A 57,230-nucleotide genomic window follows, 5' to 3' on the forward strand; every position below is an offset into this window, starting at 1 on the left:
TCACGACCCTCCTTGATCCGGGAAAGAACCCGCTCCTCATCCTCCGTCACATACTTCGATGGATGCGGCACAAACTCCAAAGCCTGCTCCCGCCCCGGAAACCCGAGCTCACCCGCCCGCTCCACCGCAGCATCAAAATCAGACACCCCCAGTTGCTCATAGATTTTCCTGAGGTGTTTATATAACGTAGGTCCAGCTCTCGGATAGCCTGACACAGTGAGGGCTCGTTCGATTCGTGGAAGATCGTAACCGGCGACAGTATACGTCCAGATTTCCTTCCGAATGTCAGTCAGGGCCAGGGTCGTGGGATTCGACGCCACTCGCTGCAATTGACCGGCCAACTCCGGAATGCCCTCCACGGCGTCCTTCAATGCCCCGGCGTCAACCTTCCGATCCTTCGTCTGAACGACACCGAACACCCGGTACAACTCATCAACAGTCCTCCGTATCTTGTTTCTCTCTCCCTGAGTAATTGTGTGGGTGTCCGCTTCCAGATTTTTGTTGAGTGCCGCTGCGATTGCATCGGGATTGTAGCCATTCATCGCGTAGGGCAGAACATCCTTCTCCGCTTCCGTCAAATACCGCCACGGATGTAGCACCTGCGTCAGAGCCTGCTCACGATTCGGCAGCCCGAGCTCACCAGCCCTCGCCAAAGCACCGGCAATCCCACCACTCACCTCGAGGTCCGAAAACATCTTTCCGAGACGGCCAGATACCGTTTTATCTGCCACCTCGTCACCCAGTTCGTGGAGAGCCCGGACTGTTCGTGAAGCGCTGTAGCCGGCAGCGGCATACAACCAGACTTGCATCCGCCTGTCGATAGGTTCTGGTTCAGCAGCATCGACCGCGGGCTCGGAGTATCGGCCCGCATGAGAGAGCTGGTCGCGGCCCCCCGGCGCAGCAGTCGAAGACCCGGCCACCTGCCCGCGCACATCGGCAACCCGCCGGCGCTTGGCCGATCGAGCGGACGCACCGGGCGGATTCTGGTGCGCGGACGAGAATCCTCGCTGCTGTGTGAAACCGCTGTCGTCAGGTGCGCCGATGCGGATGTCTCTGGGGAATTTCGGGATCCCGTTGTCGGGCAGGCGAAGTGGGCGGGTTGGTTTGCCGGTTGGGGTGTAGAGGACGGCGTGGAAACTCTTCGCTCGGGTGTCCCCGGGGAATCTGCGGGTCGGGTCAGTGGCGTCTCGGATGACGATGACGCCGCGGTCGTTGACCATCCGATAGGCGTGCGCGCCGATGCGGTTCGCGGTGGGGGCAGCGTGCTCACTGACGACCAGGGCCTGTGCTCCGGGGCCGAGGATTTGCAGTTCCTTGGCGATTTGGTGTTCGTCGGCGTAGCCGCGGAGTTTGGCGCCGGCGGCCTTCTCGGCTTCGCGCCGTGAGCGGCCGGGCAGTCGGCCGGAGCGGCCGAACAGCGCCCTCGACCGGTAGTGCGGACGGATCGCGGTGCTGTTGGTGTCGTGCTGGATGTCGGTGAGTGTGTCGGGGAGGCATTCGTCGGTGGGCTCGAGGCTGCGCGTGGTGGCAGGTGAGTGGGTGGTGGTGCCGTCGCCGTGGGCAGGGACTGCGGCTCGGCGTGCTGTGGGAAGGGTTGTGCTGCCGACTGTTTCGGGCAGGATCCGCTGCAGGGCAGCACGGATACCGCGGCGTGGAGCGGCTGACGATGTGTGCGGTGCCTCGGGCGATGTCGTCGTGTTGGCGGTGGCACGGTCGCCGCTGATGCGAGATATGAAGCCCCGTAGGCGGTCCCGCGTGCGCTGTCGCCGTGCGGGTTGCTCGAGCGGAGTGTCGCTGGTACGGATGGGCGTGCTGCTGTCGGTGCCCGAGAGGTCCCGCTGCTCGGTCGTGGATGTTGTTGTACCGTCGCGAGGTTGAGGGAGCGTTGCGAGATCGTCGCCCGTGTGCGGCGCGCCGCTGATCTGGTCGTCGGATGCCACGGGTACGGGGTCGCGCTGGTTCAGCTCATCGGTTCCGGAAGTCCGCTCGTCCCTGGGCGCTGCGGAATCATCCGGCGTTGTTTCGGTGTGCTGCAGTGGTTCCTGATCGTGGCTATCGGCCACCGAATCGTCGTCGCTCCACAGTGCGGACCGTATGTCCGCCAGCCGGAACGGGATCGCCGGGATGGCTTGCTCGGTGTCGAGCAGCGGTGTGTCGTGGGTCCGGTCCGGATCGCTGTACACCGATCCGTCGTCAGAGCGTGGTGGTGACGAGAATCGGTCCGACAACGAGGCAGGGCCCCGAGTCTCCCCGCGATCGAGCGGGCCGACGAAGTCGGTGAGCTGCTCGACCTCGCGCTGACGCCAGCCGAGGTCCGCGTCCTCGATCGATGTCCGCGGCGACGCGGACGGTTCACGATGCTCGGTTCCGGTGGATTCCGGTTCAGGCAGCGGCGCGTGCCGAACGGTGCCGGTCGACTCGACAGTGCCTGTGGGAGAGGAAGATCGGACGATATCGGTGGGTGGGGCACGAGGCTGGTCCAGATCGGGCTCGTGGACCGCGTCGTCGCGCGATGCCTCGCCGAGCCGCTCCTCCGCCGCCGCCAGGACATCGAGCATGCCGCGTTGCCATTCCTCGACCCGAGCGAGGTTGTCGGACTCCGTCGCGCGGTCGACATCGCCCGGCTCCTCCTCCAGGAGTGCGTCGCCGGAGCGGGGTACGGGCCGGAAATCGTCCGCGTCATCGGTCCGTGACGTCGTGAATGGGTCCCAGTGCTCGGCTTCGGGGTCGGCCGGTGCGAATGGGAACTCCGAATCCGACTGTTCTGCTTCGGAGTCCGGCCGGAGTGCACTGGAAACCTGCGAGCCAGCCGGAGCACCCGCCAACAGTGGCAAAGCGCGGATCGGTGCTGCCGCAGCAGGTTTGGTGGTCGACCCGTCCGCATCGGCCCAAGGCTCCACCGGGGTCTGCCCGTTCCGCCGCTGCTGGGCTTTCCAGTTTCCGGCCAGCATCGCCGGTGCAGGCCGGGCGGGCAGCCTTGTCGAGGGGAGGGGCGCGAATAGATCGTGCCGTTCCGGGTCCTGTTCGGGCAGCGGTGCGGACCAGGCGATGTCGGTGAACTCGACGGCGCCCACAGGAGAGTGGCGGACGGTGCCCGCAGGCGGGGCTCGGGGTGCGTCCCCTGGATCGCGCTGGTGTGCCGTCTCGTTGTGGGATATCTCGCCCAGCAGCTCGGCCTCTAGCGTGTTTCGTCGCCATTCCTCCACCCGCGCGAGGTTGTCGGACTCGTCGACCTGGTCGACAGCGCCCGGTTCCGCCGAGTTGTCCAGCGCACCATCATGTTGGGTTCCGGAGTGGGTGTCGACCTCGGTGATCTGTGTCAGCTGATGCTCGGATTCCGGGGCGGGGACGACAGTTTCGGGTCCGGCCGGATCGGTACTGAGGTCCGGCGAATCGGTAGTGCCCGTCGGATCGGCTCCAGGTACGGGCTCCGAATGTTGTTGTACCGCCTCGGCATCCGGCTGAGTGTCGAGTGCGCCGTCCCCTTGCAGCGGGACCGTGGTGTTGTCCGAGGGCGGCAAGGCTTGAACCGGCACTGCCGCAGCAGGTTTCGCGCTCGAACCGTCCGCGCTGACCGACTGCCTCGTACGCGGCGGTGCCACAACGGAGCCCATCCGACCCATTCCGTAGGTGGGCCGGCGCCGTGTTCCGGCCAGCACCGCTGGTGCGGGCAGTGTCGGCGGCCGGGGCGGGCCGATCTGCGCGCGCGGAGCGTGCGCGTCCAGCAGGGCGGTGGTGTACCCGCGGACAATGCCGGGAACCCAGAGTCTGCCTCTCCTGCCGACGATTTCGGCGACTCCGACGCCGACGAACAAGTGGCTGTCCCGCCCGTCACCGGTGGCCGTCTCGGCGGTCGTACCCTGGCGGAGCAGATCGTCGTCCTGCCGGACCGTATCGCTGACCTGCTCCACAATGTCGAGGTAGCCGCCCATCGGCACATTGGACGGGTTGCCCTGGTTGGTGGAGTCCGCCGTGAAGGCGTTGGTGAGGCCGACGGTCGGACGGAAGCCGAATCCGTGTCCGGCCGTGCTCTTTTCGCCCGTCTTCCGGGTTCTCTTATGGTGGACGGCGATATCTCGGCTGGTCGAGTCGATCTGCGGCGCATAAATAGTGAACTTCACGAAGGTGCCGGTGACCGACTCGCCGTCGGCGTGCTCCTGGGGGCGCGGTACCTGATCGCTCAGGCCCGAGGTGCCGAGAAAAGCCTCGGTCGCCGCGGGCCCGAGTTGGGTGAGCTGATTCGTGGCGGCCAACTGCTTCAGCAGATTGAATACGCCCACCGAGGAATAGGTTTGCCGGCCCACGCTTCGAGTGGGATCCGTGCGGCGCAGGGACGGGTCGACTTGCCGGAGCGCGTCGGCGATTTGCCGTGCACCCGAGAAGTAATTGAGCGAAATCTCGTTGGTCGGCATCCAGGGCGCGGTGGAGACCAGGGCACGCAGCTCGGCGGGGATCTCCATATCGATGGCGATGGTGCCCGGTGGGGCGGCCTGGCGGGGCACGGTGGGATCGGAACTGTAGATACTGGGCGGGATGCGCGGCGTGAGTGCACCGTTTCCGGTTTCGGAGGTGTGGAACCAGAGCAGCGTATCGAGCCCCACCGAGCCGCGGACGGTATTGGCCGGCGGCGGGAGTTCGGCCTCGTTCAGCGCGAAAATCCCGTTCTCCCGCCCGAAGAATGCTTCGATATCGGCACCCGCGGACAGCAGGGTCTTCTTCAGGTCCGCGGTCAGCAGACGCCGGCTGACCTCGACAAGTAGCTGGTACCGGACGGGGAATTGTCTAAGGCGCCCGCTACTCTGCGTCCACGACGCGACACCGGTGTCCGCGGTTCGCTCGTTGCTCTGGATGGCTTGTTGCTCGCCGGTGAAGCTGAATGAGGTCTTCACCTCGTTGTTCAGGCTGGGATTGAAGGTTACCTGGTGGCTCGTGACCCGCTTCTTGCCGATTCCGGTGGCACCCGTGATGGGCAGGGCGCTGCTGTCGGCGCCGGTGGAGCCGAGCATGGTGTCCAGGGCGGAGGGGTGGGTGACCTCTCTGCCGAGCACGGTGCTGAGGTCGACATTCGGATCGGGGCGAGCGCTGAATGTGAACGTCACCAAGGATGAGATGGCCGAATAAGGCCAATCGCGGCTGATGAAGCCGAAGGTGATGCGGCTGTCGGGCCCATCGTAGGCGAAGGTGCGCAGGCCGAAGGTGGTGCCGAGCGTGTTCATCACGGACCGGAGGAATGGGAGGTAATTGCTCGAATTGATCTGGCCGGCGCCCGGGGCCAGTTGCGTCACGAGCTTCATCACGAGGTCTTCGAGGACATCGCGGCTGCCGGCGGTCTCATCTTCGGGCCTGATGGTGGCCTTGACGACGGCGCCGTAACCGAGATGGCCGCCGGTCTCCAGGAAGCTGAGGGGCAGGGTCCGGTCGGGTTCCGGGGCCGGAGGGATCCGGTAGTCGCTGTTCTCATGAACAATCGCGGCCAGTTCGGGGATGTCCTGCAAGTCGTGGTTGTCGAGGAAGAACTCCACCCCATCGGGTACATCGAAGGCGCGAGTAACGGTGCGAGGCCCGCCAGGAAGCATATTGACGAGGGGATTACGCGTACCTGACTCGACCTCGAGGACCACCGTTAATTTGCCACCGAACAGGTGCACAAGTTCGTTGGAGTTGCGAACCCTGCTCGAGTAAGTGCTATCAGAGGCTGTGATGTGGTCTTCGTCCGTCCAGCCGTACTGATAGCTGCCGGCAGGCACCCAACTGCCGTCGGCGGATTCGCCCGGCCGGCCGGCCGGGGTGACGCCGAAGCGGTGGCCACGTTGGCGGGCTTGCGAGCGCTGGAATTTGCTCTCGCGCCTGGCCCAGTGCTCCAGGTTTTTCTTGTGCCGCCCCAGATACCTGGGTTCGGTCACAATAACCCGCACTCTCCACCGGTAACTGGTTCCGGCCAGGACACCGTCAGAAAAGAGGCCCTCGCCGGTGAGGCTGTCCTGCAAGATCGGCAGCGCATTACCCATCATCTGCTCCGGCGCGAAGGCGGCATGGACGGCCTCGGCGACCTTCGACCAGGGATCCGTGGCGGGCTCGCCGAAGGCATGTCGCCAGACCCACTGTCCGACACCGGTGGCCTGATCCACGACCCACTCCGCCTTGCCGAGCAGAGCCTGTCCCACCGCCGGCCAGTTCACCTGTGGAGCAGGTTCCGCTTCGATCTCGAGGTGATCGGCCGGAAACGCGCCCGGCATCGAAGGTTCGGTCCGGGTGTCCCGGGCAATATCGTGCTGCTCCTGCTGCGTGGGGGTATCGCCCGGCTCCGGCTGCTGCTCGTGTTCCTGGGGTTGTGCAGGCCGAGGCTGCTGCTCCACGACGTCCTCCGGCACAGAGTTGAGAACCTCGATCTCCGCTCCCACCAACGGCTCCGGCGGTAGTTGCTCATCGATCGGATCGGCAAGGTAGGCGCCCGGCATCGTCTGGGCAGGCCCGTCGGTCTGCTGGAAACGGTCGCGGAGATCGCTGAGGGCGGCAGCGGAGGCCGTCCGCACGTAGTTCAGGTAGTAGTTGCGAAGATCGCTGACGGCGCTGGTGGCGGCCTTCCGGAGTTCCTTACTGACGATGAAATGCTGCACAACGGCGCCGTCGGGAACTCGCAGGACCCCGTCTTCAAGGGTGCGGCCGCGGGTTGGCAGCGCGAGCCGCCGGGTGTCGGCTGCGGTGAGTTCGCGGATCGTGGCCGGCGGGCGTGGCGCGGCGGCGGGCCGTTCGGTCAGCATGTCGTCGGTGGGGATGGCCACGCGAACGCTGCCGTCCGGTGCCGTGATCGTCTCGTCGGGGTGGCCTCGTTCGATGAACCGCACCTTGTGGATAGCGGACAGGGTGACGACTTCGAGACCAGGCGAGCTGAGGGTGAACTTCTGCTCGCCGAAACCCGAGCCGGCCCCCCGGATCCGCTTGTTCTTGCGCGAATGGTCATAAACGCCGGTGACGTTCACGATCGGAGTCAGTGCCGCGACGTTGAAGCCGCCATGGTAATTCTCCCACGGCGACGCCGCTGAGAATTCCTCGCCGCCCGACAACGCGGAACTGGTGACGTTATATGTCTGGGCCTCGTCGTAGGTCCAGTCGTGGGAAGCGCCATCGTACGGGTGATCCGAGGGATAGTGCCGTTCGGTGACGAACTCGATCCCGAAGCGCCGGACCCCGGTCGGGGTCTTCAGCGTGAACCATTCGATGACACCGCCTTCGATCGCCCCCGGCTGAGCTGATTTCAGGCCTGTCGGGCCGAACATGTCGTCGAACTTGCGGCGATTCTCGAGCTGCTGTTCGACAGTGGCATTGTGGGTGAGCCAACTCAGCAGGCCCGCGGTGTTGTGTTCGGACGGGATGAAGCCGCGGTCGGCGAGTTCCTCCCTGGCCTGCGCGATCAACCCCGCAGCGCCGTCGACGCCCAGCGGTGTCGTGTTCATGCCGTACTGCCGCAAATGCACGACATTCGATGGCGGGTACAAAGCCTTGGTGGGAGCGTGACCGAGGTCTTGCAGCGACGGCACCAACATTTGAACCGAATAGTCGTTCCCCCCGTGCAACGGAGTTCGGATAGCGGGCGCGACCGGAGGACCGAACGAACGAACCAGTGTGACGTGGAAGGTAAACATGGTCATCACGTTGTGGAAATCATTTCCCGCAAGACGCAGCGAATGCTGCTTCTGGGCGTCGTTCTGGTGGCTCAGGCCGTGACTGAACTCGCGAGATGCCCCGCCCCGGAAGGTGATTCGACCGCCCGGGGGGGCGTGGCCGGTGTCATCGGCGATCACGTCGGCGCCGAATTCGAGCGTCAACGCCAGGGAGGCACCGAGCATCTCGGTGATCGTCGAACTACCGTGCAGGCCCACCTGCCGCACCACATAGGATTCGAGTCGGCTCTGCTTCGCGGTCGGGCCGGCGATCTCCGTACCACCATTCGCCTCGACGACGATATGCAGATACCCCGGTTCACCGGAGTTTGTCCGCAGGATCGGTGAGGACAACCCGAAACCAGGGTCCTGGGCGTCGGTATGCGGGGCCGAATCACCCCACATCTTCGAGAAATTGTCACAGAATTGTTCCTCTTCGAAGAACTTCAACAGCACTTCACGGGAATCGGTGTCCAGATCGCTGAAATAGGACCCGAACGAGGCGAACGTATCAGCGCGGAGCTGATCGATGTGTGGAATGCCGAGGACACCGTACAGCGGAAATTCGCGCTGCAGCCGTTCGATCGGCGCAGGAATCGTGGCGGCATCACCCGGATCGATCGCAGGCAGCTCACCACTCCTGGTCATGTACAGCGGGAATTGGGCTTGCAGCGGCGCGGTGAGGACCGTCGCCCAGTCGTCTGTCCGCACCCGGAACACGTCGTGCCACCCGTGACCGAGGCGGATCTGCCACTCCCCGAGCAGGTCGTAGAGCTCGGACGACCCCAGACTGCGCAGCTTCGCAATGACCTGCAGCGTCGTATCGACGGTCATGTTGGTGGACAACTGGTTGTAAACGGCGGCCAGCTGCCCGGTCAGCCCCACCCGCCGGAGCACACCGAGACGGACCGGCCAACCATGAGCGTAGGAATACGCGCCGGAGCGCAGGGTGGATGTGCTGTGCTTATTACCGTGTTCGGTCGAACCGGAATCATATCTCTGATTACCCACCGGAGGACCATCACTGACCGGCGCCATCTGATCGTCCGACCGGCGCACGACGCGAGGCGAAAGACGTAGGAACGCCGGATAAGGATTGCCCAGGTGCGGCGCACTCACCGGCTCTCCCGACTCGCTCAGCAGTTGAGAGAATTTCTTGACAGCCGTCTCCAGCGCCGGCATGACGGCTGCCGCGAATGCCGGGTCCGGGCCGAAGTGCTCCTCGACCATTCTGATGACGTGCTCCCGCAGCATCTCCATCTGGTCACGGGGAACCGGCAGCATGTGCACCAAGTTCTGGAGGCCTTCGCGCCGGGAACCGAAATTCTGCAGCGCCGGACTCAGACCGCCCAGGAACGTGACCTCCCCGGCTTCGATCGTCTCGCGCAGCGCTCCGAAATAGGTGTCACCCTCCCCTGGCTCGAACATCGGGGTCACTTGGTTCGGCTCGTCGAACAGGGCGGGCAGCAGATAATCTTCCGGGCCGTCGAACAGCGAAGCATTCACGCCGCGGTTGTTGTCGTTGAGTCCGATGCGACGTGGTGTGTGTGGGGTGAGGGTGTGGTGTTCGGTGGGTGGTGGGACGGGCTGGTTGGTGTCATCGAGATAGATGACGTCGATTCTGGTGACGGTTTGTGTGATGCGCGGTGGGTAGGGGTGGGTGGTGTGGTTCGCGGGGTCGGTGACGGTCAGGTCGTGGGTGGTGAGGTTGTCGCGGAGTTTGTGGTTGTTGGTGATGAGGAAGGCGTGGGCACCGATGCCGTGTTCGTTGGTTTCGATGTAGTCGTCGGGGTAGTTGATGCCGACCAGTGCACGGGTGGCAGGGCCTTCTCGGCGGAGGGTGGCGGCGATGACGTCGTGGTCGAGGACGGTGTGGAAGCGGGCGCCGGGGGGTAGTGCTTGTTCGATGTCGAGGTGGGTGACACCGGCAGGGCCGCGGGGAAGGCGGTCGTGGTCGATGCGAGCGGAGTCGGGGGCGTGGGTGTCGAGATGGGTGAGTAGGGCTGGGCCGCAGTTGTTGTCGTGTTCGCTGGCGCCGATCTGGGTGGGGCGGGCGTGTGCGGCGCTGCCGTCAGAGTCAGCACTCAAACCATACGAACCCTCCCCAGTAGTGCCAGCAAACGCGACACTACCGTCACCACGCCCTCGCCTGCCCGACCCACTCTCCGCCAAGTCCCCCTGAGCCGCGACCAAAATCTGCTCTATCTCTTCGTTGCTGATCTTTCCACTTACATTGAATCCCATTCCGTAGCGGCCGGCGATACCGCGCAGTCGACGGGCTATCGTCGGCTGAGACTTGCCCACCAAGCGTGATATTGCACGCTGAGAGGCGCCAGGGTTCTCCTGGTAAGCCAGAAGGATCTCGCGGTCCAGGCTTGTCAACGGCAATGGCGGCTCCAATGCCTGCATCGCCCGCAGATCAACATTGGTCAGCGCTCCCCGCGCCACCGCGCACTTCTTCAACGCCGAGACAAAAGTCGGATCCTTGGCTCCAACTCCAATATCGAACACTGCCCTCAACCGTCCGAGGCTAGAGCCGACCGTAGCCAGATCGATACCCACAGCTTCGGCGATCTGCTGGCCCAAATATCCCTTGATCGCATACGGAAGAACCTTCTCATCCATTTCTGCTAAATATTTCGACGGATGCGGCACCTCCTCGTTGAATTTTATAAATGCCCGTTCCGTACCAACCTTCCCCAACGCAGCGGAAAGCTTTTCCGACCGAGAGCCGTCGTTGATCCTGAGCCGAACATATGCGCTGGCAATATGAGCCTGGTGAGCCGAATATCCCATCTCCAGAGCAAATGCCGCCTGCTGATCACTATAGCCGGCGAGTTGATAGGAAAACGCTTTTTTCTGATCAGGGGTCAATCGATTGAACCACGGCGAGTCATCTGCGGCGGCAGCACGCCCCGAACCCTCGCTCTGGGCGTGATCCTCATCCCGGAAACCCGGAACCGGACGGTCCACCGACACCCCCGTGATCACACGGTCAGGCCGCGATATGTGATCGACAATCAACCGCCGAGCAGCCTCGCCCGCGAAAACAAACCCGTCCAAACTATCCTTGGACTCAGCACTGACATAATACTGCGGGAACACGCCACCATCGTCGGTGACCAGCAACCGCAAAACCCCACCATTACTATCGAACAACGAAACTTCACTACCTCCGCGAAAATCAGGCAAACCTTTCGACTTCCCCCAGCCATGCCAAGCCTCAGCCGAATCCAACGCGGTAATAAGATTATAATCCTGACCACGCCCATCCAACCGACCCGAACCACGCCACACCGTAATCGAGGTAATCGAGGTAACACCAGCCCCGGAATCAAACCGTGACCTCAAGAATCCTAGAACACCAGCAGCATCGAACAGGGCGACATCACCGACACCCGCAACGGGACGGTTATTGACAACAGAATACGCAGTGAACTCACGATCGCCCGTAACAACAAGCTCCGTTATCGACTCCGCGGAACGGATACCGATCACACTGCCAACCGGAAAAGTCTGCAGCTCCCCACCCCCCATATCCGCAAGGGATATATCCAGCGCGAGCTCAGCACGCAACGAATCCAAATTATCGACAGACCGCACACCACTCGACGAAATATCCCCGAACGACACCACACCCTCCATTGAGTCATCCTCCCCCTGGGGAACGTCGGGCATCGGCATGTCATGGGTTGGTGGTGCGCCGATTCCTTTGCCCGCGAGGATCTCGGCTCCGGCGGTGGGAGCGTCGGGCATCACCACAGCGTCGGCCAGTTGTGCGTTGGCCGCGTCCGGTATGGGTGTGGTTCCGGAGTTCGTGGGGATGGGATCTTCTGGTCCGTAGATTTCGTGGGCGGCGGGGCCGCCTATTGCTACGATGCCGAACAGGGGGAGGTATTCCAGGCCCACCAAGACAGTAATGCGGCTGGGAACGGCCAGGTACGGTCGGTCCGCACGGATGTCGGGCAGCCAGGTCTTGGTGACCGGATCTTCCCGCAATTTTCTGCCGTCGCCCAGGGTGATGAATTGCTCACCGGTAGTTGTCTGCCAGCGTCGGAGGCCGTTCTGGCGGTACATGTCCCGTGAGCCGTTCGGATGTGAAAACTCCCAGGTTCCGTCTTGGACGATGTCGGAAGCGTTCCGGACGATGGTGAAAGTTACCCCGTCCGGATCCGTGCGGGTTTGGGTGCCTTGGGGGTCGATGGTGTAGGTGGTGATGGTCTTGTCCGGGTTCTGCTGCTTCAGTTCCAGAGTGGCGTCGGGCTCGATGCCGTATCCCCAGCCGTTGGGCTCGAGGCGCTGCTCGATACCTTTCAGCGGGCGGGGGAAAGGGTCCCGGCGGTTCGGATTCCGCAGCAGCAGCGCGATCGGGCGGCCCTCGGCGTTGCGGAGGACGCGGTGGACGCCGTAGGCGTGGCTGCCGATGAGACCTGGTACAGCGGTATGGTTCTCGAGGCCGTGCCCGAAATTGCCGGTGCCGAGAGTGACGATGCCGCGGCGCAGGGCCGAGTCGATCCGATCGGCGATTGCTTCGGCCACAGCGCGGTATTCGGGGTGGGTCTCGAACGGGAGCAGCCGTTGCTTGAACGGACCGTCGAACACCGCATGCAGATACGCTGTCACGGCGTCCTTCTCGGCTGTCCACCGTGAGTCGAACTTCTGGTCGAGAGCTCGGCGGAAGACGCGAGGTGATGCGACGAGATCCTCGTCCCGCCAGTACCGGTCGATCGCGTCCTGACGGGCTGCCGGATCGTCGGGATGGGCGGCATTTATGGCACGCGATCGGTCGGCCCGTTGAGTCTCGCTCTGCTGCCGTAGGTCGTGGAAGGTGTCGATGAGCTGGCGGGAGAATTCGGGGTCGCCGCCGACCAGGCCGTGCAGGGTGTCGAAGTTGAGATGGACCGGGTGCATGAAGGTGGCGTCCTGGACGACGCGGGAGGGTTGCGGCAGCGCGGCGCCAGGAGGGAGGTAGAACTCCGGAATGAGATGGGTGAAGATATCGAGCCGGCCCGTGGTCGCGAGGGTGTGGTAGCCGTTGGGGAGGATTTGTGCCAAGGCCTTCTCGATCATGGCGGGCCACAGGGGTTGTCCCGGTTCGTGGGCGGCGTAATGCCCGCTCTGGGTGCCCGGTACCCGGTGGACGCTCTTTTCCACTCGCTCCCACTTGGTGACCCACCCGGTGTTGGTTTCATTGCGACGGCGCAGCAGGACCCAGAGGGAGCCGTCTCCGTTGTCGTGCAGGATGCGTTTGAGCAACCACGATAAGTGCGGTTCAGTCATCACCCGGAGAGCGGCGAGCAGGTTGCAATCGCCGAGATTGCCTTGGCGAACGTCTTCGAGTTTCGGCTCGCCGCCCGGGCCGTACAATTTATCCTTATGCCGTGCCACCAATACCGGAACTACAGGCAGGACGTAGTAAGGAACCTCTACGTTGAACCAGTTCGGACTTTCGGCGAATCGAATCGTCCGTGTCGGCCCAGGTTTGGGTTCGGCGACCATTTGGTACCCGTACGGCACCTGGATGACACCACTCTCGCTGCCGTTCGTGTCGCGAATGCGGAACTCAGGCGATTTGTCCTTCCAGGTCAGCGTGCCGGCGGACCGATCTGTGCCGGGCTGGAACGTGAAATCGTGGAGCAGCACCGCCAGGATCGGGGGGCGGGTGGGGTCAGGGTTTCCGTCGGGGCCGGCCAGGTGGTATTCGGGCCGGCCGTTCGGTGGTGTGATCAGGTATGCGTTTGCGCGGCCGGTGGTTGGTAGCCGATCGATCTCGCCGCGGTGGTTCACCAAGGTGATGGCATCGCCGCCGTCGGGGAGGGTGAGGTGTCCCGCCGTGATCACGACGGGGGTCGTGGGCAGCAGGTTCGATTTCTGCTCGGGGGTGAGAGCCGGGTTGTCCAAGCGCTGGCTCTCGTCCAAAACCGGCGGCGGCGGTGGTTCGTGGTTGAACTGCTCGAACAGAGTGCCGAAGTCGGTTTCCCCGTCTTCGGGTTCGAACGGGGTGATGGAGCGTGCGCGGCTCTGGTCCCGATCGCGCGTCGGCACGGCGACCGGGTTGTGGCCGACGGGGCTGTCGGGACCTACTCCCGGCTCGTTCCTATCGGCGAAGGCGTCGTTCCGGTTGTTCGCGCCGATCCGGACATTGCCGAGAACCTGGATGCCACGAGTATCGGACGACAGATCGGGACGGACACTCAGGAGACCGGACTGGGACCGGTCGGCCGCCGACGTTCCGGTGGACAGGAAGTCGACTTCCAGTTGGGCGGCGTTCAACAGCAGGTCGAGATCCGGCCGTCCGTTCAACGTGCCGCCATCCAGGGTGTTCAGGAAATCGATGTCTGTGAGTGAGCGCACGAGGCGAATCGGTTCGGTCAGCGGCAGCAACCGGTCCGTACCGTCCGGCTGTGACGCGAGGCCAACGCGAAGTCCGCGGTCGGCCGGATAGCCACGCGGCGGCAGAATTTCGGCGTCGAGAACGACCAGATTGTCCGACTGGTAGACAGAAGTAATGCGGTATTGCGTATTGCGTGGCAAGTTGAGTTCGTTGGCGTTGGGCACACCACTACGCAGGCCGATCCACAGACCGTGGCCACCCACCGGCAGGATGAGGTTGAGCCGGTATTTGAACACGCGACCGTCCGGCATTTTTACCAGGTCACGACCGACAGCGGTCGACAGGTAGCCAGGATCGGTATGCACAGTGCCCACTAGTCGTGCCGGATCTCGATTTCCCAGCGGGTTACCGTCCATGTCGAGCATAAATCCGATATCCATCAGTCCTCGAACCAGGTGCAGTGGTTCGCTGATCGGTACCGGCCGACGGTTGGCCTGATCTATCAGCTCGACCAGGCGAGCGACGGAGTCGATGTGGGTTGGCATACCAAGGAACTGCGCAAAAAAGCCGGAGATGCGCTCTTGTTCGGACTCGCTCCCCGCAAATTTGAGCAGCAGGTGATTCGGCTGCTGATGCTCGAAGAGCGTGCAGAGCAGTCGCCAGACAACCGGCACCTGGGCCGGGTTCGTAACACGCTGACGTAGGGCCGCTTCACCACCCACGTAGAATGGCTCCAAGGACTGCAGAGACGGCTTTTCAGGTCGGGTCAGTTCGGAAAGTAGCCGCTGCGCCACCGCATTGCGCTCAGTCTGTTCGAAAATACTTTGAACTCGCGAAGCGCCGGATCGTAAGTAGTCATTTGCGAGTGCGATCTTGTCATAAAACCATACGGCATGCTGCTGCTGCGGAGTGAGTTCGTGCCAGCGATTCAGCCTTGCCTCGCCGAAGCGCAGTCCTTCGAGATCACTATCGAATATCCGAACACCATCATTACCAATCCGGCCGAGCGCTTGCACGTGATCGCCGGCCTGGGTCGGAGTGACCGGAACGGGGTGAGGAGCGAATGCTTCGCGTGCATTCAAGTGCTGTGCATCGAGCTGGTAGGTGGTGCCGTCAGCGGTAGTCGCGACGTGCACGCCAGGAGGACTTTCAGAGCTCATATACCATAGCAGGTACGGATTTCCTGCTGCGCCCTTTTGGTACATCACGCGGGAGCGATCAGCACGCAACACGATCAGGTTGAGCGCGAGGGCTCGGGCGGCGATCGGCAGTATCAGAGGAATAACCCTATCGAAATCCAAGCTCGAGCCGCGCAGGGCGTCGATCACCTGCTGCATGCCGTCTCGCCGCAATTCCCGGATCTGGCGATCGACCTGCTCGCGGCGGGTTGTTTCCGCAGTCCAGTTGGTATCCGGCATTTTCCCTGACAAGTATTCGGCATCGATCTTTTTACGCCGGATATCTTCAGCGATATGAAGCTGAATTATCTGTGGGGTCAATAAATCCATGGCGACGTTATCGAGGTCCTGTTGCATCCGGCTGGCCAGCCCGGCCCGTATTTCATTCACGGTAGTGCCGGGTTCCCGTATGGACAACGCTTCGAAAATCTGATTTCCATTGCGCGGCACCGGTATCCATCGTGGCGCGTGGGATGAGATCCCCTTGGGGGTGTAGAGGACAGCCCTGGTCTTCGCGATTTCCCGCAGCGGCTGCGGCGGGAATTCGTAAGTGGTGTTCAAACCCGGATCTTCGATGAAGAAGATTCCATTATCATAGGTAATAAGGTAGGCATGGGCGCCGATGCCGTGCTCGTCGACAGTTGTATATTCGTCGACGACGAGTGCGGTCGAGCCGGACCCGAGATCGATCAGTGCGCTCTTGATGTGCGAGTAGTTCTCGTATGGTCGCAGTGACGCGCCGAGAGCATCCTCCAACCGTTCGAATGCGACGCCTTCGAGCCCTGGTGAATCGATTTCTCGTATGTCCGAGTTACCGGTGCGATGGATGAGTCGAGCTATCGCGAGCGGCCCGCAGTCATTCCTCGGATGTGCGTAGTCGTCAGCTTCGGACACCCCGACGCGGAGGCCCTGGGTGGGCGGCACGTCAGGGGGAGGTTGGTAGCCGATGCTGCCGTCGCCTGTTGCCGGGCCCGGTGGTTGCGAGAGTGGTGTGCGGATGTGACCAAAGGCTGTATCCATGCCGGAAATCTGGCTGTGCCCGTGACCGAAACCTCGCACCGGCCCGCCGTCCAGGTGCCCGGCCGAATAGGGGTCGGCGGCATGGAAAACCCGGTCGAGCGCCGGACCGAAATAGGTCTTACCAACCGGCGGCTCAAGCACCGATTGCCCGGACACTCCTGATCGCCCAAACGTACTGGATCCGTTGCGCGACAAAGAATCTGCCGAGCCGTCGAACGGCGAGGTATTCGGTGGCGAACGTCGAGCGGTTATCGCAGAGTTGCCATCATTCCGAGTCCCGGTGAGGTCCTGCGCCGGAGGTGGCGTCACCTCGGCCGGCGGCACCTTCCGAGCCGTATCACCGTGAGCGTCGCTGTCGGTGTCGCTGTCAGTGGTGTCGGTGTGAGTGGTGTCGGTGTGAGTGTCGGTGTCGGTGGTGGTGTCGCCGTGAATGCCGGCATCGTGGTGAATACCGGCGTCGCCCGGAGCATCGACGGAGTCTTCGATACGATCCGGCTCCGGTGTGGCGGCCTGTTGTTCCGGCACTTGCACCGCGGGTGGCGGCGTAGTGAAGTCCATTCCCGGCGGGGCCAGGGGTGTGGCGGGCAGTTGGCCCGGGGCAGGAACAAGCACCGGAGGAGCGTTTGCTCGGTAGGTCCCGGGATGCTCGGACGACTGCAACTGGTCTGCCATCGCATGTCGCAGTGCGGTTGCTGGGTCTTTGGGCCCGAGGTGGGGGGCGAGCAGTTGTTCTTCCGCGTGCTGTTGCAGTCTCGGCGTTGTCTCCTCTTCCAGTACCCGGACGGCTTCGGCGACTCGCTCATTGGCCTTGTTGAGGGCTTCTTGTTTGCTCGCCGCGGCGGGATCGGCGTTGTACTCGTTGGCAGCGTGCTCTTGTTCGTCCTTCGCTTTCAGGTACTGAGTGATCTCGCGGGTGGCCTGTGCGTCCGCGATCGTGGTCCGGAAGTCCTCGTTGGAGGTGTATATCTTCGCCGAGCCGGGTGTGCCGCCGGTCTTTTGATCTTCGCCCGACCCGCCGCGGGCCGAGCGCCAGATCGCCTGCAACAACACTCGCGGCGAAAAGGCCGGGCCGCCACTGACTCCGGTCAATACGCCGCCGAGTGCCTTCGACTCCGCGGTCGGTTTCGGGTCCGTCCCGCGCGCACCGGACTTGTTGATGAACATTATGCTGCCCGGCTTGCCGAACTCCTTGATCAGTGCATTTGCCGCGTTCTCCGCAACATCGCCGCCGCCTTTTCCCTCATACCAGCGGGCATCGATCGCCGAGTGTTCGAGTTTCAGCCCTTCCTTGATCGCTAACCCGTGCTCGGTCGCGTAGTGCTGCATGCGCTGTTCGACGATCGCGTCGACCCAATCGACGACCCCGCGTTCGGACAATTCCTTGTCCTGCCAGCGATTCAGCTCGATCCTGGTCTCCTCGACCATCCGCCCACCGCCGGGCTTGTCGACCGCCCGCTCCACCAGACGCTCGTTCGCGCCGCTGATCTCTGCGTTGTCGAGGTGAATACGCCACTGGGGCTGGCCTTCTTGCTTGATACCGACAATCGTGCCGTCCTCCACGGTGAACGAGATCTTCGCGACATCGACGGCATCGGTCGCGATGCCCGCCAGCTTCGCCTCGCGACTCTCGAAGTGCGACCGTTTTTCTTGGAACAAGTTCGAGTCGTAGAACCGCTCGACTTCCGGCACCCCGAAATAATCACCGCGCTTGTCATGAGAGCCACCCCAACTCTCGTGCATGGCGCCTTCCACTTCTTTCGCCGTGCCCGACACACCCGTCGGATCCTGCAGGTAGCGGCTGCCGATCCACTGCTTCAACGTCATCGTCATCGAATCCTCCGGGCGACTACCCCGTACCGTCACCCCCTGGACGATGTCGAGATGTTGCCCCAATCCCTCCAACCGCACTTCGGTGGATTTCTTCGAATCCCACATCAACCGGTCGGTGGTCGAGGCATTCATCTGCATCACCTTGTCGTGTGTGCGGGAGGTATTGAAGTCGGTGTCGCGTCCCAGCCCCCACCGCGCGTTCGCGAATTTCGTGTAATGCTCCGCCTCAGCCAGCACCGAACCCCGATCACCGGTCACCGCTGCCAGCTTCTCGATCGCGTCCTCGGTCATCCGCGCATGCCACAGGCCGCGGGTATTGTCGGGCCTAGCGAAATCTTTGTCGGTCAAACCGTGATCCAGCATCGCGAGCTGGAACTTCTCATACAGATCCTTCAGCTGCGTCACAGTGGCCGGCGGCGCGTCCCCGTCCGCACCCGGGGACAACTTGGCCCGTACTTCCCCGTCGAAGGCGGTATCGATCTCGTCGAGATTGACCTTCGCCTCCGGCAGCGGCTTGAACCGCCGCGCGATCTTCTGCTCCTCGGCCATCGCGTTCAACCGATCCGCTATGTCATCAATAGGCGGCTCGGTGCGCAACCACTCCTTCACCTGCGCCACGACCTCTTTCGGCGCACCCGCGCGCCCGATTTCCTCGATCATCGAGTTCGCCTCATGCAAACCCATGAACAACACCGCTTCCTTGGTCCCCACAATCAACAAGTTGCGGCCCGACTCCTTGGCATCCCACGCCCACTGCGGGAACGGCTCGTCCTCCCGCAGCTGCACCAAATCCACGCCCATATCCTTCAAGCCCGCACGATGTTCTTCGTGTGTGCCCAGATAGCCCTGTACTTCCTTAATCATGTCGACCACGAGCGGTTCGCTGCTGGTCAGAATCGTCTCCGCGCCATGCTTCATCGCATCGCGATACCCCGACATCACCATCACCAGCGTCTTGCCCTCCCCGCCCTTCATGTCCGCGGGCCCGAACTCGGTCAGCACGTACGCCAGCATCTGCGTCTTGCGCGGCGTGCGCTGCTCCGGATTCGGATCGTGGCGGGTCATCCACTCCGCCATCGCCGCGACCTGCTCCGCGCGAGAACCGTTGCGCACCATCGCATCCACCTCGGCGTCGTTCGCGCCCCGCCCGATCACCGGATCGGTCTCACCGGTCCGGCGCAACACCTCGTCCCGGTACACGAACGCCGCCTTCACCACCGCGTCGCCCGATTCGAGGGCCTTGCGCGACGCTGCTGCCATCGCCTCCCGCTGATCCGCCAACCCGGCCATGTAGGCGTCTCGATCCGCAACCTTCGCCGTCCCCAACCCCGCGAAGCGTTTCTCGAGCACCTTATGCATCTCGCGCTTGAACTTCGCGACCGCCTCGGGGTACGCCGCTTCCTTCGCCGCGAGTTTCTCGCCCAACTCCGCCACCCGCGACTCCGCCGTGGCATCGGACTCGCGTCGGCTCAATACCCGCTCCCAGACCGCGGATTGCTGCTCGACTCTCCTGTTGAACACCCACCTGCGGCGTCGATCCGAAGCCAGCTCGCCACGGTCGTTGCGCGCCGCCGCCAGCTCCTCGCGACGATCCTTGGCGGCGGTCAGCAGCGCCTCGTGCTCGATCATTTCATCCCGCAGATGCTTCCGACTCTGCTTGACTTCACGATCGAGCTGCTTGAGGTATTCCGCCCGCGGCTCGTTGCCCGACCGGGCCTCTTCGTACTCTTTCTTGCTGTTCTCGAACGTTTCCCGCGCCTGGGCGACCTTATCCTTTGAGGCTTTGATGTTTTCGTCGAGACTATGATTCAGACTAACCTCGAGCTGCGCTTTCTCCATTTCGTGCAGATTTCTGAGGTGCTTCAGATCAGCGATGTCAGTACGCAGATCCTTGACAGCGATGTCCATCTGCGCGTCGGTGGCCTTCAACATGGACAGCCGATCCTGGTTGGCCGCAAAAACCCTGGCCTCCGAATCGGTCTTCAACTCCTCGTAGCGCTCCTGCACCGCATGCTCGACCGCCGCATCGTGCTCGGCCTTCGCGGCATCGTGCACCGTGCGCGCCGCCTCGTGCCGCGATTCGGCGTGCGCGACGGCGTCCGGGGCCCGATCCTTTTCTGCCCGAACAGATTCGAGTGCTCGACTACTGTTGTCGAGTTCTTTCACCGCGGCGTTCAGTCGTTCCCTGGCACCGATGGCAGTCTGGTCGCCGGCCGCGACCTCGGTCCGCAACTGATCTCGTAGCTTCAGCTCATGCGGGCTCATCGGCTCTTTGGCCGCCGGTCGCACAGGCGGGGGCGGCTCGGTGCGCCCCTGGCCTTGTCCATCGTGGTCGCGCTGGAGGCCGCTGTGGTGCTGCTCCGAAATCGCCTGACCATCATTGTTCTCGGACAGGTGCGCTCTCGGCCGACGAATCATCTGGTCATCTGGTTCGCTATGGCTCAGACCGTTTTTGCGTTCCGGCACAACGGTTTCCGAATGCGCGCGGGCATCGTCGCCCGAGTTGCGGTTCATGTGGATCGACCCGGCTTCCGAGCCGGACCCGCTGTGCCCGGCCGGGCTTTCCGGCCGCGGCGGCCCAGCCGCGGGGCCGACGGCGCGCTCTGGAGACACCGCCCGCGACGAGACCGGTGACTGGTCTTCCCTAGCGACGACCGGCCGCTGCCCGACCGGGCCGGACTCGTTGTGCGCCGCGGTGATCCGCGCCTGCGATCCGCCGTCGGATGCCGCGGTGATCCGCGCCTGCGATCCGCCGTCAGATGCCGAGGTGATCGGCGCCCCCGACCGGCCCCGTACCGGCTCCACCTCCGGTGTGCTTGGCCGAGTGGAGATTTCGGAGCCGACCCGGCTGCCGTTCCCCGACACCCCGTCGGTGCTCCGGCCCCGGCTCTGTGAGTCCGACCCGCTATCGATCGATGAAGCCTTGGACGACCGCCGCGGCTCCGCCTGACTGGCCGGCGGCTCGTGCTGGGTCGACCCGTGCGACTCGGAGCCGTTGGACACCGGTCCGCGCGAGTCGAACTCACCGGCAGGCCGGGTGTGCGATTCGGCCGGGGTGAACTCGCCCGGGTGCCGGGACACCAACCCGCCCGACGAATGTGTATCCGGCCCAACCGAACCCCCATTCCGCGATACCCCGTCGGAGTGGTTGACCGTGGCCTGCGAACCCTGTGGCCCCGGCGAACTGGTCGCCGGTTCCGGCTTGACCTCGACCCCTCGGGTGACCGGCGGCGGCGCACTGGACGACTGGTGCGCGCCATTGCCGTTCGGCGTCGACGACGCCGAGATAGTGGACGCGGATCCGTCCCCGTAGCGCCCGTCGACGGAGCCCGAGCGCCCCGGCAGCAGGCTCTTCGCCGAAATGCTACCGACACCCGAGGACCCCGGCCGATCCGCCGCGCCCCGGCTGTTCGTGGCCTCGGAGCCTCCCCCACCGGCCCCGTCACTCCGGTCCGATCCCGAAGTGATGGAGCTGCCGTCGGAAAACTTCGCATCGTTGGAGTAGAGGGAGATCGGCTTCTGTTCACCGACAGCGCCGTGCGTCTTGTTCAGCGCCGCGGCGTTCAGGTGACCGACAGCGCCGTGCATCGCGCCGAGCGCGCCGCCGGCCGCCCCGCCGGCGAGCATGACCGGATCGAAATCCCACTCCCCGGTCAGCGCGCCACCGGCCACGAAGCCCGCACCCACACCCGCCAGCCCACCGCCGACGCCCGAGACGAAGGCGATGCCGGTCGCCTTCAACGTCGTCATCGATTCCTGCCCGACCCAATTGCCGAAGCGCTTGCCGATGATGCTGCCGACCGGAGCGCCCACCGCGCCACCCGCGGCGCCCGTCGCACCCGCGACGAAAATCTGCTTCAGGTCAAAGCTGTTGATATGCCCCTTGTCCTTCTGAATGCCCTCGATCGCGACCTCGGTCAACAAGCCCAAGCCGCCCTGCACCAGGCCGCTGATACCGGCCAGCTTCCACATCGGCAGCTTCGCCATCCACGCGGCATGCTGCGACAGTCGAGCCAGCAGCGCCCGCCCGAATCCGGCGATGGCGATCTGGGCCTCCGCCTCGGCCACGGGAACCATCGCCGCCCCGAACCACGTCGTCAGCAGGTAGGCGATCTCGGCGGCCAGCAATGCCAGCGTGATGATGATCTGCAGTTTGGCGTGCTCGATCGAGACACCCATCTCGTGGGCCGCGGTCCCGAGCTGTCGCAACCCCTTCACCTGGGTCGCCACCGACGTATCGCCGGTGAAGAACAGGTCGAACTGGCGCTTCATCTGATCCGAGGCCGGACCGGAATAGTTCGCCAGTGCCTTGTCGCACGCCGCGCGCAACTGTCCGATCTGGGCTTCCAGATCCTCGGCCGCCGTGTGGTAGTAGCCGTCGAGCGAGAACATGGCGTCCTCGTCGCCCTTCGGCCAGTTGGAACCGGCGAATATGCTCAGCCACTGCAGACCGGCGGGCATCTCGATACTCACCGGCACACCACCCGATGAGTCCGACCGACGCCCGATCCTCGATAGCCCCGCAAGCGCCGAGACTGCCGCAAACCAGCCTCCCGACGCGATTTACTGCCAATAAAGTCACTTGATTGAGAGTCAAGCAGATGGCGAGTGCGACGTCAATTCACTCGCCATCGAGGTCCGTTCGAAACCGCGCGGCCTGCGAGTCGAGCGAGGCTCGTTGCAGCTCAGGCACTTTCGTGCGCAGGTCGGGCATCCCCTCGACCATCGAGGACAAACTCGGCAGCCGGGAGCGCACTTCACGCACCGGAGCAAGCAGTTCCTCGGCCTGCTCTGCGACCTTGGCGGCGGCGTCCTGTGCGGCCTCGAGCACCGCCGCCGCGATCTCGTCGTAATCGAGCTCGTCGACGTCGTCGGCGAAGATGACGTCGATCGGCACGCCATCGGCATTGCAGGCGACCGTGACCCGCCCGTCCCGCGCATCCGCGGAAGCCACGAGCTCACTGCGCTTGCGTTGCATATCCGAGATCGATTGAATGTGCGTGCCGACCATGTCCATGATGTTCGCGATCTCGAACTCGGGCCGAAGACTCTCGGTTCTGCGGCTGTCCACCATGGCGAAATCTCCTGTCTGTCAACAATGGAACTCCCGTTGCAACGGCAAGTATCACAGCGATTGACGTCCACCGCAGTGCTCTGGTTGACTTTGAGTCAAATGAATTTGTTCACAGTCAATGTACGGGCTGGAAGCCATCTGGAGGACTGGTTCTGATGAGCGAGACGCACGACGCCACTCCCGATGTCGGCTTCACTTTGAGCACGCCCGCTGCGCCGAACAGCACCCCGGTGCCGACCGAGACGAACGCGGCCCCGGGCGACACCGAGACCGAGACCGAGACAACCGTCGACGAGTCGGCGACCGGACCGCAGGTGCCGGAGTCGCCGACGACCGAACAGCAGGCAACCGAACTCGCCCACAGCATCGCCCGCGAACTCGGCGCCACCGGCCCCGAGGGCTGGCGGCATCTGGAAGCGGTCTTCGCGCTCACCGTCGCCGGCGGCGTGGCCCACATCCTGTACTACGACGACGACGATCAGATCTCCCAGGCCGAACCGCCGGTCGAGGTCAGCGAACTCGTCCAGTTGCACCGCGAGATCTCCGCGCAGCTCGGCGACGGTCCGTGGTGGCGGCTGCTCCTCGACCTGGAGAGCACCGGGGAGGTCGAGGTCGACTACGACTACGGCGACGAGCCGTTCCCCGACGATCACCTCTTGCCGCCGGAGGCCTATCGCGCCGACCTGGAAGCCTTTCCGCGCCAACAGGTCCCGGTGTGGCTGGCCGCATACGTATTTCACGACGAGCGGCAGTGGCGTTCGCCCCGCGACGCCGCCGAGCAGGCCCGCGACGACCGCGATGCCGGCATCACCTCGACGATGTCACATGCGGACTTCCCCCCGCTGCCGGAGCTGTGGGCGCGTTGGGCCACGATCGCGGCGGCCTTCGTCGCCATCGGATCCGGGCTGGGGCCGCGAATCCGGCCCGCGCTCGGCATCTTCGAAGGCGCGGCGCGCAGCGGCTGCACGCTGTTCATCCTGCCCGGCGGCCGCGCGGTGCTCTCGGGCGGCTTGTGGAACGATCCCGAACTCGACGCCGCCTACAACGACGGCGGCGAACTACCGGATCTCTACGCCGGAGCCCCCGACTGGGTAGCCAATCAAGTGCTCAATCCCCGTGCGGCCCAAGGACTGCTGTCGTTCTGCTACTGGTGGGAACGCGGCAGCTGGCATCGCGGCGAATCACCGACCGCCGACCGGTTCGCTGCGGCCGTGCCCGGTGTGTGGTCGGAACAGACCGTCATCGACATCGCGTGCACCGTGGCCGGCGGCGAGCCGACCGAACGGCGGCGGCAAGCCGCCGCCGACCTGGTCGCCGCCGCGGAAACCGGTGTGGTCACCCGGGATACGTTTACCGCGGTATTCGACAATCCCGCCGATGATATCGACGCCGCCATGTATCAGCTATCGCTGGCCGGTCTCACGGCCACCGCCCCCGAGCCGCTGCCGCAGGATCAGGCAATCACCCTGGTAAGTGAGTACATTCGCGGCCTCGGCGTCGACACCACCGGCTACCCCCTCGACCAACTCGTCGCCGAACGCCTCGACGTGGGCTGGATGGTCTTCGTCCCCACCGAACCCGGCGAGATCGCCATCGGCCGCGCCATCTTCTACATCGCCGACGACGGAGTGATCGAGCAATCCTCCTCGTCCACAGCACCATCGCTGTATGCCGAAGGATTCGGACAACGTTTCCGGGAGCGCGGTTCGGTGCCGATCTCGTGATCGCCGGTCAGTGGTCGTCGGCCGCCCTGACTCCCGCTCCGGCGACTCGGCTTACCCGGGCGCCAACGGGCGCCCATGAATATCCACCGCAGCCGCTCCCGCACCCAGGGGCAATATCGACCCGCAGACCGAGGCGGCCTGCGGTGATACCAGAAACCGCACGGCCTCCGCGGTCGCAACGGGTTCACCGCCACCGGGTAGCTGCACGGAATTGATCCGCACTCCCCTGGGGCCGTACTCCGCGGTCCACAGTCCGTTCAACGACATCAACGCCGCCATCGCGGCCCGCACCGCATTCGCATCCCTCGCCCCGGTCGCGCCGTCGAACACATTGACGATCGCGCCACGGCCGCGCTCCGCCATCGCTGGCGCGAACGCACCCGTCAGCAGGAACGGCATCTTCACATACAGATCGAGCGCCATGTCCAACCCGTCCGCGGCCGAGTCGAAATCCGCCGCACCGGCGTTGGTGACCAGCACCTCCGCCGGTGCACCGGCCAGCAATCGGCGTATTTCGGTGACCAGGCGATGCACCGCGGCGGAATCAGCGAGATCGGCGACCACCTCCACCGCGCGGCCTCCGGCCCACTCGATCAACTGACGAGTCTCCCGCACATCTGCGCCGTCACGCCCACAGACCACCACCGAATACCCGTCCTCGGCCAACCGCACTGCGATCTCTCGCCCGGCTCCCCCGGCCGAACCGGCGACCACCGCCCACGGACCGCGCCGCCGACCGCCGCCCACTATGTCTCGATTCATCTGACGCCCACTTCTTCGCGCTGCTGCGGGATAGTTTCGTGGCCGCGGTTCTCCAACGCGGCATAGCGAGATACGGACTGGACGTCCCACAGTCTTCGCGCGCGCAGTCAGTAACTGGTCAGCAGCGACTGAGTGCGGCGGTGGACGATTCGGCCGTCCTCATCGCGCGCGGCGGCGATACGACCGGCGAAGATCAACTCTGCTCGCTCGGAAGTCGTTGTGCGGCCGGCGCCGAACCGAGTGGACATGCGCTCGCGCCGCTGACTGAGCTTCGTGGCCTCGCGTCGGTATGCCGGACCGACGACTGCGTACTCCGCCGATGAGAGCTGTTCATTCGCACCCGCCGGCGTCGAGGCCCGGACGAGCAGGTTCGCAGCGGGCTGCCGACGGCGGAATCAGTGGAACGCGGCGAGATACTTCGTGACGGCGCCGAGGTCACCGGCATCGGAGATCAGCCCGATATAGCCGTCGGGGCGGATCAGGACGAGCGTTGTGTCGGTGGGCTGGTAGGCGGTCGCGAGATGGCCTGCGGTGTCGGCGATCTCGTCGTCGCTGCCCGGCTCTTCGACGAGGTGGAGTATCCGCGGCGGAGGTCCGGAAAATGTCGTGGCCGACCGTGGGCCGAAATTGAGGAGGGTGAACCGCCGCCGACCGATCAGATCGAAAAGGCGATGGATTCCGTCGGTCGCGGCCAAGTCGGTCGCGTCGGGTGCGCGGTCGCCGGCGCGCAGGCTCGCCTGCTCGTCGCGGTCGTCGCTCGCCAGGGTGGATCCGCGGTATCCCACGTCGAGTTCGATCGTGCTCGCGTCCCGCTTGATCGGGATTGCCTTGGTCCGAACGGTTTCGGCCAGGCGGGCGTTCGAGAGCGCGAGGACGTGCGCGGCCACGGGGCGACGCTCGGCCTCGTACGAATCGAGCAAGGTGCGCGGGGCGCCGTCGTTCACCACGGCGGCGAATTTCCAGGCGAGATTGTGTGCGTCCTGGATCCCGGTGTTCATGCCCTGCCCTCCGGCAGGCGAGTGGATATGCGCCGCATCGCCGGCGAGGAACGCGTTCCCGACGCGGTAGTGGTCGACCAGCCGGATGTTGGCGCGCCACACCGAGCTCCACTCGGGGTCATGCAGGCGGATGTCGGTGCGACCCGTTCGTTGCTCGAGGGTCGCCTGAAGGTCGGCGAGGTGCAGCCGGGGCTCCGCGCCCGGGGCGAGGCTGGCGACGTACTGGAACAGATCCGTCGAGGGTAGCGGGCACAGGCTCAGGAAGCCGGTCGCGTGAATCCAGCTCTGCCACGAATCACGATTCAGGCCGGAGACCGGAAGATCCGCCAGCACAACGCGGACGTCCTCGCGCGTCTCGCCGACGAAGGCGACCCCGGCCTGTTTGCGGACGACGCTGTGTCCGCCGTCGGAGCCGACGATCCAGCGCGCGGCGACGGTCGTTGCCGTGTCACCGGTGACGACCTCGGCGGTGATACCGTCGCCGGCCTGCGTGTAGCCGACCATCGTGGTGTCGAATTCGACTGCACCCCCGAGCTTTTCGAGACAAAGGCGCAGCGCCTCCTCGACTCGCCACTGCGGGGTGATCAGGCTCGCCGCGTACGGGATGTCCGGCCGGTTCGCCAGCGATTCCGGGATCGCACCACCGTGGGTCACCCGGCCGTGGGGATCGATGGAGTCCATCGGCATGGCCATCCGGCCGTTGGCGATCACCCGCTCGGCGATGCCGAGGTCTTCGAAGATCTCGAGGGTGCGCGGTTGCACGCCCTTGCCGCGCGAACCCGGATGCGGACCGGGCTCCGCGTCGATCAGCCGGAACGCGACGCCGCTGCGTGCGAGTTCGACGGCCAGCGTCAGCCCGGTCGGTCCGGCGCCGACGATCAACACCGTAGTGCTCGATTGCTCCATCTAATCTCTCCATAAGAAAGTAAAACGTTTCTTGCAGCGTAGCTCTCGTTGCCAAGAAAGACAAACCTTTCTAAAATAGAGCGGTGGCCACATCCGAGACGAATCCCGTGCCGTCGGTGAACCGGCGGCACGGAGCGGCGCTCGAGGCGGCGATCCTCGACGCCGGGTGGGATGAGCTGGCCGAGATCGGCTATGCGCGCCTGACCATGGGATCGGTCGCCAGGCGCGCCCAGACCAGCGAGCCCGTCCTCTACCGGCGCTGGGCGAACAAGGATGAACTCGCGCTTGCCATTTTCGACCGCTACCGAGACACCCATCCGGTCGCCGTGCCCGACACCGGCGATCTCCGCGCCGACCTGATCCGCTACCTCACGGCGCTCAGCGACTCCCTCGCCGGATTCTTCGCTATCGCCGCCGGCGCCGCCTTCTCCGGGCTGCTCGCCAACACCGGCCAATCGCCCGCGCAGATCCGCGAACAAGCCCTGGGTGAACAAGCACCGCCACAGGCGCGAACCATCTACCGCCAGGCCGCGGCGCGGGGCGAACTCGACCTCGACAACATTGCGCCCGCGATACTGGCCCTGCCCTTCGACCTCGTACGCCACGACCTGCTCATGGACCTCGAACCCCTCGGCAACGAACGCATCCACTCGATCATCGATCAGATTTTCCTACCACTCATCCGAGTCCACCGCACTAACTGACGCCTCGGCACCGGTCACTTCCCGGTCCCTTGTAGCGCATGTGCCACAACACCCGATTCCGCAGCAGCGCATCCGATCCGAGGATCTCGGCAACCCGGCCTCGGGGCAGGGCCTTTCACACCGGTGCCGACGAATACTTGTGGCTTTCCACCATGCCTGTCTGCTCGCCCATGGTCAGTACGGCGCCTTGAACGGACGCGGCTCGCGGCGAAACAAGAAATCGTATGGCCTCCGCCACCGCGCCGGGTTCATTGCCACAGTGCGGGTCCACGGCATTGACCCGAACCCCCTTCGGCCCGTACTCCGCTGTCCATAGCCTGGTCAATGCGTTCAACGCCGCCGTCGCGGCGCGCATCGCCGTCCGGTCCCCCGGTCTCATCACGGTGTCGAGGCCGCCCACATCGACGATCGCGCCGCGGCCACGAGCGGCCATGGCAGGCGCGAAGGCCTCCGTCAACAGGAAAGGCGTCTTCACGTTCAGCTCGAACGCCATGTCGAGCTCGTCCGCGGACGATCCGTAATCTGCCTCACCGGCATTGTTGACCAGCACCTCTACCGGCGCCCCCGCCAGCACCCGGGTTATTTCGTCGATCAGACGATGCACCGCGGCGCAATCACCGAGATCGGCGGCCACCTCCACCGCACGGCCCCCGGCCCATTCGATCAATTGACGAGTCTCCCGCACACCGGCACCGTCACGACCACAGACCACCACCGAATACCCGTCCTCGGCCAATCGCAACGCGATCTCCCTGCCCACTCCCCCCGCAGAGCCGGCGACCACCGCCCACGAACTCCGACTTCGACCGCTGCCCACTGCATCTCGAGTCATCTGATGTCCACTCCTTGCCTTCTGCGGTGAGATCGGTTCGTTGCGACAGTCGTGTCCGGCGAGGAACGCGGGGTGAAGTTGTTCGACGGTGGCCAGTCGTTGCGCCTAGCGGGAGTCGGCATCGTTCCAGCTCACAGGACCACCTCGGCAAGGCGTTCGATGTCGTCGAGGTCATCGGTGCCGGTATTGAAGATGATGTCGGTGGCTCCGATAGCAGCGAACGACGACAGCGCCTGCTCGAGCTTGGCCGGCGAGTCGCATACCGTGCCGGTGACCAGGGCGGCTGTTTCCGCGCCCTTGGCGATGTAGTAGTCGTAGATGTTCCGCTTGCCCGCGTCACCGTCGCCGAGGGCGAAGTACACGAGCGCGACCAATCGCGGTGTGCCGTCGCGGCCGGCCCGCTGCCAGGCGTCGCGGGCCGCGTCGAAGCTCGGGCGCACCGACGACACCGGTAGCGAAAAGCCGATGTATCCCTGGCCCCAGCGTGCCATTCGGTTCAGCGCGGCCGGCGCGGAGCCGCCGAACAACAGGGGCACCTGACGGGTGCCCGCCGGCACCGCCGGATTCGGGCCGCCGCCGACCGGTTCGCCGTGCCAGACCGAGCGGAACGTCTCGAGGTCCCGATCGAGCCGTGCGCCTCGACCGCGAGGTCCGTACCCGTCGGCGACGAAATCGTCCTCGCGCGCGCCGCCGACACCCAGTCCGGCGGTCAGTCGGCCGCCGGACACACCATCGATGCCGGCGAGTTCCTTGGCCAGCAAGGTCGAAGGCCAAGTGGGAGCGACCAATACGTTACTGATCAGCTCGGCCCGGCTGGTCACGGCGGCGGCCGCGCTGAGCGCGACGGTGTCGGCGACTCCCGGGTAGGCGTTGCGGCCGACCGTGCCCAGGCTGCGGAAGCCCGCCTGCTCGGCCCGTTGCGCCCAAGCCGGAATAACCTGCGGGCGCACGTCGCGAACTTGGTTCGGCAGTCCGATACCGATTCTCATGATGTCACTCACCTTGGATAGCGTTGTGGTTGAACGGTTTTCGGTGTTGCGGCGACCGGTCAACAGTTGGGCAAGACCACCGCGCGCCCGGTGACCTTTCCGGCGCGCAGCCGTTCGTACGCGAGCGGGGCCCCGTCGAGGGTGTAGGTTTCGGTGCGAACGGACAGCGCGCCCGCTCGAGCGAGGGCGATCACCTCGATGAGGTCGCCACGGGTACCCCAGTACGGGGCGTAAGCACTCATGCCGGGTGGGACCAGCATGAAGCCCATCGGCATCGCGCCGCCGCCGAGTCCGACATTGAGCACCCGTGCCTGCGCGGCGGCGGATGCGACGGCGATGCGGCCGGTCGCTGCCACCCCGACGAAGTCGAACACGGCTTCGGCGCCGAGGCCACCGGTGAGCGCGCGGATCGCCGCGGGCGCGGACTCGTCCGACACCAGCGCCTCGTGCGCGCCGACCGCCCCGGCGAGGGCCAGCTTGTCGTCGTTTACGTCGAGTGCGACGACCCGCGCCGGGGTGAGCGCGCGCAACAGCTGGATCGCCACATGGCCCAGGCCGCCGACGCCGATCACGACCGCGGTCGAGCCCGGTACCAGCGCGGGCAATGCCCACTTGACGGCGTGGTACGGGGTCAGGCCGGCGTCGGTCAGCGACACGGCGGCCACCGGGTCGAGCCCGTCGAAGGGCACCAGGTGGCGCACGTCGTCGACGAGCAGGAACTGCGCGAGGGCTCCCGGAGCGCCCAGCCCCGGAGAACGGATGCCCAGCCGTCCGGCGTGCGGGCAGTAGTTCTCCCGGCCCGCCGCGCACGCGGCGCAGAGACCGCAGCCCCACGGCCCGTAGACGGCGACGCTGTCGCCGATCGTCACCCCGGTCGTGCCCGCGCCGAGCGCCGCCACCGTGCCGACGCCCTCGTGGCCGAGGGTCATCGGAAGCGGGAACTCCAACCGCTCCGCGGGCAGGTGCATCAGGGTGAGGTCGGAGTGGCACAGGCCGGCCGCGGTGACCTGCACCACGACCTGGCCGGGACCCGGCTCAGGATCGGGGATCTCGACGACTTCGGGCGCCGCGCCGACGCTGCGGTACTGCACTGCTTTCATGAGAATCTCCCCTTCGTCTTGCGGAGCCGCCGGTCACCCAGCAGTGAGGACGAACCCTTCGTAACCCGCAGCGGCAACGGCGTCGCACCGCTTGCGGTACGTGCCGAGCCCCCCGGCGTAGGGCATGAACACGCGCGGTTTGCCCGGCACGTTGGCACCCAGGTACCAGGTACTGGCCTGGGAGTAGAGCAGTGCCTCGCTCACGTCGTCGACGTGGTGCACCCAGTCCTGCTCGGCCCGCTCGGTCGCCTCGACCGCGACCACGCCCCGCTCGCGGGCATAGCCGATGCAGTCGGCGATCCACTCGACGTGCTGCTCGATCGACATCACCATGTTGGTCAGGACCGACGGGCTGCCGGGCCCGGCGACCAAGAACAGGTTGGGGAAACCGGCGCTCTGCAGGCCCAGGTAGGTGATCGGCCCAGCCGACCACTTGTCGCGCAGGGTGCGTCCGCTCCGGCCGCGGATGTCGATGGCGGCCAGGCTGCCGGTCATCGCGTCGAACCCGGTGGCGAAGACGATCGCGTCGACCTCGTGCTCGGTGCCGCCGCCGACCACGCCGCGCTCGCTGAGCCGCTCGATCGGATGCTCGCTCACGTCGACCAGGCGGACGTTGTCGCGGTTGTAGGTCGCGTAGTAGCCGGTGTCCAGGCAGGGACGTTTGGCCCCGAATGGATAGCCGCGCGGGCACAGTCGCTCGGCGGTCTCCGGGTCGTCGACGATCTCGCGGATCTTGCCACGGACGAAGTCGGCGACCTGGTCGTTGACGGTCCGGTCGGTCATCACGTCGCGGTAGCTGGTGGTCAGGCCGGACAGGGTGCCTGCCGCCCAGATCTCGTCGAACACCCGCTGCCGCTCGTCAGCGGTCGAGTCCAGCGCGCTGGCGCTGCTTTCGGCGATCCTGGACATGCCGACGATCCCACGGCGGGCCCGCTCGCGCAGCTCGGGGTAGCGCGCCTTGAGCTCCTTCTGCTCACCGGGCTCGAGGTCGCGGTTCCTGGCGGGAATCGAGAAGGCGGCGGTGCGCTGGAAGACGGTGAGCCGGGTGGCCTGCTCGGCGATGATCGGAATGGACTGGATGCCGGAGGAGCCCGTGCCGATCACGGCGACCCGCTTGCCGGTGAAGTCCACACCACCGACCGGCCAATGCGCGGTGTGGAACCGCTCACCGGCGAAGTCGTCGATGCCCTCGATGGCGGGCAGCTGGGCGGACGACAGACAGCCGGTGGCCATGACACACCAACTGGCCCGGTACTCCTCGCCCCGCTCGGTGCGCACCGTCCACAACATCGCCGCTTCGTCGTAGTGCGCGCTGGTGACGCGGGTGTTCAGGCGGATGTCGCGGCGCAGGCCGAAGCGGTCAGCGACGTGGTCGAGGTAGCGCAGGAGCTCGGGCTGCGCCGGGTAGCGTTCAGTCCACTCCCACTCCTGCTGTAGGTCCTCGCTGAAAGAGTAGGAGTAGTCGAAGCCCTCGACGTCGACACGTGCGCCGGGGTAGCGGTTCCAGTACCAGGTGCCGCCGACTCCGTCACCGGCTTCCAAGACCACTGCGTTCAGGCCGGATTCGCGCAGCTTGTACAGCATGTACAGGCCGGAGAATCCGGCACCGACGATGACGGCGTCGACCTGGGCCTGCACCGAACTCCTCATCTTGGCCGGCGCCGCGTCGTCGGCCGCGGCTCGAAGGCCATCCGGAATACCTTTTTGCCGCCGAGCTCGACCTCGCCCGCGGTACCGATCGTGGTCGGTGCGTCACTCATGATCGAATTCTCGAGCACCGCGCCACCAGCGCGCTGCCTGCGATCGGCCACAGATGTTCAACATCAGGCCACCACCTGCTCCGTCGCAGGCCGCCGACCCCGCGCCGCGCCGAACAAGATGTGGCGAATTCCACAGGACTGAATCCGGCCCGGTATCGGTGCGCGCCAGAACCCTTCGAGATCGGCAAGGTCGACGGTCGGGGGCTTGCTCGCCGGTCGGGTCACCGGAAGTGCTGGGGTCTGCGATGTTTCGGTGATTACAGGGCACGCCTTTCTGTCACGAGGAGAGTGGTGCCCAGCGCCGCGGTGCCGTCTCGTTCGCCGGTGAACAGCGGTCCGGCCGACGGGGCGGTGTAGAACTCGCGCAGTCGGCGCAGGGCCTGCGGCAATTCACGGCGCTGTGCGGGATCGGCCACCTTGCGGGCGAACAGCCGCATCAGGTCGTGCTGCCGATAGTGGCCGAGCTTCGGTGTCTGCAACATGCCGTGATCGACGAGGGCCTCGCAGAACTGCTCGGCGTCGGCCTGCTCCCGGTCGAGTAGCGCCGCAACGGCCGCGACCGACAACTCGAGTGCTTCGGCGAACGCGAGGAGGACGAAGGCGCGCGCGAGCTCGGGCACGAGCAGGCGATAGCTCCCCCGGAACACCGATTCCACGCTGGTGTTGCCGAGGGTGAGTTCAGTCAGTCGCTGGTGCTCGTCGGCCAGGCGCTCGGCGACCGTGGTGAGTCGCCAGTCGGGCCGGGTCGCGAGTCGTGCCCCGACGATGTGCAAGGCGACGGGCACGTTTCCGCACGCGCGCAGGATCTCGCGGGCCGCGCCGGGTTCATCCGATAACCGTCGGGTGGTCACCAGCCGCTGCAGCAGCGTCCAGGCTTCGTCGGTGGTGAGGACGCCGAGCGGGACCAGTCGCGCACCGAACAGTTCCGCCAAGCTCGACCGGCTGGTGACCAGCACCGCCGCCGCGCCGGTGCCCGGTAGCAGCGGGGTGAGCTGGTCGACGTCGCGCGCGTTGTCCAGGATCAGCAGTATGCGCTTATCCGTTACGGTGTTGCGCCACAAGGCTGTTCGCCCGGCCACATCCGACGGCAGCTCGCCGGGCCCGACACCGATCTTTCGCAACGCGACCGCCAGCAACATATCGGCTGATGGCGGGCGCTCGTCCAGACCACCGAGATCGAGATACAACGACCCGTCCGGATAGTGGGTGCGCACGTGATGGGCGAGATGCATGGCGAGTGCGGTTTTTCCGATGCCGCCCATGCCGGTGATCGCGATCACCGGCCGACGTCCGGCGCCGAGCACCTCGGCGAGCTCGTGCACCAGATTCGCGCGTCCGACGAAATCGACAAGGTCGGGAGGCAGTTTCGTCGCGGCGAATCGCGGCGGCTCGGCCGAAAGCAGCTGCTGATGCAGCCTGACTATCTCCGGGCCGGGACTGAGGCCGAATTCGTCGGCGAGCACGCGGTGTGCGTTGCGATACACGTCGAGCGCTTCGACCCGCCGCCCGCCGCGGGAGAGCGCGACCATGAGCAGTTCGTGCCAACGCTCGCGGTGTGGTTCGGCCGCGACGAGCACCTGTGCTTCCATGATTGCCGCCGAATACCGGCCGCGATCCAGCGCAACGCAGATCGTCGCTTCACCTAGCTCCGAACGCAGCCTGGCCAGGCGATTCCGCTCCTGGTCTGCCCACGGTCCGGGTAGACCGACCAACGGGTCGCCCCGCCACAGGCTCCGTGCTGTCCCCAGTTTGTTTGCCGCGCGATCCGCCGCTCCCGAACGAGAGTCAGCTTCGGCGGTGGCGATGAGTGCCTCGACCGCCGCCGCATCGAACTTCACCGGCAGGCACAGTCGATACCCACCCTGAGTCGAATCGAGCCACTCGAATCCGGCACCCGCACCGCCGTACGCGTCGAACTCTCTACGCAGGGCGGATATGTTGTTGCGCAGCACACTGATTGCCGATGCCGGCGGGTTGTCGGACCATATCCGCTCGGTCAGCTGCGCCGCCGTCAGTGTGCGCCCGTGTTCAGCCGCGAGGATCGCCAGCAGGGTCAGCAGCTGCGGCGCGGCGATATCCAGGCGATGGTTGTCCAACCACGCCGCTACCGGCCCCAGTACCGATAACCGAAGTTCCGTACGCCCCGGCCGAGGACTACCCGTGTTCCGCCATGCTGACAACTGGTCCCTCACATTCGAACATCGAAGCTGTCCGGTGGACTCTGCGATGCCGACGCGTCCGCGTCGACTCCGTCCATGTTGACTAAGATTAAATTGATTTGACTACAAGTCAATCAGAACGTCGCGGGTGACGTCAATCGGGATCACCGAGATCGACTGCCGGATCCACTCCAGCCGCAACGCCGGATCCACTCCAGCACTACCCGTCGAACCAGCGACCGCTACCTGCGACAACGACACGGCCGGATGCCGCTGATGGAGAACGCCTTTCGAGCAGGGCCGTCGTCTACAGCTCGGACCAGCCACAGTATTGACTAGTTAATATTAACCATGCAACACTGAGGGCATGAACAGCATTTCCTACCTCGCCCAGACCTCAGTCCCCCTGATCTGGCCGCTGATCGCGGTCGTCGGCGCAACCATTGCCACCCGGCACAGTCCCTCTCGCGCTGCCGCGTTGGAGACGTGGCAGCGGTGGTGGGCCGTGGTCGCACTCGGGCTCGGCAGCCTGTGGATGACGATTTCGTTCTTGACGGTGCCGGAGGTGATGGCGACCGCGATCGGGTTCAACTCGACCCCGTTCCAGTTCGAGATCGCCTTCGCCAACCTCGGACTCGCGGTCATGGGCTTCCGTGCCGTCTCGGCGACAGCCCGTGAACGCATCACCATCGGCCTGGGTGCGGGAATGTTCCTGTGGGGCGCGCTGATCGGGCACGTCTACCAGTGGTTCGCCCACGGCGACCACGCTCCCGGCAACACCGGTGGCGTCCTGGTCTACGACCTGCTCTTCCCCGCCGTGATGATCATCCTCGCCTACCGCGCACAACGACTGTCCACCACCGAACAGCCCGGAACCCCAACCCGGTTGCCCAGCAACGTGAGTGACTCATCGCACGAGGCCTGGAGCAGGCAGGCATGAACACGGCAATCGTGGTCGGCGGCGGAATCGGCGGATTGAGCGCGGCGCTCGGCCTGGAGCGCGCGGGCTGGCGGGTGACGGTGCTGGAACGAGCCGCGGAGTTCCGCCCGGTCGGCGCGGGGCTGATGCTGGCACCCAACGCGGTGCGAGCGCTCAACTGGCTGGGACTGGCCGAGGAGCTCCGGTCGCTGGATACCGCGCAGGGCGCCACGGGAATTCGGACCGCATCAGGAAGGTGGCTGCTGCGCGGCGATGTCACCGAGATCGTCCGCCGATTCGGTGTCTCCGGCTACATGCTGCACCGAGCCGACGCACACACCATGCTGATCGGGGCGCTGCGGCAGACCAACCTGTGCACCGGCCATCAGGTCACCGAGGTCGATCCTGACCTGGGCACCGTGACATTCCTGCGCCCGAACGGCGAAACCGCAACGCTCAGTGCGGAACTCATCGTCGCCGCAGACGGCATCTACAGTCCGACACGGGCACAACTGTTTCCGGACCATCCCGGACCGGTCTACGCCGGGTATCTCACCTGGCGCGGCGTCGTACCAGCCGAGGCCGCCGCCGACATCGAAGTGGGACGCTCGTTGATCGAGAGCTGGGGCCGGGGTCAGCGGTTCGGCATCATGCCACTCACCGATGGACGGGTCTACTGGTACGCCACACTTTCGGCTCCGCCGAACTCCCACACCCACGCGAACATCGAAACGGTCGCGCGACTCTTCCGCGACTGGCACGACCCGATCCCCCGCCTGATCGCCGCCACTCCGCTGAAATCGCTACTGCGACACGATATTTACTCCCTGGAAACACCGCTACCCACCTATGCCTCCGGCCGGGTCATCCTGCTCGGCGACGCCGCGCACGCCAGCACCCCCGACCTTGGGCAAGGCGCGGCCCAGGCACTCGAAGACGCCGCGACACTGAACGCGCTCGCCAGCACAGAGTCCACCGTGGCATCCGTGATCGCCGACTACGACCAGGCACGGCGCGGCCGGACCCAACAACTGGCGCGCGCCTCGGCGTCGGCCGGACGAGTCGCGCAATGGCGTAATCCACTGAAGGTCGCGCTCCGCGACGGCCTCGTGTGGCTGACACCGCGCTCGCGGTACCTCGATTCACTGACCGGCACCTTCTCCTGGACGCCCGAAACCTACTCAGCGGCAACGGATACCGTGGCAGCCGACCGAGCCGAGGCGGGTAACTGATGCGCACGGTCCTGGTCCTGTTCGACAGTCTCAACCGCCAATTCCTGCCGCCCTACGGCGCCGATTGGGTGCACGCCCCCAACTTCACCCGTCTCGCCGCGCACACCGTGCGGTTCGACAACTGCTACGGCGGCTCGATGCCGTGCATGCCCGCCCGGCGCGAGATGCACACCGGCCGCCACAACTTCCTGCACCGTTCCTGGGGCCCGTTGGAACCCTTCGACGACTCCGTACCGGAAATGCTTTCCGCGGCAGGGGTTTACGCGCACCTGGTCACCGATCATCCGCACTACTGGGAGGACGGCGGAGCGACGTACCACAACCGATTCCGCACCTTCGAGTTCTTCCGCGGGCAGGAGGGCGACGCGTGGAAGGGGCAGGTCGCCGATCCGCCGCAACCGCAGAGCCCGCGCCGGGTCCGAAACCAGCTGTGGCGACAGGATCTCGTGAACCGGCAGTACCTGACCGAACCGGCCGATCACCCGCAGATCCGGACAGTCCACGCCGGCCTCGAGTTCATCCGCACCAATCACGCCGAGGACGCGTGGTTCCTCCAGATCGAGTGCTTCGACCCGCACGAACCGTACTTCTCGCACCGCGAATTCCAGCGCCACTATCCCGCGCTGGACGCGACGGGCCCGTCCCCGGCGTGGCCCGACTACAAGCGAGCGACCGAAGATCCGGAAACCGTGGACCGTGCGCGAGCCGAGTACGCCGCGCTCCTGACGATGTGCGACGCGTCGCTGGGCCGCGTCCTGGACATCTTCGACGAGTTGGGCCTGTGGGACGACACGCTGCTGATCGTGTGCACCGACCACGGGTTCCTGCTCGGTGAGCACGGCTGGTGGGGCAAGAACGTCCAGCCCTGGTACGACGAGAACATCCACACGCCATTGTTTGTCTGGGATCCGGTTGCCCAAACGAAAGCTGGCACCTGCCGGGAACTGGTTCAGACCATCGACTTCGGCCCCACCCTGCTGGACTTCTTCGGTCTCCAACCGACCGCGGATATGCAAGGCAGGTCGCTACTTTCGCTGCTGCGTGACCCTGCACCGGACAGGCATCGAGCGGGGGCGTTATTCGGGATCTTCGGCGGGCACGTCAATGTCACCGACGGGCGGTACGTGTACCTGCGGGCTCCGGCCTCGCCGGGCAATGCGCCGCTTTTCGAGCACACGCTGATGCCAACGCACATGGCATCCCGTTTCACCCCAGCCGAATTGGAGAACGCGCAGCTGGTCGGCCCGCTCCCATTCACCAAGAATGTCCCGGTGCTGCGAGTACCCGGGTTCGCAGTCGGCGACCCGTTCGACTTCGGCACGGCCCTGTTCGATCTGGAAAGCGATCCCCACCAAGAGAATCCGATGATCGACGACGACCTCGAACTGCGGATGATCAACCTCCTGCTGGACCTCATGCACGCGAACGACGCGCCGGATTCCCAGTTCACCCGCCTCGGACTTCCGCTCGACGGGCCCGCCGATTCCCGGCACCTACTGGCCCGGACTCAACTGCGCGCATACCAGGAAGCCGTTGCCCCGCTACCGATTCCGGCGGACTTCCCCACCGGACGGCCAGGGGTGAACACGCCGATCATCGATCTCCTCGCCACCACTGCCACCCGCGCGATCGTCGAGGCCGCGCTCGGACCCGCGATCGCCCGCATCGCCGAGCAGACCGGGTCGGTCACCCTCCTCGACCTGGCCGATTTCACCCCGGCACTGACCAGACAAACCCTGCACCAGCTCGATCGGGCACTGGCCGAAAGCTGACCTGTCCCCGCCCCCGCAGTGAGGTATTCCGTTGACAGACACCGTCATTCCGGCGTCCCCGACAACCACCGTCGCCCCGGTGATCGTCCCCGGCCGCTGGCGCAAACTCGCCCTGGTCGTCGCTCCGCTCTGGGCCGACAACAACGAATCCAGTGTGCTCAGCACCCTCGCCCCGGTCATCGTCGCGGCGGTCGCGGCGCCTGCGGCCGCGGTCGGCTACCTGACCTCCATCGGGAAGTTCATCAGCATTGTCTTCGGCCCGCTGTGGGCGTGGGTGGCGCGCAGGACCAACCGCAAGGTCGCCTTCGCCGTGGCCTCCGGCCTCGCCGGAATCGCCACCGCCGCAACCGGTCTCGCGCAGAGCTACACCCAGCTCATCGTCCTGTACGGAGTGTCGGCCGTGTTCATCGCCGCGGCACTACCGATCGCCAGCGAAATCACCGCCGACCTGTTCGACGATGCCTCCCGCGGTCGCGCCAATGGTTACACCTGGGGCGCGATCTCCCTCCTCGGCTCGGTGCTCGGACCGCTGATCGGGCAGTTGTCCCGGGTGCCCGACGGCTGGCGCTACGGATTCTTCGCCTGGGGTGCCATCACCGTGCTCACCGCCGTGCTGCTGGCCGTGTTCTTCACCGACCCCGCCGTCGGCGCCAGTGAAGTCGCCGCGCCGCCGACCCAGCAGGCCGAGGACAGCCGGATCACCTGGACCAAGGTGCGGCAGATGCTCCGGATCCCCACCTTCGTCCTGATGCTGATCCAGCGGCTCATCTCGGGTCACCTGCTGATCATGAGCTTCGGCGTCGTATTCCTCGTACATACCTACGGTTTCAGCACCGCCGTCGCGTCGATCGTCACCCTGCCCTTCGGCATCGGCTACCTCCTCGGTACCTTCGGCGGCAGTCTGGCCACCGACTTCCTGCAGAGCAGGCTGCCCAGGATCGGACGCGTCATCGTCCTGCAGTTCGCTCAGCTCGGCTTCGGTGTCGTCGCCGTGGTGGCCACCCAGCACGACTGGGGTGGTATCGAGATCTTCGCCGGATTCTGGGCGGTCCTCGGCTTCATGCAGGGTCTCAACCCCGGGGTGAACCGGCCCATCGTGGCCGCCGTCGTACCGCCCGAAATGCGTGGCGCCGCCTTCGCGCTGCTGCTGTCGGTGTTCGAAGCTCTCGCCTACGCGCTGTTCAACCTCGCCGCCGGACTACTCACCGACGCGATCGGCCTACGTGGCGTAATGCTTTGGATCCCAGGCATTCTCATGCTCGTCAACGCCGCCTTCTGCACCATTCTCTATCGCACGTACCCCCGTGACGTCGAACGACAACGCGCCCTCCTGATCGAGCGAGCCCGACTCGCGGTGGCCGAATGAACCCCGCCCGGCACCCGATCGAACAGGCCCACCTGCCCGGCGGGACCTTCGCGATGGGTGATCCGCATCGCGACGGATTTCACGCCGACGGGGAGACACCGGTGCACACCGTGGAACTCTCGCCGTTCACGATCGACACGACCACCGTCACCAATGCCGCCTTCGCGACCTTCGTCGAACAGGCCGGGTACGAAACCGACGCGGAAAAGTTCGGGTCCTCCGCCGTGTTCCACCTCGTGCTGGCAGCCGACGAGGCAGATCTCCTCGGCCCAACCACGCGGACGCCGTGGTGGATAGGAGTGCGGGGAGCGAACTGGCGGCACCCGCAGGGACGGCATTCCAGCATCGACGACCGCGGCGATCATCCGGTCGTGCAGGTCTCCTGGCACGACGCCATCGCTTACTGCGACTGGGCAGGCCGTCGCCTCCCCACCGAAGCGGAATGGGAATTCGCCGCGCGCGGTGGCCTGCCCGGGGCCCGCTACCCGTGGGGTGACGAAGCGCCGGATGCCGACGGCCGGTGGCGGGCGAACATCTGGCAGGGCACCTTCCCAATCACCATCCAGGACAACGAATTCCGCACCACCGCACCGGTGCGCACCTACCGGCCCAACGGGTACGGACTCTGGCAGACAGCCGGAAACGTCTGGGAGTGGTGCGCCGACCACTTCTCCCCCAACACCTACACCCACGACGCCCGAGCAGGCCACGTACGCGATCCACAAGGCCCGGCAACCGGACATTCGCGAGTCCTGCGCGGCGGCTCGTACCTCTGCCACGACAGCTACTGCACCAGATACCGCACCGCCGCCCGATCCTCGAACACCCCGGATTCCACCATGGGCAACGCAGGCTTCCGCACTGCCGCCAGCTCACCAGCGGCGGGTTAGCTGTGCGTGCGGTAGCTCCCGATGAGGGCGAGAGCACCATCGAGGGCTCGGCGCAATGCTCGAGGATCCCGGCGAGCCTGGGCGAGCACCAGGCCGCCCTGGAGACTGGCCAACGTGGAGGCAGCCAACCAGGCGACGTCTGTTTCCGGCCGTAGCTCGCCGGATTCGGCCATGGCCGCAAGCCCGACGCCGATACACGACTCCCACCGGTCGAAACCGGACGCCAGCACCGCACGGACGTCGTCGTCACGCTCGCCGAGCTGTCCGAGGAGATTGGCGATCGGACAGCCGCCCTTCCCTGCCCGCTCTTCCTGGAGTGCGACAAGGGCATCGGTCCAGCGCAGCAGCCCGTCCCAGGTGTCGAGTCCGGCGAAGAGGTCTTGCTGGGCGTCGAGTACCGCGTCGTTGGTGGCTTCGGCAACCGCACGCAGCAGGTCGCTCTTGTCCTCGAAGTAGTGATACAGCTGGCTGCGCGATGCGGGGGCGCGTGCGCCGACCTCGTCCAGGCTCGCCCCGAGGGCACCGTTTTCGGCCACGACATCGAGTGCGGCGGCCACGATCCGGTGGCGGGTGCGGCGGCCTCTTTCGGTAGTCGGAAGGGCTCTCATCAGAACAGTATCCCCGGACTGGACTTGACGGTCCAGTCCGAGCATGGTTCGCTACCACTGGACTACGTAGTCCAGTTTCTTCGATCCATGGAGGTCCGATGTCCCTCAGCATTCGCGAGCAGTCCGACCAACTGAAAGCGGCTGCGGCCGAGCACCTTCCCGCCGATGTGCTCGCCGTGTTCGACCGCAGCATCGAAGGGTTCCTGGACCAGGGAATCCCCTCCGGCGCGATCCGAGCCGGACAGCGCCTGGAGTCCTTCACGCTCGACGACGCCACCGGCACGCCGATCAGCCTGGACCAACTCGTTTCGGCCGGGACGGTCGTGCTGGTCTTCTATCGCGGCGGCTGGTGCCCGTACTGCAACCTCGCACTCCGCACCTACCAGCAGGAGCTGTTACCCCAATTAGGTGCATTCGGCGCCCGATTGGCGGCCGTCAGCCCGCAGTCCCCGGACGAGTCCCTCTCCACTACCGAAAAGGCCGGACTCGGGTTCACGGTACTGTCCGACCCCGACAGTCGCGTGGCCGAACGGATCGGGGTCGCCTTCCAGCAGACCGACGAGGTTCTCGCCGCCCAACGCCAGCTCGGCCTCGATTTGACCGAGGTCAACGGAGAGGGGTCGACCCGCCTTCCGCGACCCACCGTCCTCATCGTCGACCAGAACCGAATTGTGCGCTTCATCGACGTACAACCCGACTACACCGCCCGCACCGAGGTCGCCGACATCATCGCCGCGCTCACCGATATGCGGTGAAGAATTCCACGGGCCGGGCGTGACGGCTTTGCACCGCGCATCGGTTGCGGTCGATACCGTTAACATTGTGCGGTTAATATTAACCATGCAAGACTCTGATACGCTCACACCATGGACGATGGGCTAGGCGATTTGTTGCATCGCGTGGTGTTCCTGCTCAGCGAGGCCACGCGCACGCGCGTGGCAGGCTCGGGCGGGTTGACTTACCGCCAGATGCGGCTGCTCGGCACGCTGGAAGAAAGCGAACCGATGACACAACACCAACTGGCGCAAGCGCTTTCGGTATCCGACCCGGCAATCAGCCGAGCCCTGCGCCCACTGGAAACAGCCGGACTCATCCAGGTCGCCCCCGACCCCGACCACGGACGACGGCGACTGGTCTCCACCACCCAAGCCGGCCGCAACGCCTTCCACGCCAACGGCAAACCCCTCTACGACGAACTACACACAGCCCTGCTCGCAGCAGGCTTCCCCTACGAACGCTACGTACACGACACCGTCATGCTGGCCGAACTCCTCACACCATCCCGATAACCTCACCTCTCCGTCGCCAGACCGGTGCGTCGCGGATGTGGCCGGCGGTTGTCGACGACGATCTCGCCATTGAGGATCGTCATGCCGAGTTCGCGCAGGTTGCTGATGTCCCGGGTGGGATCGGCGGTCAGCACGATCAGGTCGGCGCGTTTGCCGGGCGCCAGTGTGCCGAGATCGGGGCGCACGCAGTGCCGCGCCGCGCCGCTGGTGCCTGCGACAAGAGACTGGACGGGCGTCATCCCCGCTGCGACCATCAGCTCGGCCTCTTCCAGCGTGTTCGCCCCGAAAAGGCCACGCCCCCAGAAGCTGTCGCTGCCCAGGGCGATGTGCACACCGGCCGCGGCGACCTGCGCGAGGTTGCCTCGGGCGTCAGGATGGATCGCGTCGTGAATCCAGAGCGTCGGTGTGTAGGTGACGTCGCGCTCGAGCATCAGATCGATGAGCGAGTGATCGGTGATGGGTTCCACCGTGACACCATGCTCGAGCCCGTCCGCGCCCGCCTCGATCGCTTCGCGGGCCGCGACCTGCTGGGTCGTGTGCACGGTCACCCGGAGACCTCGCTCGTGCCCGGTTTCGATGCCCGCCCGAAGGAAGTCGGCCGGGAGCCGCACAAGCTCGACCGCATTCGGAAAAGCGGCATTGTGCCAGACGTACTTTGGTGAGCCCGAGCACGCGCACGCGCCTTCGGAGAGGAGTTTGATCGCGTCCACCTTCTGGTCGGCAAGCTGATGCACCAGATCACGCATCTGCGCCACGCTGCCGACCTCGCCGGTGAATCGTGCACGGGCCCAAGGGTTCCCACCGAAGACAGTGGCCGCGGGATGCCCGTCGCGCCCGGTGATGCCGCAGCCGGTCGTCAGGAGCCGCGGGCCTCGTAGCGTGCCCGCTGCGATCCTCGCTCGCGTCCGCAGTATCTCCCCCGTCGGATCGCCCACCGACTTGATGGTGGTGATCCCGTGCCGAAGGAACAACTCGAGCCGTCCGGGCAGCTCGTTCTCCTCGAACATGTGCATCGATTCCGGATCGGACACCGCAACGACGTCGTAGAAATGCAGGTGCGTGTCGATCAGTCCCGGCATCACCCAGCCCTCGTCGGCGTCGACCTCCTTTCTGCCCCTGAGCGGTTCGGCTGAGACCGCGGCGATCTGCCCACCCTTGATGGCGACATCGTGTAGCCCGGCGCGCGCCTTGTGGCCGTCGAAGACGTGCGCGCGACGGATGACGAGGTCGTAAGTTTCGGGATCGCGAGCTTCGGTCCTCGTGCTCATCTCGGGTTCATAGACCATCGCGCTTACTCCTGATCGGGCGGTATCTGATGCGAACCGGGGGCCGCGCATCTGAACCGCGACAGCGCCACGGCTGGTGCCATTCTGTAATCAGGTTACTTAATACAACCTGGAATGCAAATGTTCCCCCACTCGTATCATGGAAGCCGTGACCGAGACCCAGCTACCGCTGACCTCCTGCTCCTACACCGAAGAGGTCTTCGCCCTGCTCGGCAAGCGCTGGACCGGCCTACTCATCGACCTACTCCTGCAGCGCCCAGCCCGATTCAACGAATTACACGCCGCGCTCCCCACCCTGTCCAAGCGCGTCATGAGCGAGCGCCTCACCGAACTCCAAACCGCCGCCCTGGTCGAGCGCGAAGTAGACCCCGGCCCCCCGATCACCGCGACCTACCGCCTCACCGAACGCGGCCAGAGACTCGGCCCGGCAATGGACGCGCTGCGAGTATGGGCCGGAGCCCCCGTCGACAACGATGGTCGGCCGATCCCCCCGAAGCCGAGCCGCTAGCTGTACGTAGGCGTGCAGAGTGCCGCCCCTTTCCCGGTAAACAAGGAAGCCCTTGCCCGGCGCGAGCGCGAATAACGACCCGGCGCCGACCGCCTCGGCCATCGCCGCGCCGGAGCGCTTCGACGGGGTCGAGCTGGAACTGGCGAGCGACTACCTGTCGATGACAGAGATCGCCGAGGTCCTCTCGAACGCTCTGGATACGCAGTTGTCCGCCCCGGACATGACCGAGGAACAGGCCATCGCCGCTGGAATGCCGGCGATGGGCGCCTCACACGAGTGGCTCAACGTGGCCGGCCAGCCGGGCCGCCCGCAGTACGCCAGGGACCTCGACATCCCACTCACCAGCTTCGGAGAGTGGGCCCAGCAGCACATGCGGGCCGATATCTGAGCGTCCGCCACTACCGACCACGCACGCGCCGTCGGTATCGACGTAGTTGGTGTCGATCTCGGCGTCGGTGCAGTGGCGAACATGCCCTTGCCCGCCATCAGCGTCCGCAGGTGCCAGTGGTGCTCGTCGCGGGCGGGCAGGATCGCGGTGGCGACCAGCATGCTGCGCAGACGTTCGATCGGTTTGCTGGGGGCCAGTTCATCGAGGGCAGTGTGGGTGAGCGGGCGGTGCCCGCGGGCCAGCTCGGTCAGGGTTGCTTGGACGGCGGGGCGTTTGAGCCAGTTCAGCGCTGTCATCGGCCGGTTGGTGTCAGCCAGCGTTTGATGAAGGGGCTGCAGTTCGGGTCTGGTCTGTCCGTCGGTGTCGGTGAACAGGGCCTGCAGTTGCCGATGGAGTCGGCAGCGGCTGCAGGCGCCGGCGACGATCCGGCCGGTGGTGGCGCAGCCTGGGCAGCTCTTCCAGATTCTTGGGTCCGGGACCGCGCACTCGGCGCAGAGAGGCTGTTCGCGTGTGCCTGCTCGAACCGGTGCCGAGCGTCCGCAGCGAGAGCATGGTGCCCATGCCCTCGCGCATGCGCCGCATCTGGGTTGCCCGGTGGTCTTGGACACCATGCAGGGCGCGGTGCGTCCACACATGCTGCAGACCGCGGTCGTCCTGGGTATGCAGGTTGCGCAGACCGGTCCGTCCGGGCCACGGAGATGTCTAGCAACTGGTACTTCCACACACGAAGATCGTGACATCTTTGGAGACCTTGGCGGAGCCGGCCGTTTGATTCTCCGCGTTGGTGAATGACGCCGTGATCCGAGCAGCCTTGTCGACATTCCAGTCGGTCGATGATCGGACGTCAACAAGCTCGGAGTGCAACTTTCCGTCACAGTTCAGTTTCCCCAGATTACCCTTGCCAGTCGCTTTTCCGTCGAATGGGGACTGGGTTGCGGTGACGCCGATCTTCGATATCCCCGAATCGGCAGCACAGTTGTACTTCAGGCCTACGGTGATGACTTGCGAGCTCTCACCCTCACCGCCGTCAAAGCCGCGGGCCTCCGTATCGATGGAGAGCATAGTCTCTGCGTGCGCCAAGGGCGCAACACCTATCAATATGCCACCGACGAGGAGTGCAGCGCCTGCGCTGTACGCCGCGGTCGTCCTTTTGATACTCATATCCATGTCCTCAATATTTGCGTGAGTGGAGGGCGACGCTTCGAACTCGACTTTGCATCTCAGCTCTGATGAGGACTCGCTAGACGGGTTTCACGGTACTGCCACGTATTCGATGTCGAGGCCGGTCTGGATCGGACACTCCGACAGGACAAATCGTGGCCCGCCTGATCCTGCTGCTGGTATCAGCGTGCACACGCCATCGCCACCGGGCCGGCCGATGCCTGCGGTTGTCAGTTGGTGGTCTCGGTGAAGCCGTCGAGGACGATTTTCGCCGTGTCCCTGTCGATCCGGTCGTCGAAGATCAGCTCGGGTCCGGCCGTGATCCGGATCGCATCGATGTAGACCCCGCGGCCGTGATACAGCGAGTCGGTGGTGTAGCGCCAGCGCAGCCGTACCGGGCCGCTCAGTCCAGCAAGGCCGGCGGACGCCGTCAGCCACTGTCGGCCCTCGTACCCGCCCACCTGGCCGGGCGTGGTCACGTTCAGGCGGTCACCGGTGATCGCGAACGGGACCTGCTGCCAAGTCGCGCCGCCGTCGCTGGATACCTCGAGGGAGAAGTAGTCATAGCCGGGCTCGGTGTCGTACCAGAGCGCGAACTCCAGGCGGGCAGCCGCAGGCAGCGTGATCGGCAGCACCAGGCTGTTGGTGGTCTGGTCGGCCATCCCACCGAACCACGCGTAGCGGTCGGCGGTCGGCCGCACCGCCACCGCGCGCGCGATGTCGTAGGCGACCGCGCACCGCGCCGGGTTCGTGGAACCCCAGTCGCGGCTCGGGTGGACCCTGTTGGTGAGCAGGATCGTGAACGCACCGGTGGTCGGGTCACCGGCCAGCGAGGTTCCGGTAAATCCGGTGTGCGCGAAGCTATACGGCGTCGCCAGCGCCCCTGCCTCCCAATGCTGGTAGAGCTCGATGCCAAGGCCGTGGTCGTTGCCGGGGAATGCCTGGTTGTAGTTGGTCAGCATCTTGATGACCCAGTCCCTGGACAGGATCCGGCAGTCGCCGTAACTGCCGCCGTTCAGCAAGGTTTGCGCGAAGATGGCCAAGTCGTGCGCGGTGGAGAACAGCCCGGCATGCCCGGCCACTCCCCCGAGCGCCCAGGCGTTCTCGTCGTGCACCTGGCCCCAGACCAGGCCGCGGTCGGGTACCAGCTGGTACTCCTCGGCAGCGATCCGGTGCTTCAGTGCGGTCGGCGGGTTGAACATCGTGTCGGTCATCCTCAGCGGGGCGATGATGCCGTCGCGGACCAGCACGTCCAGGGTGCGGCCGGTGATCGTCTCCGCGAGCAGCTGCAGCGTCAAGAAGTTCAGGTCCGAGTAGAGATAGGCCGTTCCGGCCGGGGCTTGCGGCACGGTCGCCAGAATCGCGGCGATCATTTCGGCGTGCGTGGCGTAGGTCCACAGCGGCGGACTCGGGTCCGGCGGCAGCCCGGAGGTATGGGTGAGCAGCTGCAGGATCGTGATGTCGCTCTTGCCGTGGCTTGCGTAGTCCGGCAGGTACTTCACTACGGTGTCGTCGAGCGCCGGCCGGCCCCGTTGCATCAACTGCACCACGACCGTTGCGGTGAACAGCTTAGTCAGCGAGGCCAGGTCGTAGATGGTGTCGGTGGTGGTCTCGAGCCGCTGGCCGCTCGGCAGCAGATCACCCTGGTGGTTTGCATAGAGCAGGTTGTAGCCGTCAGCAGCGAACTCCGCGATCACACCGTCGCGCCCGGCGATCACGACCTCGCCGGGGTACATCGGGTGGCCGTCGGCGCCGGTTCCGAGCCGCAGCCCCGCTGCGGCGTCCACCGGGGTCTGGTCGGCGTATTGCGTCAGCAGCCTGGCCTGTGCCGGGGTGCCGTAGCGCAACACCGGGCCCGCGTGCGGTACCAGCTCCGCGAGGGTCCGCCCACCGGAACTGGTGACCGTGACCTGCCCCGATGTCATGATCGGGCGGACGGCGCTGGGGTCGCGAACTGGCGTCGTCTCACGATGGGTCATCCTCCCGGTACATGAGGTACTCCTTTCGAAGTCGGGCGAACTCCGCGAGCTCGGCCTGCCAGCCCGCCACGATTTCGGCGGTGTCCTTCCCTGCGTCGACCGAGGTACGGATCCAGTCCGAGCCGGAGAGCTTGTCCACCCAGATCGCGTCCCGCCCCGGGTACTGCCAGCCGAAGCCGCCGGGATACTGGCGCCGGACAGTCACCAGCATGGCCACCGCGGTGGTGATGGCGTCGAACGAGCCGCGGTCGGTGATGTAGCACTGCAGGCCGCCGCACACCGTGTTCTCGTACTTGTCGAAGGTCGGCCGCACGTACTCCTCGCGGAACCCGGTTCCGTGCAGGCCGTTGGTTTCCAGCTCGGCGTTGAGCGTGTCCAGCCAGTGGTAGTCGATGTACGGGGCGGTGACCAGCTCGAACGGACGGGTAGTGCCCCGCCCCTCGGACAGGTTGGTGCCCTCGAACAGGCACAGCCCGTAATACACCAGCGCGGTGTCGGAGGTGGGCATGTTCGGTGACGGCATCACCCAGGGCAGCCCGGTCTGGTCGTAGTACATGCCGCGGCGCCAGCCCCGCATCGCGACCACGGTCAGCTCCGCCTTCCTGCCCCCGGCATCGGCAGGCACGAACTGGTCGTTGAACAGCAGCGCCAACTCGCCGACCGTCATTGCGTGCTGCTGGCAGATCGGCTTCATGCCGACGAAGGTCTCCAACTGCGGACGCATCACCGGGCCGCTGGGCCTGGCACCTCCCAGCGGGTTAGGGCGGTCCAGCACGATGAACGGGATGCCGAGCACTGCCGCCGCCGCCAAACCGAGGTACATCGTCCAGATATAGGTGTAGAACCGGGCGCCGACGTCCTGGATATCGAAGCCGAGCGCCTGCACCCCGGACTGCCGTACCAGCGTCACGGTGTCGGCCACGTCGGCGCCGTACATGTTGTAGACCGGAAGCCCGGTCTTCGGGTCGGTGTAGGTGCCCACTCCGCCGCCGGCCTGAGCGGTCCCGCGGAAGCCGTGCTCCGGGCCGAACACCGCGGTCAGGTTCACCGCCGCGGCGGCGTGCATGACGTCGACCTCGTGGGTGAAGTCGCTCTCGATCGCGGTGGGGTTGGCGATGATCCCGAATTTCTTGCCTGCCACCAGCTGATAGCCGTCGGCAGCGAAGAGGTCGAAGCCGGTCCGTACCACCGGATGCGTCAGCTCAGCGCCGCCCCCGCGTCCGGCTGCGGTCCTGGGACCCGCGTCGGCCGACGGGAAAATCCGATGCCTCATCTCTCGCTCCTCCGGGCAGCCGAGCGGTGGCACAGCCCGAGACTCCCACGGCACGCCCGTCCGGTCAATATTCCCCAGGCCTCGCCGACGTCCAGTCCATCGGTACCGCGCGGAAGCATTCTGCGCCGATCCGGCCGGGGGTAATACAGGGCTGCTATCAGCTCGACCGCCGTCCGGCCTTCGATGTCGCCGCCTGGAGGCGCGTTGACTCGGCCCAGCTATACCGAATCGAAAACGGGCGTCAACCTCACGAAAGCCGTTGGGGCCATGAAGCTCTCGAGGTCAGCGTCGCGACTGCCGTTGAGCCGTCACGGTTCTTCGCGGCGATGGCGACGGTACCCGATGTCGTTGGCGGAACGGATATGCCAGGCCTGCCTGCAGGTACTGCCGTTTCAGCGGGCAGCGATCGCGGTGAATGTCGAGGAGACGGGATGGGAAGCGTTGTGCGCCAGCGACTCTGTCGCCGAGCGGATCGAAGAGTCAAGCGACAGTCAGTGAAGGACCTGGCACCGAGGCGGCGATCAGCGGGATGCCCGTGTTCATCGACGACTTGGCGGTGATCCATCGGCGGTGGCCGTTACTCGGTGCGGCATTGGGTCTTTCGGACTGTGGCGCGATGTACGCGTTGCCCTTGCAGGTGGGCGCGGCGCGGGTGGGCGACCGGAGGCGGGCAGAACCATCCCCCGAACGCGGGCTTCCCGGGGAGGAACGGTCAGCGGACGAGGCGGAAGAACCCGCGCACCTGCTCGACCAGCGACTCCGGCTGCTCCAACGCGGCGAAGTGGCCACCTCGCGGCAGCTCCTCGAACCAGCGCAGGTCGGTGAACCGCTGCTCGGCCTCCCGTTGCGAGGGACGGGTGATGTCACGGGGATAGACAGACAGCCCGGATGGCGCGGTGACCTTGTCCCGGAAGTTGGCGAAGCTCTCCCAGTACAGGCGCGCCGACGAGGTGGCCGATGCGGTGAACCAGTAGACCGAGATCTCGTCGAGGATCTGCTGCCGCGACACCGCGTCCTCGGGATGGCCGTTGTTGTCGGTCCAGGCCCAGAACTTCTCGGCGATCCAGGCGGCCTGGCCTGCCGGAGAGTCGGTGAGTCCGTAGCCGAGGGTCTGCGGCCGGGTCGCCTGGAGGGCTGAGTATCCCCGGCCGGTGCGTTGAAACTCCTTCTCGGCCTTGAGGTTCGCCAGCTCCGCGGGCGTCGGGTCGTCGAACGTGCCCGCCGCCACGGACCCCAGGTTCAGGTGCACGCCGGCGACCCGCTCGGGCGCCACCTCGCCCAGTGCGCCGGACACCGCCGAACCCCAGTCCCCGCCCTGCGCGCCGTACCGTTCATAACCCAGCGAGACCATCAGCGTGTCCCAGGCGCGCGCGATGCGTTTGACGCCCCACCCGGTCGTCGACGGCTTGTCACTCCAGCCATACCCGGGCAACGACGGCGCGACCACGTGAAACGCGTCCGCCGGGTCTCCGCCGTGCGCGCGCGGGTCGGTCAGCGGGCCCAAGACCTCCAGGAACTCGAGCACCGAACCCGGCCACCCGTGCGTGAGCACCAGCGGGAATGCGTCCGGCTCCGGCGAGCGGACGTGTAGGAAGTGGATGCCCAGCCCGTCGATTGTGTCGCGGTACTGCGGGAAAGCGTTCAGCCGCGCGGCGAACCCGAAGTCGTAGTCCTCGGCCCAGCTGCGGCAAAGCTCCTGCGCATAAGCCAGCGGCAACCCCTGCGACCAGTCGTCCACCGGCTCGGGCTCGGGCCACCGCGTCCGTCGCAACCGTTCACGCAGATCCGCGATCTCGGCGTCGGTGATGCTGACCTCAAACGGCGCGGCGGCCATAGCGGACTCTCTTCCTCGGTAGGGCGTTATCAGACAGAGTGAAGCCGTCGACCGGCTCGGAGGTGTGGACCGTCATCGCCGGCTCCCCCGCGTGTGGTCAGGTTCGGCGCCAGGGCGCCGGGTCAGGCTGAGGACGAGTCCGGCCAGGGGCAGTGCCGCGAGCACGGCGAGGGCCACCGGCACCGACGCTATGCCGGACAGTCCCGCGACAGCAGCCGGACCGATCCCGCCACCCAGGAAGATCATGAAGTTGAGCAAGCCCTGTGCGGTGTCGCTGTCGCGCGCGGCGACCAGTTCCGGTGCGAGGCTTACCAATACGGCCTGGGCACCGGTGAAGCCACACACGGTCAGCGCCGCGCCGACGACGATCGGAATCGGCCCGTTGCAGACCGCGACCACGAGCACGCCGACGACGGTGAGTGCCGCAAGCCCGGCCGACACCTGCCACCCGGTGAACCGGTCGGTCGCGGTGCCGACCAGCCGCCCGGCCAGCACCGAGCAGGCGGCGGCCGGGACCAAGAGCGCGCCGGCTACGAGGGGGCCGCCGCCCGTGGCCTGCTCGATCAGGGACGGGGCAAGGAACAGCACCCCGTAGTAACCGGCGAAGATCGTCCCGCCGACGAGCCCGGCCGACAGGAAGCCGCGGGCCGCGATCACCCGCCGAGGCACGAACCCGTCGGGCGTGCGTCGCACGCGCCACCACAGTCCCACGGCGGCGAGCGCCCCGGCCGCAGCCACGGCGAGCGTGACCGGAGCGGGCAGGCCGACCGAATGTGCCTGCAGCAACGTGATCAACGAGCCGGCGAGAACCGACAGCACGGCCACGCCGACGATGTCGAGTCGCCCGGCCGAGCCGTCCCGCTCGCCACCGATCCCCGTGAACGTGCGCCTGCCCGCCAATGCGACCAGCAGGAGGGGCAGTGCGAGGACCGGGATCGCGAGCACGGCACGCCACCCCAGCCATGCGGTGACCGCCCCGCCCAACAGGGTCCCGCACGCCGACATTGTCGCGCTGGCGGCTGCGATGATTCCCAGCGCGCGGATCCGTTCCCGCCCTGGAAGGGCGGTGGCCACGGCGAAGACGGCGATCACGGTCGCACCGGCTCCGGCACCACCGATCAGTCGACCGACGATCACGACCGGCAGCGTCGGTCCTGCTCCAGCGAGCGCCGAGCCCGCGGCGAGTGCCACGACCCCGACGACGAGTACCCGGAAGGGACCCCATCGGGCCATCAGCCGACCCGCGACCGGCATCGCGAGCGCGGAGGTCAGCGACCATGCGGCGAGGATCCATGCCGTGGCCCCGAACGGCACCCCGAGCGCACGGCCGATGGCCGGCAGCGCCACAGACGGTGCGCCCAGTGCTACGTACTGTGGCAGCACCAACATCCCCAGGATCAGCCCCAGCCAGCGCCCGTCTGGCGCGTGGTTCGATTCGCCGCTGCGGGCCCTTTCAGACGGGATCGTCTGCGGCATCGTCGTCTCCTCCCACAAATGGTGACACGCGAAAGCTACTATGGATGTCACATTACGGAGTAGCGAGGAGACACGTCAAATGATTAATGCGTGTAACAACGCCTCGGCGGTCCAGACGGCCGTCGATCTCGCCAACACCTCGAGGCCGATCAAGGGCGAGGACGCGCTCGAGACCGTGGAGCAACTCCGGGACTTCTTCGACGATCATTCGCCGGTCGAGCCTCCGAATTCGGCCGCAGACCGATGGGCCGGCATGCGGAAGCGTCTCACCCGCGCCGACCTAGCGGAGGTCCGCGCAGTGCGCGAGACGGTTCGCGCCGTGCTCGAACAAGCGAGCACCGACCCGGTTGGGGCCGCAGCCCTGATCAATGACGGCCTGCGTCGCAACCGCGCCACCCCCGCGCTGCGCCACGATCACGACCGCTGGTGGACCGAGGTCACCTCCGACACCGACCACTACTCGGCACACCTCGCCGTAACCACGCTCAGCGCACTGGCTTCCGTGATCGCCACGCTCGGTCCGACCCGTCTCGGCGTATGCGCCGGACCGACCTGCCGGGCCACTTTCGCAGACCTCTCACGCAACGGCTCGAAGCAGTATTGCACCCGAACCTGCGCGCACCGGGCCAGCGTCGCGGCCTACCGCAGCCGCCAAAGCCCGCCCTGAGTGTCGGCACACGCCCCTGTCAGGTCCGGCTCCCGGGTGCCGTCCGAGCCGGCGATCGGAGGCCGGGCGCACAGATCGCAGCGGACCTCGACCAGGCAGGGCCGACCTCCTCGATCGCACGAATCCGGCCGTCGTCGACGACGATTGCGCCCAGGAGTAAGCATCGCGTTCGCCACCGATCGGCGGTGGCGCAGGCGGGCAAATACTTTCGGTTCGATCGAAACGATGGAGTGGAGACGGGTTGGAGAGACCCAAGAAGACCTCGGTCTACGCGGGGATGGCGCTTGTCGCGGCAGCGGCCCTGGTGGTAGCGGTCGTCACCGAGGTCCGCGAGCCCGATGATTGCCTTCGCGTCGACGACAGCCTGACAAACCTGATCATGACTCGATCATCGGCGAGTCCGATCACGCCCGAGGCCGCGAACGCTATCGAAAACCCCTTCGCAAGATCCCGACAATCGGTTCCTTACACCAACTACTACATCATCGTGATGCGCTTCCAACTGCCGGACGGTACCACCATCGACGGAGTATGGGGATTGGGCACCAACTCACCGAAACCACAACGCGGACAGGCTTTATCGCACGATGCACCAGTCGACGGCCGGGCTAGTTCGCTGGCCGCGATATCCCCGTCGGCTGAGCAGTGGACGGACTGGCCGAATCGCGATATCCCCGTACAGGACGGCGATCCGCTGGTGCAGAAAGCTCGGGAATGCTTGACACATAACTGATCTCAGAAAGCTCGGCGAATCGCAATACCGCACCGGAAAGCTCCGTAAGAGGCCTTGCTATCGCGAAGGGGATTATGTGAACTGGGTAGATAGAACACAACGGAGCAACAGCGTGCCCGCACCGGCTTCCTTCCTGATGGTTGTTGCTGGAATAATTGTCGGCTCACTGTGCTGGGTGGCAGTACAGCGATTGACGCCGGTCATCACCAACGAGTTCTTGGATGTATTCGTTGTACCGATCACGGCTTCGGCTATCGTATCGATCATCGTCGGATACGCTCTGCCACGATTCCGAGTCTTTGCCTGGTCTCTGCTGATCGGCACGATCCTTTTCGCCGCGACCTTCTACGCTCTTGTCCTGCGCCAGTAGAGGGACACACGCGCTGACCACAGAAAAGACGCCCGCCGAACCGCATCCGGCGCAGACGCTAACCGGACGACGGCAAAGACCAGCGACCGATATGGTCGCCACGTTTCCCCAGGATCTACGAAATATGCCTGCACCACGCGAATTCGCGCGGAAGTAGGTCAACCGGTTTCGACCACCTCGCGCAGCGCGCGGAATTCCGCGGCGAGAGCGTCGAGTGTGTAGTGGGCGTTGAGCCCGCTAGGGTTGGGCAGCACCCACACCGCGGTATCACCGACCCGCTCGGTTTGGGGACCGACTGTAGTGCGCGGACGACCGAAAGCCGTGCGGTAGGCGCCGATACCGAGTACAGCCAGCACTCGGGGTTGATACTGCTCGACCCGATCGACCAGGGCGCGTCCGCCGACACGCAGTTCGTCGGGGGTCAGTTGCTCGGCTTTGGCGGTCGTGCGTGCGGCCACATTCGTGATCCCCAAGCTCAGCGCGAGCAGTTCTCGCTGTTCGTCGGGCTGCAGTAGGCGCGGCGTGAAGCCGGACCGATGCAATGCCGGCCAGAACCGATTTCCCGGACGAGCAAAGTGATATCCGGTGGCCCCGGACCACAAGCCCGGATTGATTCCGCAGAACAGCACATGCAAGCCGGGCCCGATCAGATCGGGAATAGTCTTGTCCTGCGCCGCGGCCAGATCCGCGGGCGACGGCCGAGCTGACGAACCAGAACCCATTCCCTCAGTCTGCCGGGTGCCCGGCCGACCATCTGCTGCCGGGCTCAGCGCACGGGTACCGACCCGACGTGCACTCGACCCCAGACCCCTTCGCGGCCCCGTGCATTACGACCGACACTCCGCCACACCCGATGTTCCGAACGCTGCCCAGTGTGGTTGCGCTACGCCATCTCCCCCAAGGACGACACGCGGCGCAATCGGGAGACGAGAGAAGGACGCGTCTTATAGCGCTGAGGCGGCAGCCATCATCAGCGCTCGGGACCGCTCCGGTGTATCCGCCTGGATCGCGAGCCGATCCATCACACCGCGATATAGAAGGACGTCGTCCCATCGATCCAAATACAGCGCGGTAGTCAGCTGTTCCAGATAGATGACGTCGGGCAGATCCCCCTCGGCGAAGCGCAACATGGTGAACGAACTACCCGCCGCCGCGCTGGCACCGGAACGGTAGGACAGCACCTGGATCGTCACGCTGGACTTGGCCGACATCTGCACCAAATGCTCGATCTGCGCACGCTGCACATCGACGCCACCGACCGGCCGGTGCAGGACAGCCTCGTCCAGCACCGCCCACAGCATCGGGCCACCAGTCACATCCAGGACCTCCTGACGCCTGGTACGCAGTTCAACGCGCCGCGCCGCTTCGTTGCTCTCCTGCCCCATCTCGACAACCGCGGCGGCATAGTCCTCGGTCTGTAACAGCCCCGGAATCAGTTGTCCCTCATAGGTTCTGATCGTGCGCGCCGCACCTTCCAACCCGAGATAGGTCTCGAACCACTGCGGCAACAGATCGTTGTATCGATGCCACCAACCCTGCTCATTGGCCTTGAGCGCCAAATCCACGAACATCTCTCGTTGCGCTGCGTCGTTAACCCCATACAGGGCAAGCAGATCCACAATGTCGCGTTCCTTGAACCCCGTCCGGCCCAGCTCGAGCCGACTGATCTTGGCATACGAACCACGAATATGATCCCCCGCAGCTTGCGGCGTAATCCCACACGCTTCACGCAACCGGCGCAACTGACCACCGACCGCGATCCGCAACGCAGTCGGACCACGCTCCGCCACACCCGGATCAACCACAATCCGTTTCGGTTCCGCGACCATGCTCGTCCTACTCCGATGCTGAAAGGCCACCCGCGGCACCACCGCCCACGCCCCAAGCTCTCGCAAGCCACACCGCGTCCGCGCTGATGATATCGCTCGAACACACCAGGTCGATCAAACCGGACCGAACCACCTCCGCCCGATCGAAATTGAACGACCGACCAAGAGAACAACCTCATCCGAGCCAAGCCCGCCAACCAACCCACCCGCACAGGCAGAAGGCTGACATTGCCCCCAGCGCAAAGGATGCCGGCCTCCACTGTGTCTAGAGGGGGACACACACGCTAAACACACGACTCGACCTGCGGAAACGATGAAACAGGTGCGGTTCCTCGCCAGAGGTCGTTGATCGCCACCATGGCCTCGGCCAGTCCTGTCGACAGCGATCACCTGCTGGCCAACTCTCGACTGCGGCGGAGGCACCGAATCGTGGCCTCGGCTCCGATTTAGGCGTGCCTCGTTCGCGCGACGCACCGGTAAACACAGCCGGTTCGTCGAATGCTCGGCGCCACGAGGTCACGCAACTAGTGCCTCGTCAAGCAACCTTCGGTAGGTAATCAGGTAACCGGATCTTGGAGTTGACGGCGAACTCGCGTTTGGGCTGGGCGTGCTGGTTGTG

At 65.6% G+C, this 57,230-nt stretch carries 33 protein-coding genes; 14 read left to right on the plus strand and 19 right to left on the minus strand.

Annotation, left to right across the window (positions count from 1 at the left end; all coding sequences use genetic code 11):
• Together ACIBK2_RS23770 and ACIBK2_RS23775 are read right to left on the minus strand one after the other, a co-directional pair.
• A partial coding sequence (locus tag ACIBK2_RS23770; RefSeq protein WP_396969862.1) for a winged helix-turn-helix transcriptional regulator occupies positions 1-22,496 on the minus strand: 22,496 nt, incomplete at its 3' end.
• A 148-nt stretch (positions 22,497-22,644) separates the two neighbouring features.
• Positions 22,645-23,097 (minus strand): YbaB/EbfC family nucleoid-associated protein, encoded by a 453-nt coding sequence (locus tag ACIBK2_RS23775; protein WP_396969864.1) that lies wholly within the window; start codon positions 23,095-23,097, stop codon positions 22,645-22,647.
• Between the two features lie 155 nt (positions 23,098-23,252).
• Here ACIBK2_RS23775 and ACIBK2_RS23780 point away from each other — a divergent pair, with 155 nt between their 5' ends.
• Positions 23,253-24,821 (plus strand): hypothetical protein, encoded by a 1,569-nt coding sequence (locus tag ACIBK2_RS23780; protein WP_396969866.1) that lies wholly within the window; start codon positions 23,253-23,255, stop codon positions 24,819-24,821.
• A gap of 51 nt (positions 24,822-24,872) precedes the next feature.
• Here ACIBK2_RS23780 and ACIBK2_RS23785 read toward each other — a convergent pair whose 3' ends face one another.
• From ACIBK2_RS23785 to ACIBK2_RS23795, 3 genes are all read right to left on the minus strand, one after another.
• Positions 24,873-25,583 (minus strand): SDR family NAD(P)-dependent oxidoreductase, encoded by a 711-nt coding sequence (locus ACIBK2_RS23785; protein ID WP_396969868.1) that lies wholly within the window; start codon positions 25,581-25,583, stop codon positions 24,873-24,875.
• Between the two features lie 107 nt (positions 25,584-25,690).
• Entirely contained in the window at positions 25,691-25,831 is a 141-nt protein-coding gene (locus tag ACIBK2_RS23790) for a hypothetical protein (protein WP_396969870.1), read from the minus strand.
• Between the two features lie 147 nt (positions 25,832-25,978).
• Positions 25,979-27,487, minus strand: a complete 1,509-nt coding sequence (locus tag ACIBK2_RS23795; protein ID WP_396969872.1) for an FAD-dependent oxidoreductase — start codon at positions 27,485-27,487, stop codon at positions 25,979-25,981.
• Positions 27,488-27,570: 83 nt separating this feature from the next.
• On the opposite strand from ACIBK2_RS23795, the gene ACIBK2_RS23800 reads away from it, so the two are divergent.
• Positions 27,571-28,191 (plus strand): TetR/AcrR family transcriptional regulator, encoded by a 621-nt coding sequence (locus ACIBK2_RS23800; RefSeq protein WP_396969874.1) that lies wholly within the window; start codon positions 27,571-27,573, stop codon positions 28,189-28,191.
• Positions 28,192-28,306: 115 nt separating this feature from the next.
• On the opposite strand, the gene ACIBK2_RS23805 is transcribed toward ACIBK2_RS23800, so the two are convergent.
• The 5 genes from ACIBK2_RS23805 to ACIBK2_RS23825 form a co-directional block, all read right to left on the minus strand.
• Positions 28,307-29,023 (minus strand): SDR family NAD(P)-dependent oxidoreductase, encoded by a 717-nt coding sequence (locus tag ACIBK2_RS23805; protein WP_396969876.1) that lies wholly within the window; start codon positions 29,021-29,023, stop codon positions 28,307-28,309.
• A gap of 131 nt (positions 29,024-29,154) precedes the next feature.
• The gene (locus ACIBK2_RS23810; protein ID WP_396969878.1) at positions 29,155-30,012 is read right to left on the minus strand and encodes an LLM class flavin-dependent oxidoreductase; all 858 of its coding nucleotides are present in this window, start codon (positions 30,010-30,012) and stop codon (positions 29,155-29,157) included.
• Between the two features lie 59 nt (positions 30,013-30,071).
• Positions 30,072-31,112 (minus strand): NAD(P)-dependent alcohol dehydrogenase, encoded by a 1,041-nt coding sequence (locus tag ACIBK2_RS23815; RefSeq protein WP_396969880.1) that lies wholly within the window; start codon positions 31,110-31,112, stop codon positions 30,072-30,074.
• Between the two features lie 33 nt (positions 31,113-31,145).
• Positions 31,146-32,762, minus strand: coding sequence for a flavin-containing monooxygenase (locus tag ACIBK2_RS23820; protein WP_396969882.1), 1,617 nt, complete (start codon positions 32,760-32,762; stop codon positions 31,146-31,148).
• 367 nt (positions 32,763-33,129) lie between these two features.
• Positions 33,130-34,968, minus strand: a complete 1,839-nt coding sequence (locus tag ACIBK2_RS23825; protein WP_396969884.1) for a BTAD domain-containing putative transcriptional regulator — start codon at positions 34,966-34,968, stop codon at positions 33,130-33,132.
• 430 nt (positions 34,969-35,398) lie between these two features.
• On the opposite strand from ACIBK2_RS23825, the gene ACIBK2_RS23830 reads away from it, so the two are divergent.
• Genes ACIBK2_RS23830 through ACIBK2_RS23850 form a run of 5 tightly spaced genes read left to right on the plus strand, consistent with a single transcriptional unit; the run spans position 35,399 to position 41,210 of the window.
• Positions 35,399-35,971, plus strand: a complete 573-nt coding sequence (locus ACIBK2_RS23830; RefSeq protein WP_396969885.1) for a DUF6790 family protein — start codon at positions 35,399-35,401, stop codon at positions 35,969-35,971.
• Positions 35,968-37,182, plus strand: a complete 1,215-nt coding sequence (locus ACIBK2_RS23835; RefSeq protein ID WP_396969887.1) for an FAD-dependent monooxygenase — start codon at positions 35,968-35,970, stop codon at positions 37,180-37,182. Before ACIBK2_RS23830 ends, ACIBK2_RS23835 begins: the two co-directional genes overlap by 4 nt.
• A complete protein-coding gene (locus tag ACIBK2_RS23840; protein WP_396969889.1) occupies positions 37,182-38,954 on the plus strand; it encodes a sulfatase in 1,773 nt (590 codons plus the stop codon). Before ACIBK2_RS23835 ends, ACIBK2_RS23840 begins: the two co-directional genes overlap by 1 nt.
• 31 nt (positions 38,955-38,985) lie before the next feature.
• Entirely contained in the window at positions 38,986-40,320 is a 1,335-nt protein-coding gene (locus tag ACIBK2_RS23845; protein ID WP_396969891.1) for an MFS transporter, read from the plus strand.
• Positions 40,317-41,210 (plus strand): formylglycine-generating enzyme family protein, encoded by an 894-nt coding sequence (locus tag ACIBK2_RS23850; protein ID WP_396969893.1) that lies wholly within the window; start codon positions 40,317-40,319, stop codon positions 41,208-41,210. Before ACIBK2_RS23845 ends, ACIBK2_RS23850 begins: the two co-directional genes overlap by 4 nt.
• On the opposite strand, the gene ACIBK2_RS23855 is transcribed toward ACIBK2_RS23850, so the two are convergent.
• Positions 41,207-41,818 carry a TetR/AcrR family transcriptional regulator gene (locus tag ACIBK2_RS23855; protein ID WP_396969894.1) on the minus strand — a complete coding sequence of 204 codons (612 nt, stop codon included), beginning with the start codon at positions 41,816-41,818 and terminating at the stop codon, positions 41,207-41,209. The two genes, ACIBK2_RS23850 and ACIBK2_RS23855, sit on opposite strands and share 4 nt — an antisense overlap.
• 98 nt (positions 41,819-41,916) lie before the next feature.
• On the opposite strand from ACIBK2_RS23855, the gene ACIBK2_RS23860 reads away from it, so the two are divergent.
• Entirely contained in the window at positions 41,917-42,573 is a 657-nt protein-coding gene (locus ACIBK2_RS23860) for a peroxiredoxin-like family protein (protein ID WP_396969896.1), read from the plus strand.
• A 111-nt stretch (positions 42,574-42,684) separates the two neighbouring features.
• On the plus strand, positions 42,685-43,107 hold the full coding sequence (locus ACIBK2_RS23865) for a MarR family winged helix-turn-helix transcriptional regulator (protein ID WP_396969898.1): 423 nt from the start codon (positions 42,685-42,687) through the stop codon (positions 43,105-43,107).
• A gap of 2 nt (positions 43,108-43,109) precedes the next feature.
• Here the strand turns inward: ACIBK2_RS23865 and ACIBK2_RS23870 are convergent, their stop codons facing one another.
• Complete coding sequence (locus tag ACIBK2_RS23870) at positions 43,110-44,375, minus strand: amidohydrolase family protein (protein ID WP_396969900.1); 1,266 nt, start codon at positions 44,373-44,375, stop codon at positions 43,110-43,112.
• Between the two features lie 166 nt (positions 44,376-44,541).
• On the opposite strand from ACIBK2_RS23870, the gene ACIBK2_RS23875 reads away from it, so the two are divergent.
• Positions 44,542-44,901: a winged helix-turn-helix transcriptional regulator gene (locus ACIBK2_RS23875; RefSeq protein ID WP_396969901.1), complete on the plus strand. Its 360-nt coding sequence runs from the start codon at positions 44,542-44,544 to the stop codon at positions 44,899-44,901.
• Between the two features lie 52 nt (positions 44,902-44,953).
• Positions 44,954-45,289, plus strand: a complete 336-nt coding sequence (locus ACIBK2_RS23880) for a hypothetical protein (RefSeq protein WP_396969902.1) — start codon at positions 44,954-44,956, stop codon at positions 45,287-45,289.
• A gap of 702 nt (positions 45,290-45,991) precedes the next feature.
• Here the strand turns inward: ACIBK2_RS23880 and ACIBK2_RS23885 are convergent.
• From ACIBK2_RS23885 to ACIBK2_RS23905, 5 genes are all read right to left on the minus strand, one after another.
• A complete protein-coding gene (locus ACIBK2_RS23885; RefSeq protein WP_396969904.1) occupies positions 45,992-46,450 on the minus strand; it encodes a hypothetical protein in 459 nt (152 codons plus the stop codon).
• 230 nt (positions 46,451-46,680) lie between these two features.
• Positions 46,681-48,375: a serine hydrolase gene (locus tag ACIBK2_RS23890; RefSeq protein WP_396969905.1), complete on the minus strand. Its 1,695-nt coding sequence runs from the start codon at positions 48,373-48,375 to the stop codon at positions 46,681-46,683.
• Between the two features lie 40 nt (positions 48,376-48,415).
• On the minus strand, positions 48,416-49,702 hold the full coding sequence (locus ACIBK2_RS23895) for an exo-beta-N-acetylmuramidase NamZ domain-containing protein (RefSeq protein WP_396969907.1): 1,287 nt from the start codon (positions 49,700-49,702) through the stop codon (positions 48,416-48,418).
• Positions 49,703-50,414: 712 nt separating this feature from the next.
• Positions 50,415-51,536, minus strand: a complete 1,122-nt coding sequence (locus tag ACIBK2_RS23900; RefSeq protein ID WP_396969909.1) for an epoxide hydrolase family protein — start codon at positions 51,534-51,536, stop codon at positions 50,415-50,417.
• A 72-nt stretch (positions 51,537-51,608) separates the two neighbouring features.
• Positions 51,609-53,012 (minus strand): MFS transporter, encoded by a 1,404-nt coding sequence (locus tag ACIBK2_RS23905; protein WP_396969911.1) that lies wholly within the window; start codon positions 53,010-53,012, stop codon positions 51,609-51,611.
• A gap of 79 nt (positions 53,013-53,091) precedes the next feature.
• Here ACIBK2_RS23905 and ACIBK2_RS23910 point away from each other — a divergent pair, with 79 nt between their 5' ends.
• The 3 genes from ACIBK2_RS23910 (at position 53,092) to ACIBK2_RS23920 (ending at position 54,782) form a co-directional block, all read left to right on the plus strand.
• Positions 53,092-53,679, plus strand: a complete 588-nt coding sequence (locus ACIBK2_RS23910; protein WP_396969913.1) for a CGNR zinc finger domain-containing protein — start codon at positions 53,092-53,094, stop codon at positions 53,677-53,679.
• Positions 53,680-53,920: 241 nt separating this feature from the next.
• Entirely contained in the window at positions 53,921-54,412 is a 492-nt protein-coding gene (locus tag ACIBK2_RS23915) for a hypothetical protein (RefSeq protein WP_396969915.1), read from the plus strand.
• A 112-nt stretch (positions 54,413-54,524) separates the two neighbouring features.
• Complete coding sequence (locus ACIBK2_RS23920; protein ID WP_396969917.1) at positions 54,525-54,782, plus strand: hypothetical protein; 258 nt, start codon at positions 54,525-54,527, stop codon at positions 54,780-54,782.
• Positions 54,783-54,940: 158 nt separating this feature from the next.
• On the opposite strand, the gene mug is transcribed toward ACIBK2_RS23920, so the two are convergent.
• Both mug and ACIBK2_RS23930 read right to left on the minus strand, forming a co-directional pair.
• Entirely contained in the window at positions 54,941-55,504 is a 564-nt protein-coding gene (mug, locus tag ACIBK2_RS23925; protein WP_396969919.1) for a G/U mismatch-specific DNA glycosylase, read from the minus strand.
• Between the two features lie 222 nt (positions 55,505-55,726).
• On the minus strand, positions 55,727-56,611 hold the full coding sequence (locus ACIBK2_RS23930) for a helix-turn-helix domain-containing protein (RefSeq protein ID WP_396969921.1): 885 nt from the start codon (positions 56,609-56,611) through the stop codon (positions 55,727-55,729).
• Positions 56,612-57,230: the final 619 nt, after the last annotated feature.

Origin of the sequence: Nocardia sp. NPDC050175 (genome assembly GCF_044459885.1) — a bacterium.
In the GTDB taxonomy this organism is placed as follows: Bacteria; Actinomycetota; Actinomycetes; order Mycobacteriales; family Mycobacteriaceae; genus Nocardia.

What these genes read in the sequence shown, in the direction of transcription:
- ACIBK2_RS23775 (WP_396969864.1), bottom strand. Translation starts at nt 23,097, where the DNA reads ATGGTGGACAGCCGCAGAACCGAGAGTCTTCGGCCCGAGTTCGAGATC.
- ACIBK2_RS23780 (WP_396969866.1), top strand. Translation starts at nt 23,253, where the DNA reads ATGAGCGAGACGCACGACGCCACTCCCGATGTCGGCTTCACTTTGAGC.
- ACIBK2_RS23785 (WP_396969868.1), bottom strand. Translation starts at nt 25,583, where the DNA reads ATGAATCGAGACATAGTGGGCGGCGGTCGGCGGCGCGGTCCGTGGGCG.
- ACIBK2_RS23790 (WP_396969870.1), bottom strand. Translation starts at nt 25,831, where the DNA reads ATGTCCACTCGGTTCGGCGCCGGCCGCACAACGACTTCCGAGCGAGCA.
- ACIBK2_RS23795 (WP_396969872.1), bottom strand. Translation starts at nt 27,487, where the DNA reads ATGGAGCAATCGAGCACTACGGTGTTGATCGTCGGCGCCGGACCGACC.
- ACIBK2_RS23805 (WP_396969876.1), bottom strand. Translation starts at nt 29,023, where the DNA reads ATGACTCGAGATGCAGTGGGCAGCGGTCGAAGTCGGAGTTCGTGGGCG.
- ACIBK2_RS23810 (WP_396969878.1), bottom strand. Translation starts at nt 30,012, where the DNA reads ATGAGAATCGGTATCGGACTGCCGAACCAAGTTCGCGACGTGCGCCCG.
- ACIBK2_RS23815 (WP_396969880.1), bottom strand. Translation starts at nt 31,112, where the DNA reads ATGAAAGCAGTGCAGTACCGCAGCGTCGGCGCGGCGCCCGAAGTCGTC.
- ACIBK2_RS23820 (WP_396969882.1), bottom strand. Translation starts at nt 32,762, where the DNA reads ATGAGGAGTTCGGTGCAGGCCCAGGTCGACGCCGTCATCGTCGGTGCC.
- ACIBK2_RS23830 (WP_396969885.1), top strand. Translation starts at nt 35,399, where the DNA reads ATGAACAGCATTTCCTACCTCGCCCAGACCTCAGTCCCCCTGATCTGG.
- ACIBK2_RS23835 (WP_396969887.1), top strand. Translation starts at nt 35,968, where the DNA reads ATGAACACGGCAATCGTGGTCGGCGGCGGAATCGGCGGATTGAGCGCG.
- ACIBK2_RS23840 (WP_396969889.1), top strand. Translation starts at nt 37,182, where the DNA reads ATGCGCACGGTCCTGGTCCTGTTCGACAGTCTCAACCGCCAATTCCTG.
- ACIBK2_RS23850 (WP_396969893.1), top strand. Translation starts at nt 40,317, where the DNA reads ATGAACCCCGCCCGGCACCCGATCGAACAGGCCCACCTGCCCGGCGGG.
- ACIBK2_RS23855 (WP_396969894.1), bottom strand. Translation starts at nt 41,818, where the DNA reads ATGAGAGCCCTTCCGACTACCGAAAGAGGCCGCCGCACCCGCCACCGG.
- ACIBK2_RS23860 (WP_396969896.1), top strand. Translation starts at nt 41,917, where the DNA reads ATGTCCCTCAGCATTCGCGAGCAGTCCGACCAACTGAAAGCGGCTGCG.
- ACIBK2_RS23865 (WP_396969898.1), top strand. Translation starts at nt 42,685, where the DNA reads ATGGACGATGGGCTAGGCGATTTGTTGCATCGCGTGGTGTTCCTGCTC.
- ACIBK2_RS23870 (WP_396969900.1), bottom strand. Translation starts at nt 44,375, where the DNA reads ATGAGCACGAGGACCGAAGCTCGCGATCCCGAAACTTACGACCTCGTC.
- ACIBK2_RS23885 (WP_396969904.1), bottom strand. Translation starts at nt 46,450, where the DNA reads ATGAGTATCAAAAGGACGACCGCGGCGTACAGCGCAGGCGCTGCACTC.
- ACIBK2_RS23890 (WP_396969905.1), bottom strand. Translation starts at nt 48,375, where the DNA reads ATGACATCGGGGCAGGTCACGGTCACCAGTTCCGGTGGGCGGACCCTC.
- ACIBK2_RS23895 (WP_396969907.1), bottom strand. Translation starts at nt 49,702, where the DNA reads ATGAGGCATCGGATTTTCCCGTCGGCCGACGCGGGTCCCAGGACCGCA.
- ACIBK2_RS23900 (WP_396969909.1), bottom strand. Translation starts at nt 51,536, where the DNA reads ATGGCCGCCGCGCCGTTTGAGGTCAGCATCACCGACGCCGAGATCGCG.
- ACIBK2_RS23905 (WP_396969911.1), bottom strand. Translation starts at nt 53,012, where the DNA reads ATGCCGCAGACGATCCCGTCTGAAAGGGCCCGCAGCGGCGAATCGAAC.
- ACIBK2_RS23910 (WP_396969913.1), top strand. Translation starts at nt 53,092, where the DNA reads ATGATTAATGCGTGTAACAACGCCTCGGCGGTCCAGACGGCCGTCGAT.
- mug (WP_396969919.1), bottom strand. Translation starts at nt 55,504, where the DNA reads ATGGGTTCTGGTTCGTCAGCTCGGCCGTCGCCCGCGGATCTGGCCGCG.
- ACIBK2_RS23930 (WP_396969921.1), bottom strand. Translation starts at nt 56,611, where the DNA reads ATGGTCGCGGAACCGAAACGGATTGTGGTTGATCCGGGTGTGGCGGAG.